The sequence below is a fragment of the Oculatella sp. FACHB-28 genome (assembly GCF_014696015.1).
GTDB lineage: Bacteria > Cyanobacteriota > Cyanobacteriia > Elainellales > Elainellaceae > JAAUTN01.
In genome coordinates this window covers 1-57,195 of the sequence record NZ_JACJPJ010000082.1, presented here as the reverse complement: position 1 = coordinate 57,195, position 57,195 = coordinate 1, and the positions used below count along the sequence as shown (strand labels likewise).

53 protein-coding genes, 10 tRNA genes and 1 pseudogene (1 of these 64 only partly in view) are annotated in these 57,195 nt (G+C 48.8%); 32 read left to right on the top strand and 32 right to left on the bottom strand.

Annotated features, from left to right (window positions below):
* Window positions 1-1,500 carry the 5' portion of a pentapeptide repeat-containing protein gene (locus H6F88_RS19780; protein WP_190644453.1) on the bottom strand. Its footprint begins 645 nt before the window's first position, so the window shows 1,500 of its 2,145 coding nt (coding positions 1-1,500); its start codon is at window positions 1,498-1,500; the stop codon falls past the left edge of the window.
* Between the two features lie 591 nt (window positions 1,501-2,091).
* On the opposite strand from H6F88_RS19780, the gene H6F88_RS19775 reads away from it, so the two are divergent.
* The gene (locus H6F88_RS19775) at window positions 2,092-2,949 is read left to right on the top strand and encodes an IS110 family transposase (RefSeq protein WP_277882209.1); all 858 of its coding nucleotides are present in this window, start codon (window positions 2,092-2,094) and stop codon (window positions 2,947-2,949) included.
* 74 nt (window positions 2,950-3,023) lie between these two features.
* Here H6F88_RS19775 and metH read toward each other — a convergent pair whose 3' ends face one another.
* Window positions 3,024-6,638 carry a methionine synthase gene (metH, locus tag H6F88_RS19770; protein ID WP_190644452.1) on the bottom strand — a complete coding sequence of 1,205 codons (3,615 nt, stop codon included), beginning with the start codon at window positions 6,636-6,638 and terminating at the stop codon, window positions 3,024-3,026.
* Window positions 6,639-6,760: 122 nt separating this feature from the next.
* On the opposite strand from metH, the gene cutA reads away from it, so the two are divergent.
* Window positions 6,761-7,114 (top strand): divalent-cation tolerance protein CutA, encoded by a 354-nt coding sequence (cutA, locus tag H6F88_RS19765; RefSeq protein ID WP_190644451.1) that lies wholly within the window; start codon window positions 6,761-6,763, stop codon window positions 7,112-7,114.
* Window positions 7,115-7,190: 76 nt separating this feature from the next.
* Here cutA and metK read toward each other — a convergent pair whose 3' ends face one another.
* The 6 genes from metK to psbB all read right to left on the bottom strand — a co-directional run bounded on the left by metK (window position 7,191) and on the right by psbB (window position 13,442).
* Entirely contained in the window at window positions 7,191-8,453 is a 1,263-nt protein-coding gene (metK, locus tag H6F88_RS19760) for a methionine adenosyltransferase (protein WP_190644450.1), read from the bottom strand.
* A 109-nt stretch (window positions 8,454-8,562) separates the two neighbouring features.
* The gene (locus H6F88_RS19755) at window positions 8,563-9,318 is read right to left on the bottom strand and encodes an HAD family hydrolase (protein WP_190644449.1); all 756 of its coding nucleotides are present in this window, start codon (window positions 9,316-9,318) and stop codon (window positions 8,563-8,565) included.
* A gap of 91 nt (window positions 9,319-9,409) precedes the next feature.
* Window positions 9,410-10,405 (bottom strand): 30S ribosomal protein S1, encoded by a 996-nt coding sequence (locus H6F88_RS19750; protein WP_190644448.1) that lies wholly within the window; start codon window positions 10,403-10,405, stop codon window positions 9,410-9,412.
* A gap of 522 nt (window positions 10,406-10,927) precedes the next feature.
* Window positions 10,928-11,476, bottom strand: coding sequence for a transcriptional regulator NrdR (nrdR, locus tag H6F88_RS19745; protein ID WP_190644447.1), 549 nt, complete (start codon window positions 11,474-11,476; stop codon window positions 10,928-10,930).
* 151 nt (window positions 11,477-11,627) lie between these two features.
* Window positions 11,628-11,726 carry a photosystem II reaction center protein T gene (locus H6F88_RS19740; protein WP_190644446.1) on the bottom strand — a complete coding sequence of 33 codons (99 nt, stop codon included), beginning with the start codon at window positions 11,724-11,726 and terminating at the stop codon, window positions 11,628-11,630.
* A 183-nt stretch (window positions 11,727-11,909) separates the two neighbouring features.
* The gene (gene psbB, locus H6F88_RS19735) at window positions 11,910-13,442 is read right to left on the bottom strand and encodes a photosystem II chlorophyll-binding protein CP47 (RefSeq protein WP_190644445.1); all 1,533 of its coding nucleotides are present in this window, start codon (window positions 13,440-13,442) and stop codon (window positions 11,910-11,912) included.
* Between the two features lie 274 nt (window positions 13,443-13,716).
* Here psbB and H6F88_RS19730 point away from each other — a divergent pair, with 274 nt between their 5' ends.
* Together H6F88_RS19730 and psbM are read left to right on the top strand one after the other, a co-directional pair.
* On the top strand, window positions 13,717-14,013 hold the full coding sequence (locus H6F88_RS19730) for a 2Fe-2S iron-sulfur cluster-binding protein (RefSeq protein ID WP_190644444.1): 297 nt from the start codon (window positions 13,717-13,719) through the stop codon (window positions 14,011-14,013).
* A 150-nt stretch (window positions 14,014-14,163) separates the two neighbouring features.
* On the top strand, window positions 14,164-14,277 hold the full coding sequence (gene psbM, locus H6F88_RS19725; protein ID WP_190644443.1) for a photosystem II reaction center protein PsbM: 114 nt from the start codon (window positions 14,164-14,166) through the stop codon (window positions 14,275-14,277).
* 94 nt (window positions 14,278-14,371) lie between these two features.
* Here psbM and H6F88_RS19720 read toward each other — a convergent pair whose 3' ends face one another.
* From H6F88_RS19720 to H6F88_RS19710, 3 genes are all read right to left on the bottom strand, one after another.
* Entirely contained in the window at window positions 14,372-15,319 is a 948-nt protein-coding gene (locus H6F88_RS19720; RefSeq protein WP_190644442.1) for a site-specific DNA-methyltransferase, read from the bottom strand.
* 149 nt (window positions 15,320-15,468) lie between these two features.
* Window positions 15,469-16,317, bottom strand: coding sequence for a universal stress protein (locus tag H6F88_RS19715; protein WP_190644441.1), 849 nt, complete (start codon window positions 16,315-16,317; stop codon window positions 15,469-15,471).
* Window positions 16,318-16,920: 603 nt separating this feature from the next.
* Complete coding sequence (locus tag H6F88_RS19710; protein ID WP_190644440.1) at window positions 16,921-17,238, bottom strand: hypothetical protein; 318 nt, start codon at window positions 17,236-17,238, stop codon at window positions 16,921-16,923.
* A gap of 606 nt (window positions 17,239-17,844) precedes the next feature.
* Here H6F88_RS19710 and H6F88_RS19705 point away from each other — a divergent pair.
* Complete coding sequence (locus H6F88_RS19705) at window positions 17,845-18,327, top strand: thioesterase family protein (protein ID WP_190644439.1); 483 nt, start codon at window positions 17,845-17,847, stop codon at window positions 18,325-18,327.
* A 352-nt stretch (window positions 18,328-18,679) separates the two neighbouring features.
* Here H6F88_RS19705 and H6F88_RS19700 read toward each other — a convergent pair whose 3' ends face one another.
* Window positions 18,680-18,895: a hypothetical protein gene (locus H6F88_RS19700; protein ID WP_190644438.1), complete on the bottom strand. Its 216-nt coding sequence runs from the start codon at window positions 18,893-18,895 to the stop codon at window positions 18,680-18,682.
* A 251-nt stretch (window positions 18,896-19,146) separates the two neighbouring features.
* Window positions 19,147-22,170 carry an L-glutamate gamma-semialdehyde dehydrogenase gene (gene pruA, locus H6F88_RS19695; RefSeq protein WP_190644437.1) on the bottom strand — a complete coding sequence of 1,008 codons (3,024 nt, stop codon included), beginning with the start codon at window positions 22,168-22,170 and terminating at the stop codon, window positions 19,147-19,149.
* Window positions 22,171-23,006: 836 nt separating this feature from the next.
* Between pruA and H6F88_RS19685 the strand changes: the two genes are divergently transcribed.
* On the top strand, window positions 23,007-23,444 hold the full coding sequence (locus H6F88_RS19685) for a hypothetical protein (RefSeq protein WP_190644435.1): 438 nt from the start codon (window positions 23,007-23,009) through the stop codon (window positions 23,442-23,444).
* Between the two features lie 133 nt (window positions 23,445-23,577).
* Window positions 23,578-24,237, top strand: a complete 660-nt coding sequence (locus H6F88_RS19680; RefSeq protein WP_190644434.1) for a hypothetical protein — start codon at window positions 23,578-23,580, stop codon at window positions 24,235-24,237.
* 89 nt (window positions 24,238-24,326) lie between these two features.
* On the opposite strand, the gene H6F88_RS19675 is transcribed toward H6F88_RS19680, so the two are convergent.
* Window positions 24,327-25,382, bottom strand: a complete 1,056-nt coding sequence (locus H6F88_RS19675) for a hypothetical protein (protein WP_190644433.1) — start codon at window positions 25,380-25,382, stop codon at window positions 24,327-24,329.
* A 33-nt stretch (window positions 25,383-25,415) separates the two neighbouring features.
* Between H6F88_RS19675 and H6F88_RS19670 the strand changes: the two genes are divergently transcribed.
* Window positions 25,416-25,910, top strand: a complete 495-nt coding sequence (locus tag H6F88_RS19670; protein WP_190644432.1) for a cupin domain-containing protein — start codon at window positions 25,416-25,418, stop codon at window positions 25,908-25,910.
* A gap of 79 nt (window positions 25,911-25,989) precedes the next feature.
* Here the strand turns inward: H6F88_RS19670 and H6F88_RS19665 are convergent, their stop codons facing one another.
* The 6 genes from H6F88_RS19665 to H6F88_RS19640 all read right to left on the bottom strand — a co-directional run bounded on the left by H6F88_RS19665 (window position 25,990) and on the right by H6F88_RS19640 (window position 37,344).
* Window positions 25,990-26,892, bottom strand: a complete 903-nt coding sequence (locus H6F88_RS19665; protein ID WP_199333704.1) for an LPS biosynthesis glycosyltransferase — start codon at window positions 26,890-26,892, stop codon at window positions 25,990-25,992.
* Window positions 26,893-27,222: 330 nt separating this feature from the next.
* Window positions 27,223-28,176, bottom strand: coding sequence for a DMT family transporter (locus tag H6F88_RS34570; protein ID WP_347277716.1), 954 nt, complete (start codon window positions 28,174-28,176; stop codon window positions 27,223-27,225).
* Window positions 28,177-28,261: 85 nt separating this feature from the next.
* A complete protein-coding gene (locus H6F88_RS19655; protein ID WP_190644430.1) occupies window positions 28,262-29,617 on the bottom strand; it encodes a sorbosone dehydrogenase family protein in 1,356 nt (451 codons plus the stop codon).
* Window positions 29,618-29,724: 107 nt separating this feature from the next.
* Window positions 29,725-30,231 (bottom strand): hypothetical protein, encoded by a 507-nt coding sequence (locus H6F88_RS19650; RefSeq protein ID WP_190644429.1) that lies wholly within the window; start codon window positions 30,229-30,231, stop codon window positions 29,725-29,727.
* Window positions 30,232-30,360: 129 nt separating this feature from the next.
* Window positions 30,361-35,247: a PAS domain-containing protein gene (locus H6F88_RS19645; RefSeq protein ID WP_190644428.1), complete on the bottom strand. Its 4,887-nt coding sequence runs from the start codon at window positions 35,245-35,247 to the stop codon at window positions 30,361-30,363.
* A gap of 162 nt (window positions 35,248-35,409) precedes the next feature.
* Entirely contained in the window at window positions 35,410-37,344 is a 1,935-nt protein-coding gene (locus H6F88_RS19640; RefSeq protein ID WP_190644427.1) for a potassium transporter TrkA, read from the bottom strand.
* Window positions 37,345-37,661: 317 nt separating this feature from the next.
* On the opposite strand from H6F88_RS19640, the gene H6F88_RS19635 reads away from it, so the two are divergent.
* From H6F88_RS19635 to H6F88_RS34100, 4 genes are all read left to right on the top strand, one after another.
* Window positions 37,662-38,252: a cytochrome b gene (locus H6F88_RS19635; protein WP_190644426.1), complete on the top strand. Its 591-nt coding sequence runs from the start codon at window positions 37,662-37,664 to the stop codon at window positions 38,250-38,252.
* A gap of 198 nt (window positions 38,253-38,450) precedes the next feature.
* A complete protein-coding gene (locus tag H6F88_RS19630) occupies window positions 38,451-39,983 on the top strand; it encodes a HAMP domain-containing sensor histidine kinase (RefSeq protein ID WP_190644425.1) in 1,533 nt (510 codons plus the stop codon).
* On the top strand, window positions 39,889-40,554 hold the full coding sequence (locus H6F88_RS19625; RefSeq protein ID WP_190644424.1) for a response regulator transcription factor: 666 nt from the start codon (window positions 39,889-39,891) through the stop codon (window positions 40,552-40,554). The genes H6F88_RS19630 and H6F88_RS19625 overlap by 95 nt, the downstream gene beginning before the upstream one ends.
* A 26-nt stretch (window positions 40,555-40,580) precedes the next feature.
* A complete protein-coding gene (locus H6F88_RS34100; RefSeq protein ID WP_190644515.1) occupies window positions 40,581-40,763 on the top strand; it encodes an AAA-like domain-containing protein in 183 nt (60 codons plus the stop codon).
* 161 nt (window positions 40,764-40,924) lie between these two features.
* Here H6F88_RS34100 and H6F88_RS19615 read toward each other — a convergent pair whose 3' ends face one another.
* Window positions 40,925-41,347, bottom strand: coding sequence for a hypothetical protein (locus H6F88_RS19615; RefSeq protein ID WP_190644423.1), 423 nt, complete (start codon window positions 41,345-41,347; stop codon window positions 40,925-40,927).
* 98 nt (window positions 41,348-41,445) lie between these two features.
* Here H6F88_RS19615 and H6F88_RS19610 point away from each other — a divergent pair, with 98 nt between their 5' ends.
* From H6F88_RS19610 to H6F88_RS19555, 12 genes are all read left to right on the top strand, one after another.
* Entirely contained in the window at window positions 41,446-41,697 is a 252-nt protein-coding gene (locus tag H6F88_RS19610; RefSeq protein WP_190644422.1) for a hypothetical protein, read from the top strand.
* Window positions 41,698-41,775: 78 nt separating this feature from the next.
* The gene (locus H6F88_RS19605) at window positions 41,776-42,189 is read left to right on the top strand and encodes an alr0857 family protein (RefSeq protein ID WP_190644421.1); all 414 of its coding nucleotides are present in this window, start codon (window positions 41,776-41,778) and stop codon (window positions 42,187-42,189) included.
* Between the two features lie 516 nt (window positions 42,190-42,705).
* Window positions 42,706-42,779 (top strand) — tRNA-Arg (locus H6F88_RS19600).
* A gap of 104 nt (window positions 42,780-42,883) precedes the next feature.
* Window positions 42,884-42,959: transfer RNA gene (locus H6F88_RS19595), tRNA-Cys, on the top strand.
* A 5-nt stretch (window positions 42,960-42,964) separates the two neighbouring features.
* A tRNA-Ile gene (locus tag H6F88_RS19590) sits at window positions 42,965-43,040 on the top strand.
* A gap of 2 nt (window positions 43,041-43,042) precedes the next feature.
* Window positions 43,043-43,113: transfer RNA gene (locus H6F88_RS19585), tRNA-Trp, on the top strand.
* A 183-nt stretch (window positions 43,114-43,296) separates the two neighbouring features.
* Window positions 43,297-43,374: transfer RNA gene (locus H6F88_RS19580), tRNA-Arg, on the top strand.
* 319 nt (window positions 43,375-43,693) lie between these two features.
* Window positions 43,694-43,768, top strand: a tRNA-Arg gene (locus tag H6F88_RS19575).
* Between the two features lie 31 nt (window positions 43,769-43,799).
* Window positions 43,800-43,873: transfer RNA gene (locus H6F88_RS19570), tRNA-Ala, on the top strand.
* 2 nt (window positions 43,874-43,875) lie between these two features.
* A tRNA-His gene (locus tag H6F88_RS19565) sits at window positions 43,876-43,952 on the top strand.
* Window positions 43,953-43,955: 3 nt separating this feature from the next.
* Window positions 43,956-44,039, top strand: a tRNA-Ser gene (locus H6F88_RS19560).
* A gap of 4 nt (window positions 44,040-44,043) precedes the next feature.
* Window positions 44,044-44,131: transfer RNA gene (locus H6F88_RS19555), tRNA-OTHER, on the top strand.
* A gap of 92 nt (window positions 44,132-44,223) precedes the next feature.
* On the opposite strand, the gene H6F88_RS19550 is transcribed toward H6F88_RS19555, so the two are convergent.
* Window positions 44,224-44,436: a hypothetical protein gene (locus H6F88_RS19550; protein ID WP_190644420.1), complete on the bottom strand. Its 213-nt coding sequence runs from the start codon at window positions 44,434-44,436 to the stop codon at window positions 44,224-44,226.
* A 409-nt stretch (window positions 44,437-44,845) separates the two neighbouring features.
* On the opposite strand from H6F88_RS19550, the gene H6F88_RS19545 reads away from it, so the two are divergent.
* Window positions 44,846-45,403 (top strand): RNA 2'-phosphotransferase, encoded by a 558-nt coding sequence (locus tag H6F88_RS19545; RefSeq protein ID WP_190644419.1) that lies wholly within the window; start codon window positions 44,846-44,848, stop codon window positions 45,401-45,403.
* Between the two features lie 92 nt (window positions 45,404-45,495).
* Here H6F88_RS19545 and H6F88_RS19540 read toward each other — a convergent pair whose 3' ends face one another.
* Entirely contained in the window at window positions 45,496-45,717 is a 222-nt protein-coding gene (locus H6F88_RS19540; protein WP_190644418.1) for a hypothetical protein, read from the bottom strand.
* A 211-nt stretch (window positions 45,718-45,928) separates the two neighbouring features.
* Here H6F88_RS19540 and H6F88_RS19535 point away from each other — a divergent pair, with 211 nt between their 5' ends.
* Complete coding sequence (locus tag H6F88_RS19535) at window positions 45,929-46,162, top strand: hypothetical protein (protein ID WP_190644417.1); 234 nt, start codon at window positions 45,929-45,931, stop codon at window positions 46,160-46,162.
* A gap of 37 nt (window positions 46,163-46,199) precedes the next feature.
* Window positions 46,200-46,697, top strand: a complete 498-nt coding sequence (locus tag H6F88_RS19530) for a GNAT family N-acetyltransferase (protein ID WP_190644416.1) — start codon at window positions 46,200-46,202, stop codon at window positions 46,695-46,697.
* Here H6F88_RS19530 and H6F88_RS19525 read toward each other — a convergent pair.
* Window positions 46,612-47,199, bottom strand: a complete 588-nt coding sequence (locus tag H6F88_RS19525) for a nucleotidyltransferase family protein (RefSeq protein ID WP_190644415.1) — start codon at window positions 47,197-47,199, stop codon at window positions 46,612-46,614. The two genes, H6F88_RS19530 and H6F88_RS19525, sit on opposite strands and share 86 nt — an antisense overlap.
* Window positions 47,200-47,308: 109 nt before the next feature.
* The gene (locus H6F88_RS19520) at window positions 47,309-48,688 is read right to left on the bottom strand and encodes a carotenoid oxygenase family protein (RefSeq protein ID WP_190644414.1); all 1,380 of its coding nucleotides are present in this window, start codon (window positions 48,686-48,688) and stop codon (window positions 47,309-47,311) included.
* 145 nt (window positions 48,689-48,833) lie between these two features.
* On the opposite strand from H6F88_RS19520, the gene H6F88_RS19515 reads away from it, so the two are divergent.
* Both H6F88_RS19515 and H6F88_RS19510 read left to right on the top strand, forming a co-directional pair.
* Window positions 48,834-50,036, top strand: coding sequence for a LanC-like protein (locus H6F88_RS19515; protein ID WP_190644413.1), 1,203 nt, complete (start codon window positions 48,834-48,836; stop codon window positions 50,034-50,036).
* A gap of 113 nt (window positions 50,037-50,149) precedes the next feature.
* Complete coding sequence (locus H6F88_RS19510; protein WP_190644412.1) at window positions 50,150-50,962, top strand: mechanosensitive ion channel family protein; 813 nt, start codon at window positions 50,150-50,152, stop codon at window positions 50,960-50,962.
* A gap of 132 nt (window positions 50,963-51,094) precedes the next feature.
* Here H6F88_RS19510 and H6F88_RS34565 read toward each other — a convergent pair whose 3' ends face one another.
* The 5 genes from H6F88_RS34565 to H6F88_RS19485 form a co-directional block, all read right to left on the bottom strand.
* On the bottom strand, window positions 51,095-51,733 hold the full coding sequence (locus H6F88_RS34565) for a response regulator (protein WP_190644411.1): 639 nt from the start codon (window positions 51,731-51,733) through the stop codon (window positions 51,095-51,097).
* A 12-nt stretch (window positions 51,734-51,745) separates the two neighbouring features.
* Window positions 51,746-52,111 carry an ATP-binding protein gene (locus tag H6F88_RS19500; protein ID WP_190644410.1) on the bottom strand — a complete coding sequence of 122 codons (366 nt, stop codon included), beginning with the start codon at window positions 52,109-52,111 and terminating at the stop codon, window positions 51,746-51,748.
* Window positions 52,112-52,723, bottom strand: a complete 612-nt coding sequence (locus H6F88_RS19495) for a histidine kinase (protein ID WP_190644409.1) — start codon at window positions 52,721-52,723, stop codon at window positions 52,112-52,114.
* Window positions 52,724-52,779: 56 nt separating this feature from the next.
* Window positions 52,780-53,502, bottom strand: a complete 723-nt coding sequence (locus H6F88_RS19490) for an IS1 family transposase (protein WP_190644514.1) — start codon at window positions 53,500-53,502, stop codon at window positions 52,780-52,782.
* A gap of 64 nt (window positions 53,503-53,566) precedes the next feature.
* Window positions 53,567-53,755: a hypothetical protein gene (locus tag H6F88_RS19485; protein WP_190644408.1), complete on the bottom strand. Its 189-nt coding sequence runs from the start codon at window positions 53,753-53,755 to the stop codon at window positions 53,567-53,569.
* Window positions 53,756-54,020: 265 nt separating this feature from the next.
* Here H6F88_RS19485 and H6F88_RS19480 point away from each other — a divergent pair, with 265 nt between their 5' ends.
* Window positions 54,021-54,353 carry an AraC family transcriptional regulator gene (locus H6F88_RS19480; RefSeq protein ID WP_190644407.1) on the top strand — a complete coding sequence of 111 codons (333 nt, stop codon included), beginning with the start codon at window positions 54,021-54,023 and terminating at the stop codon, window positions 54,351-54,353.
* Here the strand turns inward: H6F88_RS19480 and H6F88_RS19475 are convergent.
* Window positions 54,350-56,047 carry an iron uptake porin gene (locus H6F88_RS19475; protein WP_190644406.1) on the bottom strand — a complete coding sequence of 566 codons (1,698 nt, stop codon included), beginning with the start codon at window positions 56,045-56,047 and terminating at the stop codon, window positions 54,350-54,352. The two genes, H6F88_RS19480 and H6F88_RS19475, sit on opposite strands and share 4 nt — an antisense overlap.
* Window positions 56,048-56,254: 207 nt before the next feature.
* On the opposite strand from H6F88_RS19475, the gene H6F88_RS19470 reads away from it, so the two are divergent.
* Both H6F88_RS19470 and H6F88_RS19465 read left to right on the top strand, forming a co-directional pair.
* Window positions 56,255-56,455, top strand: coding sequence for a hypothetical protein (locus tag H6F88_RS19470; RefSeq protein WP_190644405.1), 201 nt, complete (start codon window positions 56,255-56,257; stop codon window positions 56,453-56,455).
* Window positions 56,452-57,132 (top strand): AraC family transcriptional regulator, encoded by a 681-nt coding sequence (locus tag H6F88_RS19465; RefSeq protein WP_190644404.1) that lies wholly within the window; start codon window positions 56,452-56,454, stop codon window positions 57,130-57,132. The genes H6F88_RS19470 and H6F88_RS19465 overlap by 4 nt, the downstream gene beginning before the upstream one ends.
* On the opposite strand, the pseudogene H6F88_RS19460 reads toward H6F88_RS19465, so the two are convergent.
* Window positions 57,100-57,195 (bottom strand): annotated as a pseudogene (locus H6F88_RS19460) (IS5/IS1182 family transposase); the annotation flags it as partial. The gene H6F88_RS19465 and the pseudogene H6F88_RS19460 sit on opposite strands and share 33 nt — an antisense overlap.

The window sequence follows — 57,195 nt, the reverse complement described above, 5'->3', positions numbered from 1 at the left end:
GACTCCATCTCCTTTATTCTCGATACTTTGAATTTCTAAGGGCGTGTCTTCGTTTTCTACCTGCACCTGTTGAAAGGCAGCCACAAACGCCTTCCAGTCCACTCCGTTGCGAAAAATCAGATCAACTGTGCTCAGGATTTCTTGAAATAGCTTTGTAAACTCTCCAGGGGCAAAATTGCCACTACTGGGACGACGTTCTTGCTGGTGACGCAGGAGATAGACATACTGACAATCCACTTGCTCCAAAATCGTCTGGCTATCAACATTCCAGGCTTCCAGACAAGCTCCAGTCAAGTAGGCTCCAGTGAAATCGGTGTGGAGAACCAACGCTTCAGCCAACATAGCCCCTTTTAGGTTGGCGTGTCGCAAGGTGGCACAGGTCAAGTCTGCTAAGGTCAAGTCAGCCTGCTCTAAATTGGCACCATTCAAGTTAGCGGTGCGGAAATTGGCATCAACATAAGATTTCTTATAACCATCACGAGTCACCAGCAGTTCCTGCACGGCTGGATTTGCCAGCATGGAATTGCCAACCCTAGCGCGATCGAGCCGTTGGGCATCTTGCCAACACACCCATTCCAAGCTCGTTTCTCGTTTTTGAGTGTTTGTAAAATTCGTGCCTTTCAATATGGCTTTGGTGAAGTTTGCTGAGGTGAGAGCGGCACCACGAAAAGAGGTGCCACCCATAGCCGCAAAACCAACACCAAGCGTGCGGATCAAAGCAAATTTCTCATCTCCCTTGAGGGCACGACGACTACAATAGATGCCCAGGAGCAGACTAGCGACTGCGACTGCGACTGCACCTATGAATGCGCCTGCGGCTGCTACTGCGACTACGACTGCACCTGCGATTGCGCCTACGACTGCGCCTGTGGCTGCTACTGCTACTGCGACCGTGCCTGCGAATGCACCTGCACCTGTGACTGCGACCGTAACTGCTACTGCTACTGCTACTGCGACCGCTACTGCGACTTGGATTGCGCCTACAACTGCGCCTGCGACTTCGATTGTGAATGGGCTTAGGATTGCGATTGTGATTGCGACCGCCACTGCGACTGCAACCACAATCGCAATCGTACTTGCAGCTTTAGACGTAAAGCCCTGACGAGCGATCGCTGTGAATGTAATAGGAATGATGATGCAGTAAGCGACCGTGGTAGGCAAGTATGCTGCATAGTAGCGCCAGTCATAGCCATCCCACCAGCGGGGAAAGTGGTAGGCGACGTAATAGCCAAAGTAACCTTGCAGTACACCTGCTAGAACTGCAATTATCAGCAAAAGCAGCAGTTGCCCAACGACCCAGCGCCGTTGTACTCCAGCTACAGCTCGCGTGAAGTTTGCTCCTTGTAGCTGAGCCTCGGCAAAGTCCGTGCCGCGAATATCTGCTTCGCTGAAGTCTGCCCCAGAGAGATCCTGTCCCTTAAACAACTGTCCCCGCAAGTTTACCCTGCGAAAGTCTCGTTCTCCGGCAGCGTAACGGCTTAGAACTTCGCTGGCTTTCATAGGGGCGAGGGAGAGAGGGGCTGTTGTTTTGATACAGCGATAGCATAAAAATTTCGGCAGAGGAAGATTTCTCCTGAATCTTTTGCCTCGTTTCTAGGCTCGGTCTGGAAATGCTGCTCATACGGAATCCGTTTCGTAAAGCAGCACGATTGGGTGTACGGGCGAAGCATTCGGCAAAAGAATTGTGCTTCAGTGGCAGGAATTGTGACCGAATGCTTCGCCCCTTGTATGTAAGCGCAAGTATCAGTGAGACTGCTGATAGACCCGGTCAGGAGTGAAGTACTCTGATTCGCCCCTAAGGATAACCAAGCCCGTTGGTAGATTAGACCTCAGCCTGACGGTGCGCTTTGTTTCTTTTCCAGCGGAGTCTGAACGAGTATCACAGAGTGGTATCAACTCGACCACTACCCTGCATGACAAGGACAGAACCGCCATTGGAGTGGGCTTTTCTACGTCAAAGGAGTAGGTCAAATGGAGTGCAGCTATCTCGGTCTCGATATTGGTAAAACCAAAATTCATGCCGCTTTACTAGTGGGAGTGCGATCTGCCAAACGCAAAGTAGTTGCCAATGATGAGCGTGGACATTAAGAACTGGTCGAGTGGCTCAAACGGCAAAGGGTGGAGCAGTTGCACGCTTGTCTGGAAGCAACCAGTACTTATGGTCATGCGATTGCCCACTGCTTGCACGCCTGTGGCTATCGGGTGAGTATTGCCAATCCCAAAGCGGTGCAAGCGTATGGTCAAAGCCGCATGAGTCGCACGAAAACCGATGCGGTTGATGCCGTTCTGATTGCTCAGTACTGTCGTGACCTCAAGCCCCATGCTTGGACACCCCCCGCACCAGAGGTGGAACAGTTGCAACAGATGGCACGGCGTTTACAAGCCCTCGACGGGATGATCGCTCAAGAGAAGAACCGTTTGGAAACCGTCTCTCAAGACTTGAGAGCGGACATCGAGTGTCATATTGCTTTCATGGCACAGCAACAGGACAAGCTGCGCCAACAGATGCAACAGCACATTGACCAGCATCCTCACCTCAAGGGGCAACAACAGTTGCTCGATTCGATTCCAGGCATTGGCAAAGATACCGCCGCTCGCCTGTTAGGGGAATTGGGCAATTGGCCAACCTTTGCTTCAGCTCGGCAACTGGCTGCTCATGCAGGCGTCACCCCGCAAGAGAAAACCTCGGGAACTTCGGTTCATGGCAAGCCTCGATTATCCAAGTTAGGCAATACACGGTTGCGAAAGCTGCTGTTCTTCCCAGCACTCACCCTATTGCGCTGGAATGATTCGATTCAACATTGGCGGGACTCCTTACTCAAACGCGGCAAAACCAAAAAGCAGGTCGTCGGCGCAGTCATGCACAAGGTTACTCGTTGGATCTTTGCTGTCTTGCATTCTCACAAGCTGTTTGACCCCAACCTTGCATTCCCCGTTCAACCTGCTTGACTTCAACCCATATCCACAGTATCTACCGCTGCCACTACTCTACAAACGGATTGCCAATCCCTAATCCCCAATACCTAAGCGCTAAAATACTTCGCCACCGGATGATGAGCCACGATCGCCGTTGTCGATTGCTCTGGGTAAAGCTGTTCGCTTTCGTCCATATGCAGGTGAATGCGATCGCCCCCCAGCAATTCCAGTAGCTTGTACTGGTCTTGAATGTTGGGGCAAGCCGGATAGCCAAAGCTATAGCGTGAGCCACGATAGCGTTGCGCCAGAATGTCTCGCAGATTATCTGGCTCCTCAGCAGCAAAGCCTAACTCCTGACGAATTCGAGCGTGAGTCCACTCTGCCACTGCTTCCGCCACCTGCACCGCTAGCCCGTGGAAATAGAGGTAGTCGGTGTACTGGTTGGAGCCAAACAGCTTTCGAGCGTATTCCGTGGCAACTTCACCCACCGTCACAGCCTGCATGGGGAATACGTCAATCAGACCCGTTTCTTTGGATGAATAGAAGTCAGCAATGCAAAGACGACGGAGCGATCGCTGACGCGGGAAGTTGAAGGTAGCAATTGCTTCCGATTCCCCTTTTTGCAATACGTCTACAGGAATTGCCGGGTCGTACAGGTGAAGCGAATTTCCTTCAGACTGACAAGGGAAATAGCCATAAACCACCTGAGGATGCAGCAAATTCTGCTCTACAACCTGCTGTTTCCAGGTTTCCAGAATCGGGTAAACCTTGTCTGCTAAGAACTGGTCATAGTCCTCACGAGACTGCTCTTTGGGTTTGCGGAATTGCCACTGTCCTGCGATCAATGCCTGCAAATCTAGATAGGCAAACAGTTCCTTAAAGGGAATGTCTGTGGGCTGCAAGATTTTGGTACCCCAGAAGGGAGGAGCAGGGGGAGTGAGCAGGGGAACGGCTTCGGAGCGTCGGGTGTCTTCAGGAGTTTGGGGGCTAGAGGCTAGGGACTGGGGGCTGGGGGTTGGAGAGGACTGGGGTTGTGCGCTGGTTTCTGCCGTACTGACTTCGTTGAGGAAGCCCTGGAGATCGTCCCAGTTTGCCTGGGCTTTGGCGGGCATCAGTTTGTCCATGAAGTGCAGATCTGAGAAGGCATCTTTGCCATAGATCACTTTGCCTTTGTAGGTGTTTTGGCAATCTTCGTAGACAAATTTGGGGGTGAGGGCTGCGCCACCCAGAATCACAGGAACGGTGATGCCGCGTTCGTTGAACACCTCCAGGTTTTCTTTCATGAAGGCGGTTGATTTGACCAGCAAGCCACTCATGGCGATGCAATCGGCTTTGTGGGTTTCGTAGGCATCAATGATGTTGTCAACGGGCTGCTTGATGCCCAGGTTGATTACTTTGTAGCCGTTGTTCGACAGGATAATATCGACTAGATTCTTGCCGATGTCGTGAACGTCGCCTTTAACGGTGGCAATGATGAAGGTGCCCTTTGCCTGGCTGGAATCTTCCTTTTCCATGAAGGGTTCCAGGTAAGCAACGGCGGCTTTCATCGTTTCTGCGGATTGCAGCACGAAAGGAAGCTGCATCTGCCCGGAACCAAACAGTTCACCAACGACTTTCATGCCATCAAGCAAAAAGGTGTTAATGATTTCTAGGGGCGGGTATTTTTCTAGCGCTTTGGTGAGCTGTTCTTCTAGCCCAATTCGTTCGCCGTCAATGATGTGGCGGGTGAGCCGCTCTTCCACAGGCAGGTTTTCGTCCTGGCTGCGATCGCGCTTCGTTGTCGCCCCTTCAAACAGCGTCGTCAACTCTGCTAGCGGGTCGTAAACGCAAATATCCCCTTCAAATTTACGCTCGTCAAAGATCAGTTGACGGCACACTTCCTGATGTTTGGGGTCAATCTTAGCGAGCGGCAAGATCTTGTTAGGGCTGACGATTGCCGCATCTAGCCCCACCTCCATCGACAGATGCAAGAACATCGAGTTCAACGCCATCCGTGCCGCTGGATTCAAGCCAAAGGAGACATTGGAAATGCCCAAAACAATATGACATCCCGGCAACTCTGCCCGAATTCGCTGGATTGCATCGATTGTCGCTTTGCCATTCGCCCGATCCTCTTCGATTCCGGTAGAAATGGGTAACGCTAAGGGGTCGTAGAAGATTTCGTAAGCTGGAATGCCAAACTCTAAAGCATCTCGGTAGGCGCGTTGGGCGATCGCAAATTTCCTCTCCGCTGTTCGCGCCATCCCCTCCTCATCAATTGTGCCGACGACGACTCCCGCGCCATACTGTTTCGCTAGTTCCAGCACCTTAAAGAAGCGCTCGTCGCCGTCCTCGTAGTTAGTCGAGTTGAGCAAGCACTTGCCGCCTGCCACCTTCAGCCCCGCTTCCATCTTTTGCCACTCAGTCGAGTCCAGCATCAGCGGCAGCGTCACATTCGTCACCAGGCGCGACACCAGTTCTCGCATATCGCGCACCCCGTCCCGTCCAACGTAATCAACGTTGACATCTAAAACGTGCGCCCCTTCTCGCACCTGCGCCTTTGCCAAAGACACTAACCCATCCCAGTCTTCCGCATTCAGCAAATCCCGACACTTCTTCGAGCCACTTGCATTCAGCCGCTCTCCAATGATCAAAAAGGAATTGTCCTGGTCGTAAGGCTGAGCAGTATAGATCGAGGCCGCAGCAGGGGTGTAGTTCGGGGAATGGGGTGTGGGGTGTAGGGTGTGGGGTATGGCAGCTTGTTCCCTAACCTGTGCCTCCCTAACCTCCCGTTGCTTCGGAGTCAGCGTTGGCGCAACTTCTGCTAACTGACGAATGTGATCGGGTCGGGTGCCACAGCAGCCACCAACCACTTGCACACCCAGGTCTTCAACGAAGTGCATGAGAGCCATTCGCAGTTCCAGAGGGGTGAGTTTGTAGTGAGCGTGTCCACCGACGTTTTCGGGGATTCCAGCGTTGGGAATGCAAGAAATGACGAAGGGCGAATTGGCAGACAAATAGCGAATGTGTTCTGCCATGCGATCGGGACCAGTAGCGCAGTTTAGCCCCAGGATGTCAATTGGGTAAGGTTCCAGAATAGACAACATGGCGCTGACATCAGAACCAACCAGCATCGTACCCTGAAGTTCCATCGTCACGGAAACCATCAGCGATCGCCGCTCTCCTTTCTTCTGGAAGACCTCCTCGATCGCATTCAGCGCTGCCTTAATTTGCAGTACGTCCTGGCAAGTTTCCACAATGAATAGATCTACGCCGCCGTCAAATAGCCCTTCTGCCTGCTCTGCAAAGGATGCCTTTATCGTGTCGTAGTCGATGTGTCCCAATGTCGGCAGCTTCGTGGTTGGGCCCATTGATCCTGCGACAAATCGCGGCTTTTCAGGCGTAGAGTACTCCGCTGCGACCCGTTTTGCTAATTCAGCCGCTCTTTTGTTGAGCGAGTAAGCCTGATCTGCCAGGTCATACTCTGCTAGCACGATAGAGGCAGCGCCGAACGTATCGGTTTCGATCACGTCTGCCCCGGCTTCTAAAAATTCTCGGTGTACCTGTTCCACCGCTCCGGGCTTGGTTTCTACCAAATACTCATTGCAGCCCTCATATTCTGCGCCGCCAAAGTCCTCAGCCGTCAGGTTTTGTGTCTGAAGTGACGTACCCATTGCCCCATCAAACACGATTACGGGGCGATCGGGGCTGTGTAGGCGGGAAAGAAAAGAATTTGTCGTCATAAGGGGAAATGACCTTTGGGCAGAAAATCCAGATAAGTTCTAGATTATCAACCTCACCCCATTTCTGCTGAGCATAGGATGGAAATACGCAATGTTTGCTGTTTAATTGTTGAAAATTTAGGATGACTCAGAATCTTAATCAATATGGGGTGGTGCTAGTTACGGCAGCTTCAAGGGCAGAGGCAGAGGCGATTGCCCAAACCCTGATTCAAGCTCGTCTTGCAGCTTGTGTGAGTCTCATGCCGATTCAGTCTGTTTACACCTGGCAAGGCAAGGTTCACCTGGAAGAAGAATGGCAACTGATGATTAAAACTGACCTGAACCAATTTGCTGACCTGGAAGCTAAAATTCGCGAAATTCACTCCTACGAGGTTCCCGAAATTATTGCTCTTCCAATTTTGGCAGGTTCACAGCCTTATCTAAACTGGATTGCTGAGCAAACCCAATCCGTGAAAAAAGATATGGAGAGGCAGTAGTCCTAAAAGCAATAAGCTTCTATTGTGCGGTTTACTCGCACAATAGAAGCTTATTGCTTAATATCGGCTTCAGCCTTTACACCGCTGCGCCTGACAGTAAGTGAGATGCTGCTTCTTTGAGCAGAACAGCTTTGTCGGTTTGCTCCCAAGGAAGGTCTAGATCGGTGCGTCCAAAGTGACCATAGGCTGCAACGTCTTGATAGAAGCGTCCGTCGCGATCGCCCGGTAGCCGGTTCAGGTTAAATTCCTGAATGATTCCCGCAGGGCGTAGCTCAAAATGTTCTTTGACTAGCTCAAGCAGGCGTTCATCATCGATTGTGCCAGTACCAAAGGTTTCTACCATGATGCTGACCGGACGAGCCACACCAATTGCATAGCTGAGCTGAACTTCGCATTTTTCCGCTAGCCCTGCTGCCACGATATTTTTTGCTGCATATCGAGCTGCATACGCTGCGCTGCGATCGACCTTTGTGGGATCTTTTCCAGAGAAAGCGCCACCGCCATGACGAGAATAGCCGCCATAAGTATCAACAATAATTTTGCGCCCGGTTAATCCAGAATCGCCCTGAGGACCACCGATTACAAACTTGCCTGTTGGGTTAACCAAGAAGCGAGTACTTTCGTCTGGCTTGATATCGATATCTGCAAAAACAGGCTGTACAACTAGTGCCCAAAGATCTTTTCTAATCCGAGCCTGTACTGCTGCCTCATCTGTGATGTCGTCGATAGTTGCAGTGTGCTGGGTTGAAACCAGAATTGTATCGATTCCAACAGGCCGTCCCCCTTCATAGGCAACTGTCACTTGAGTTTTGCCATCGGGGCGCAAGTAAGTTAGTTGTCCTGTTTTGCGAACTGCTGCCAGTTTGCGCGAAATGCGGTGTGCCAAACTGATTGGCAAAGGCATTAACTCTGGAGTCTCATTGCAGGCAAAGCCAAACATCAAGCCCTGATCGCCTGCGCCTACTGCATCTAGCTCTTCTTCGCTCTTCTGCTCTCGGGTTTCCTGAGCCTGGTCAACACCTTGGGCAATATCAGGAGACTGGGCATCCAGGGCAACCATGACCGCGCAACTATGGGCAGAGAAGCCATTAATCGCGTCAGTGTAACCAATTTCGGCAATTTTCTGCCGTACCAGGTCAACATAATTAACCTGAGCTTTGGATGAAATCTCACCCGTGACCAGCACCAGACCTGTGTTGACGACAACTTCAGCGGCAACCCGGCTAGCAGCATCCTGTGACAGAAGAGCATCCAGGATGGTATCCGAAATTTGATCGCAGATCTTGTCGGGATGACCTTCAGTAACCGATTCAGAAGTAAAGAGGTAGCGACGAGACAAGGGCAATGACCTCTCTTAGGCTAGATGGACAAAAAGATAGGGATAAGAATGGAGATTACCATACTTAGGATTCGGAACAAATAGCATAGCGCGTTTTCTTGTTCGGTGATCACCGAACCGGAGTTTGGGCGATCGCGATCTGGATGTCACTAAACAGTCCAGCTAAGACATCAGCCTCTAAGGCAAAAGGGCTTGTCCAACCCCAGGTAACTCCAATGCAGCCCGCAACATTTGCTGCACGAGCCATCTGAATATCAGCCTGGGAATCTCCGACCACTAGCGTTGCCTCCGGCTTAACCGCTAAACGACGGCAGGCTTCCTGCAAGAGGGCGGGATCTGGTTTGCTATATCCTTCGTCTGACCCCATTTGAAGCTGAAAGTAGGGCTCTAGCTGATAGCGATCGCTAAAATCTTTAACCCCAGGGGTGGTATCTGCCGAGAGAATGCCTAACTTTAGCCCTGCTGCCGTCAACGTTTGAAGTAGCTCCCGTCCAGCTTCAAAAAATGGCGTGTGATCAGCTTTTCGTGGCATTGAGCGATCGGCTTCAATAAAGGCTGAGTGAGCCATGTTCAGTGCTTCAATCCAATCGCGTCCAGTTTCAGCAATGTAGGCAGCAGCGGCAATTTCACTGTCTCGGCGACTGCCAACAGCCATCATTCCAGCAGGATTGATGCGATCGCCTTCCACCCCAAAGGCCATCAGCAATGGCTCTTGCACACCGGGAATCTGAGCGTCAATGAGACGCGATCGCCGATGTGCCAAGTTCCGCAAGAAAAGCTCGGAGTTAGCCAGCGTTCCATCTTTGTCAAAGATGACCGCCTGAATATTAGTGAACGTAGCGTCTTTACAGCGAATCGTGACCAAGCAACCTCCGACAAAAAATTTGGGGCAGCACAGATTCTCTGCACCACCCCAAATTATGCCTTGAAGCCCACTAGTTTGGCAGCTTTAGCAGCTACTCAGTCACTAAAATTGGTTCTTCCTCAGCTGACACGTCTTCATCTAAGACGATTTCTTCCTCTTCTGGCTCTTCTTCTGGCTCTTCTGACTGCGGTTGAGAGAGCTGCATCATGCGCTCACGATACTTGGCAGCCATTTCCTCAGCTTTGTCGTAGACCAGGTCAGGGTTTTTCACCATATCACCGGGTTCTGGCTCCAATTGCTTGGTTGAGAGCGAAATCCGACCTCGCTCTGCGTCCAGGTCAATAATCATCACCTTGACTTCGTCGTTAACGTTGAAGACGCTGTGAGGCGTATCAATGTGATCGTGAGAAATCTCGGAAATGTGGAGTAGACCACTTACACCGCCAATATCGATGAATGCACCGTAAGGCTTGAGTCCACGCACGGTACCAATAACCACTTCGCCCACTTCCAAGCGGTTCATCTTGCGCTCAACCAAAGCACGGCGATGGCTCAGCACCAGACGGTTGCGATCTTCATCAACTTCCAAAAACTTCAGCGGAAGCTCTTCGCCCACCAAATCTTCTTTGGGTTTGCGAGTGCTGATGTGAGAACCGGGGATAAATCCTCTCAGTCCTTCAATTCGCACGAGCGCACCGCCCCGGTTCGTTGCAAACACGTTAGAACGAACGGTCGCATCTTCTGTCTGAAGTTGACGAACCCTTTCCCAAGCTCGCATGTACTCAATGCGACGAATAGAGAGGGTAAGCTGTCCATCTTCATTTTCATCGGTCAGGATGAAAAACTCGCGAGTTTCGTTGGATTGTAGCACCTCATCGGGGCTATCAATCCGGTTGATTGACATCTCTTGGATTGGAATGTAAGCAGCGGTCTTAGCACCAATGTCAATCAGAGCGCCTCTCGGCTCAAGACTAAAAACTGTCCCGGCGACGATGTCTCCAGGGCTGAAATGGTAGTCATATTTGTCGAGAAGGGCGGCAAAGTCTTCGTGAGTAAAGCCAATATCTATTTTTTCCTGATTGACCATGCTAATTGTTTCCTAGTGGTTTCTCCGTAATGGTAGTGGTCTCTTATTGATGCATACGCACTGCTCTAAATGTGCATCTGTAGCAAGCATCCTAATAGCTCTTATTGTATGAGATTTGCATCTCAGCAGCATTTGACCCTAGACGAACTATCATAACCCAATTAAATCCCTTCGATATACTCTTTTGAATGGATTTAGAGAGATTCAGTAACCAGCAATCAATCGGAGATAAAAAATTCGCTTTTCTGAACGAGCAATCCTACGGATGAAATAGGGAAGGGTGATTCTAACTCGTCTGCTTTAGGTGCTCAAACGACTAGAAGAACGATTCTCAACAAATATATAAGTGCTGGTAAATACAAGTTTCACCTGCATCAAAACGCTGCGCTTCGACCCCTACGCCTCAAGGATGGGGGATTTCCAACTCTAAGCTCACGATTGCAAGAACTTTCAAAGTTCTCAAATCTTCCAGAATAGAGCGTTTGGAAAATCTAGGAGAATTTGTACGTACACTGCTAGAACCTATGAATGAGTTACAAAAGACTGAGGTTCTACTCTTTCTTCAAGATTTAAGTTGGAGTCTATTTTTGAGCTTTGATGATTGTCTGTGCTGGTATCGCTAGATGCTTGCAGGTGAGTTAGCGTGTCTGCAAAATCTCGGATACCGCGAAACTGACGGTACACCGATGCAAAGCGCACATAGGCAACTTCATTTAAGCTTTGTAGGTGGTGCAGTACGAGTTCACCAATTTCATTGCTAGGCACTTCGCGCAAGGCCCGCTGCTGAAGCTCTGCCTCAATTTCATCCACAATATTGTCGAGTGCAACCTGCTCAATTCCAGTTTTTTCGCAGGCGCGAACGATCCCTCGTAATAACTTAGAACGATCAAAAGATTCGCGATCGCCCCCTCGCTTAATCACGGTAATGGGAACATATTCAATGCGTTCGTAGGTCGTAAATCGGCGGTTGCACTGCAAGCACTCTCGCCGTCGTCGAACGCTTTGCCCCGACTCGGCGGAGCGAGATTCCAAAACTCGATTATCTGTAAATTGACAGAATGGACACCGCATGGAAAAACCCAAAAGGGATACGTCTATTTAAGAACAAAACCTGAGCCAAACCTTTATAGGATGGCTCAGGTTACTAACACAACTTGAGAATACACTTTCCAAGCTAAATTAAGTTGTGATCTTGGAATGTGAACATTTATCACGCTATGCTCTAATCCTTGTTAATCCGGGGTGGCTCACGGAAAGCGATCGCAAAAAACAAAACACCAATCGCACCAGCCAAAACCAGGATGTAAGCAACACTTTCCATAATTTTCGCGTTCCTATTCGCCCAGCACCTAATAGTTTACAGACAAAAGAGAGAATAAGTTAAAAGCTGTAGCCCAAACGACACAAAACTATTCTCTCTCATCCCAAATCATTCTCTTGAATCTTTAGAATGGCGAGACATTAGCTTTGCTGCTGGCCCGCCATTCTAGAAAAGATTTGGATTTTAGACAGGCTCTTTTCGACGGGTTGACTTGTCACCCACTTTCTGGAAGAAGCCCCACTCGACTTGCTCCTCAGACAGATCAGGATCAACCCCAGCAAACACGTCGCGGAACAGTGTCCGAGAACCGTGCCAGATATGTCCAAAGAAGAAGAGCAGTGCAAAGACCGCGTGACCGTAGGTAAACCAACCACGAGGGCTAGTACGGAATACACCGTCAGAGTTCAGCGTTTCACGGTCAAACTCAAACGGCTCACCGAGCTGAGCTTTACGGGCATAGCGCTTCACAGTTGCCGGATCTTTGAAGGTTTGACCATCCAATTCACCACCATAGAAGCTAACCGTAACGCCGGTTTGCTCAAAACTGTACTTGGATTCAGCCCGACGGAACGGAATATCCGCCCGAACAACACCATCTTTGTCAGTCAAGATAACCGGGAATGTTTCAAAGAAGTTAGGAAGACGACGCACCGTCAACAGACGGCCCTCTCCATCCCGGAATTCGGGATGTCCTAACCAACCTTGAGCAATTCCGTCGCCTTTGTCCATGGGTCCAGTACGGAACAAACCACCCTTAGCAGGGTTGTTTCCGACGTAGTCATAAAACGCCAGCTTCTCAGGAATTCCTTCCCAGGCTTCTGAGACACTTTCACCATTTGCCACACTGGCTTGTACACGGCGATCAATTTCTTGCTGATAGTAACCGCTGTCCCACTGATAGCGGGTTGGACCAAACAGCTCAACTGGGGTTGCAGCGCTGCCGTACCACATGGTACCAGCGACCACAAACGCAGCAAAGAAAACAGCAGCAATACTGCTAGAGAGAACGGTTTCAATGTTCCCCATGCGCAATGCTCTGTAAAGTCGCTCAGGTGGACGCACCGTCAAGTGGAATAAGCCTGCAATAATGCCGACTACACCAGCCGCAATATGGTGAGCTACAATGCCACCTGGATTAAACGGATCGAAGCCCTCTGGTCCCCAAGATGGAGCGACAGGTTGCACACTGCCCGTTAAACCGTAGGGATCAGACACCCACATACCTGGTCCAAATAGACCAGTCAGGTGGAATGCACCAAACCCGAAGCAAAGTAGTCCAGACAAAAATAGGTGAATACCAAACATCTTGGGCAAGTCAAGTGCAGGTTCACCCGTGCGTGGGTCTCTGAACAGCTCCAGATCCCAGTAGACCCAGTGCCAGCAGGCAGCTAGGAACAACAGACCAGAAAGCACGATATGTGCTGCGGCAACTCCTTCAAATGACCAGAAACCCGTGTCAACTGCTGGACCACCAGTGATGCTCCAGCCACCCCAGGATTCGGTAACCCCTAGACGTGCCATAAATGGCAAAACGAACATGCCCTGTCTCCACATGGGATTCAAGACGGGATCACTGGGATCAAAAACAGCTAGCTCATATAAAGCCATCGAGCCAGCCCAGCCCGCTACCAGGGCAGTATGCATCAGATGCACAGCGATCAATCGGCCTGGATCGTTCAGGACGACTGTATGTACTCGGTACCAGGGTAGTCCCATTGACTACGCTCCTCCTATATGTTTCAACGCTTCCTTCAGCATTTTATTAAGGCATCTAATAATACTGATGAGCCTATCAGAGATAAGACTATCAGAAATTAGATACTAGCCAACCAACCAAGACTTACTGCTGTCTGCCCTTTCAGACCCAAGGCAGAACAATTTCGACAGTTTGACAATAAGCTTGTAAAAATGAAAGTGTATGTAGAAGTGTAACCAGTGTGGGGAGCTAATGCAAGCGCTATGAATACGAAGCGCAAGGAAGAGAAGCGGTATGGCTAATATTAAGTTTGTTGAAGAAGAACGGGAAGTTATTGCTGCCGACGGTGCAAACCTGAGGTTCAAAGCCCTTGAAAATGGCATTGACCTCTACACCTTCATGGGCAAGATGATGAATTGTGGTGGGTACGGGCAGTGCGGTACCTGCGTTGTTGAAATTGTAGAAGGGATGGAAAACCTATCGCCTAGAACCGAAGTGGAAAATCGCAAGCTCAAAAAAAAGCCAGAAACCTATCGGCTTGCCTGTCAGGTAGTGGTCAACGGACCAGTGAGTGTGAAGACAAAGCCGTAAGTAAATAGACAAAAACTAGGGGAGTAGACTACGAGGTTGCTCCCCTAGTTTTTGTAACACTGCTTAGTGAATAGACGAAATGCAAAACTCACTGGGTGGTATTCTTGTGTCAGGTCTGTCTTTTTTGAATGAGCTTAGGGGCTGGATTCAATGCAAGTTAATGATTTAGGATTTGTTGCCGTTATTCTGTTTGTGTTGGTTCCAACAGTTTTTCTGTTGATCCTTTACATTCAAACGGCTAGCCGTGAAGGAAAAGGTTCTTAATCGATTTATCGATTGACTGACAATTTATTAGGATTTACTTTTGAATAAAGGAGCGTCGAGTTTTTACACTTGGCGCTTCTTTGATTAAGAAGCATTACGATTCTATGTGTTTTTGTAAAGGGAAGCTGTTGCGCTCCCAGAAGACGCGATCGCCATATCCTTGAATTTGGCGATCGCTCTCTGCTAGTTCTAATCGCTTCTCGGCTAGGCAAGCATAATATTGGTCAAGTTCAATCCCAACAAAGCGGCGATCGAGTTTTTTAGACACCACTGAAGTCGTGCCAGAGCCAAGAAATGGATCAAGCACAACTGCTTCGGGAGGCGAGCTTGCCAGAATGATTTTTGCCAGCAGCTTTTCCGGCTTTTGGGTAGGGTGGTTCGTGTTTTCGGGCATTGACCAGAATGGTATTGTGATATCTGTCCACAAGTTAGATGCTGCGGTCAAGCGAAAGTTACCATTGGGGCTGCGTTCCCAGTCCTTGGGACGACCCTGAGTGTCTGTATAGGGAGCGCGTACCTGTCGCTTTAGTTGGACGGCAGCAGCATTAAAGTAATAGTTTTCAGAAACGGTGCAGAACCAGATGTCTTCGGCACAGTTTTTCCAATTTGCCTTTGCGCCACGTCCTTTCTCACGTTCCCAGGTGATACGGTTGCGGATGATAAAGTATTGGGAAGCAACGGCATAGAGGGCGGGAGAAGATTGCCAGTCGCCGCAAAGATAAACAGAGGCAGTCGGTTTAAGCGTGCGAACCAAGCGTGAAAGCCAGCTATCAACCCAAACCTCATAATCAGCTAGCGATCGCCGCCTGACAATTTGTTGATTGAAGCGCTTGCTCAGGTTGTAGGGCGGATCGACAAATAACAAATCGACAAATTTTGTTGGCAAATAATCCAGCACTTCAAATAGATCCTGGCAAACGGTTCGATCCAGGAGAGCGGCTGGTTCAACGGGTTCACTTAGATGAATTAACTTTTGGCAGTAGTGCGATCGCTCTGTCTCACTTAATTGAAGGGTGCGGTTGCGGGGAGCAGGCGCTTTCATCTAGGGCAAGGGTTTAGGACAACAGGCGTTGCTGGAAGAACACTACCCAGACGTTTATCCAAACTCGTCAGGGCGTTCCGCGAAACGCCCTGACAAAATTCACGCCTTGCAGCAACGCCCATCAATCTACACTGTTCGGGCTACTTTGTTTAGGAAACGGTTCGAACTAGCAGGACGGGACAGTTTGCATAAACCCGTACATAGTCTGAAAGGGATTGTCCCAAAAGACGATCCAAATCAGGTAACGCTTTTGCAACCGAGGGACGTCGCTCAGGCGAACCCAATACTAATAAATCAACGTTGAGCTCATCGGCGGTTTCACAAATCCGCGCTCCCGGTTTGCCGACTGGAGCCACACAGCGGTAGTTGATTCCCAGCTTTTTGGCTTCAGCGATCGCTGGAATCAACACTGGATCTTGATTTGGATCAATCTCCACTTCATCCCGCTTGACCTTCAGATCAGGATTTGTGTGAGCCAGAATCAGCTGCCCTCCCTTAATATCTCGCAGGAACGACAACGCCAGTTTTAAGGACGCTTGAGCCGAAGCAGAGTTGTCCATCGCCACCATGACGCGGTTAATTTTTCTAACGTAAATGTCATCTCTGACCAGCAGCATGGGACGGGAAGCCAGTTGAAACACGTACTGGCTTACGGAATTCTCTAAAATTGACTGCAACCGCTTTAGTCCCCGTGATCCCATGATGATCAGGTCGGCATCTATTTCTTCGGCAACTCGGCAAACCACATCTTTCGGGTCACCTTCTCGCAACATAGCAGTTGTGCGGTTTGGGTCAAGCTGAAGCGTTTGAACCGCTTTTGCTAAGGTTTTTCCGCCACTTTCCCAACTTTGGGTCATTGCATCAGCACTGGCTTGAGGCGGCACGACATGCAAGATCGTCACAGATGCTCCTTGAATAGATGGAATCTCCATCAGAGCTTTGAGCATTTCTTCAGATTGTCCTATGCCTGAGTCTGCCAGCAAAATTTTTTCTATCATCGTTGCCTCTCACTTAAAGCGTTTTGAACTGAATAACAAGCTGCTGCTACCGCTAAAACAGTAAAAATTGCTCGACAAAAAATCCAACGATCTGCAATAGTTTGATACAAATAATGTCAAACAACAAATCGCTGGGCGATCGCTCTCAATTCGCCTTTGCTCAGTCATCATAACCCTTGCTGCAGCGCTTCAATTCGTTTTTTGAAGATTGATAACAAAGGGTTAAGGCGAATTTTGACCGATATAGCTGCACCCAGAAGTTGGGCAAGAAAGTGGTGTATAGCTGTGGTCTGCATGACTTTACTTGTCCAACTTGATGTGACTTCGACAACGCTGTTTCAGGTGCGTGTTGCGCCACTGAAATAGTAAAAATCGTGTCCTGCACGTTGCATAGGACACGATTTTTCACTCTCGCTGAATTTCTTACAGCCGTTTCCACTTGGATAGACCACAAATCCCTGTAGGGGTCGTTCGCGAACGACCCCTACGCTATGGCTTACCCATCGAAAAATGGCTGTAAGCAAGCGCAGTTTTCTTTCTGCATTCCGTCTGTGAGGGGGTAGGAGCTAAACCCCTATCCCCTGATCCTGTTGGAAACTGGCTTTAGTCTTGGGTGATTCCAAGCAAATCTTTTACGGGATTGCTAACAAACTTCCGCCTAAATGACTGCACAGAATTCAAAGTATTCTGTAGCCGCCTCTGAACGCGCTCTTGTTTAACCACCATGTAGCGCCGCTGAAGAAATACTCGGCGATCCCAGATTGAACCGTTAAACCAGCGCTCGTATGTAGTTGTGGCAGTATCGGTCAAAAACCGTCGCCAGAGCCTCGTTAAGTTCACACTAGAAGTCTCCTTAGCTCGAAGCCGCCCATTAGCAATCATCGCCTGCCGCAGTTCTACATCGTCGCACAGGGCTTGCAAGCTGTTTAACAGTTCATCCAGTGAGTTAACTTCGAGGTAATCCAGATCTCGTTTGCGTTCTGCTTGAAATGCTGGCTCTTTTCCGAGAATGGCTGGAACTCCTGCATGTCAAGCATTACATAGCTTCAATGCAGGTTTGACACGAAGGGTTTTGAGTGGTATGAAACGTCGCACGGATATGACAGCATCGATTTCACTCTAATCATTCCATCCTTCACGACCAACGATGCGCCAGCGCGGCTCCATTGCCTCCAAAGACTTGAAGGTGTCACTCTTACGCAACTTCCCAAGAGTATAGTTGGGCAACCTCTTCTATCAATAGATCTATCTACGCAATTTCACTGAATCTTTAAAGTAACTTGAGAGTAATCTGAATAGTTAGCATGATTAGACCGATCGTCTAGCTCTCCTAACGTCTATAGGACAGGGACTTTGGGCTATGGCTATTGCTAACCTGGGAAGACAAAGAATTTAACCGCTTGGCCACACACCTTAACTACGCAGTAGGTACTTTTGTGTAGAGGTCGAAAGGTCTAAGTAATGTAAGAATTAGTGTGGAAATATGGCTTCTCAGAGAAGCCCTGCGTTGAGTGGGAGTGATCCTTTATGCAGCCACAGCTAGAGCCAACTAGTGCAATTCATCTAAACTCGTTGCAGGCAGTGACGGAAAGCTGGTTTGAATATCCAGTCCGGGCACAGCCCCACCATACGGACTATGCCGGAACGGTCTGGCACGGTTCCTATATCGTCTGGTTAGAAGAAGCGCGAGTGGAATGTTTGCGATCGCTTGGCATCGAATTTGCCGACCTGGTCGCGCTGGGCTGCGATCTGCCCGTTGTTGATTTGTCCATCCGCTATCATCGACCGCTTCGCATGGGAATGGCGGCGATTGTCAAAGCCAGAATGACCCAGATGGAAGGTGTGCGAATCAACTGGGATTACCAAATCCATTCTCCCGATCGCCAGGAGCTTTACGTAACGGCGCAGGTCGCCCTGGTTGCAGTCGATCGAGAAAAAGGCAAAATTATGGGCCAACTACCTCCAGCAGTGAAGGATGCGCTGGCAAGGCTCATGCCACCTGAGGGGTAAGGCAACTTCTCATACCCAATCCGTCTGTGGAGTAGCGGTATCGGCAGGGGCGAAGCATTCGGTCTCAATCCCTGTCACTGAGACACAATTCTTTTGCCGAATGCTTCGCCCGTACACCAAATAGGGCTTCTTTATGAAATGGATTCCGTATCAGAAACGAAGTTTGGAAAATAAAGGGTTGTGGTTGCCCATTGCCACCCTTGAAAAGGAACGACGGGTGTAACAACCGTTGAGGAAGTGCTACGAGTCTTATCGCGCAGTATGGTGAATTACAAAACGCCAGTGACAAATTCGAAAGCACTAGATGACCTTGCTGAGCGATTAGGGAGTGTCATTAGTGATTAATTACTGGTTATCCCTGAAAGAGTTGCACGATCTGTCGCAATAAGTCTAAAGGGGTGATGCCGAAGATAAAGTAGAGCGCTAGGAGTAGCAAAAAGAGAGTAATTCCAATGCTAATCACTGCTTTTGTAATGCGCAGAAACAAGCCGAAGACGGCAAAGGCGACAACCAGCAGCAGAATCAAAACCAGTATTTCTCCAATGCCCACCGTGCTTACCTCATTCATTTACCCTCACTACTCTACCTGGTTACCTGACACAACTCCCAGAACCGTTACCACACGTAGGTTGGGTGAAGCAAAGCGGAACCCAACAGAAGCATTAAGCGTAGGATGAACTTTATCCATCCTACGCTTAATGTTAGGTCTGATACTGCGGTGTTGGGTTGCGCGATGCTCTACCCAACCTACTTTATGGGGATGTTTTTGAATGTGAAATCAAAGGTTTTGCATTCAAAAACATTTCTCCATTTGGCAATTTACTCTACTCCTTCAATCGGAGCAAAGCCTTGACGCTGGATATTTTCGGTGACGGCACGGGGTTCGAGGAATTGCAGCAGGTAGTCTGGCCCGCCTGCCTTGGAGCCAACGCCGGAGAGTTTGAAACCGCCAAATGGTTGACGAGCCACGATCGCCCCGGTAATTCCCCGGTTGATATACAGATTGCCAACTTCAAACTCATCTTGGGCCCGCTCAATGTGAGAGGGGGTGCGAGAGTAGAGTCCGCCTGTTAGGGCATAGAGGGTGCCGTTGGCGATCGCTATTGCCTGATCAAAATTCTTCGCCTTCAAGATTGCCAACACTGGACCAAAAATTTCCTCCTGGGCGATTTTGGCATCGGGTGAAACGTCGGTGAAGATAACCGGCCCAACGAAGTAGCCATTTTCGGGGGCGGGCACTTCTAGCGCTACTGTTGCTTCGGTTTTACCTTTTTCAATGTAGGCTTTGATCCGGTTTTGGGCGGCTGCGTCGATTACGGGTCCCACCTGAGTGCTGGGCAGTTCTGCGGCTCCTACGTTGAGCGATCGCGCCGCTTCCACGACCCGATTTACGAACGTCTCATAAATCGGCTCCAGTACAATCACCCGTGAGCAGGCAGAACACTTTTGACCGCTATAGCCAAAGGCAGATTGCACCACCCCTTGAACTGCCTGATCTAAATCGGCGCTTTCATCCACGATGATGGCGTTTTTGCCGCCCATCTCTGCCACAACTCGCTTCAGGTGCTTTTGTCCAGGCTGTACGATCGCTGCTTCTGCATAAATTCGGCAGCCCACTTCTTGAGAACCTGTAAACGTGATCATGTGAACGTCAGGATGCTTCACCATGTGAGCGCCCACGCTAGAGCCTTTTCCTGGCACAAATTGGACAACACCTTTGGGAATTCCCGCTTCTACCAGAATTTCTGCCATCTTTGCAGCAATTACAGAAGAGGTTTCTGCGGGCTTCAGCAATGTACAGTTTCCTGCCACCAGTGACGCAACGGTCATGCCCGTGGGAATTGCTAGTGGGAAATTCCAGGGAGAAATGATCAGCGAGATCCCTCTCGGCTCATAGCGATAGCGGTTTGTTTCCCCGGGCAGGTCGTAGCTATACCCTTGACTCAACCGCTCTATTTCGTCGGCGTAGTAGCGGCAGAAGTCGATCGCCTCTGATACTTCACCGTCTGCTTCCTTCAGCGCTTTGCCCGTTTCCAGCACCATCCACGCCGATAGTTCTGCCCGTCGCTGCTCCATTAGATCGGCAGCTTTTCGTAATATATTTGCTCGTTCTATTGCGGGTGTTTTTCTCCAGGCAGGAAAGGCTGCTTTAGCGGCGGCGATCGCTTGATCTGCCTGCTCCACGCTCAACAACCCGACCTGACCAATTACCTCCGACGGGTTGGAGGGATTCACCGAATTCACCGTTTCCTGGGTCGATTGATATTCGCCATTGACCAGCGGCAGGTAAGTTTTGCCTAACTGCTGACGCACGGTTTGCAGGGCTTTTTGGGCGCGATCGCGTTCCGAGAGAATGGCGTAGTCAGTGTCGGAGGCGTTGGGGAAGAGGGGGTTAGGGGCTAGGTGGGAGTTGGGGACTAGGAATTGAGTGGAGTGTCCGTTGCCGTTTGCCAATTCCCGATTATCCTCTTCAAATTGAGGAGGAGATAGCAATTCCTCAACGGGACGCTCTTCCAGATTTTGTTTGAGGAAGGAACTGTTGGCGGTGTTTTCTAGCAGTCGGCGGATCAGGTAAGCCATGCCAGGAATCAGCTCACCGTAGGGGCAGTAAACCCGGACACGGTAACCCATATCTGCGATCGCTTTTGCCAACTTATCCCCCATTCCATATAGCACCTGCAATTCAAAGCGGCGACGGGGAATGTTCAGCGTTTCAGCGATGGCGATCGCGAGTGCTTGCGATCGGACGTTGTGGCTACCGATCGCAGCGAAGAGATATTCGTGGTTTTCGAGCAGGCGAATCGTCATGCGCTCGAAGTTAGCATCCGTTGAGGTTTTATCGGCATAAACAGGCTGCGGCCAATCTTTTTGTGCGGCTTTGATTGTTTCCTGATCCCAATAGGCTCCTTTCACAAGACGCACAGTGAGTGGAGTGCCACGCTGTTTTGCCCAATCAATTACACCCTGCAAATCCTCATAGCTGTCGCGCAGGTAAGCCTGAAGCGTTACGCCAACATCGGTGCGGCTACGGAATTCGTCTTCTAATAAGATCTTCTTCAGAATGTCCAGTGTCAAATCTTTGTAAGCGTACTGCTCCATGTCAAAGTGAACGGCAGCACCGAGTTCCCTGGCGCGGCGAAGTAGGAGACGAATGCGATCGCTCACCCGTTCTTCACTGCCTTCCGCATCCAGCGGATCAAACTGGGAATAGAATGCAGTCAGCTTCACCGATACCTGCACTTTGGGCAGCGCTTCCCCATCTGCCTGATCGATCGCGTCTACCGTTGACCAGCGTTTGGCTGCATCGGTAAGCTGTTCCATCAATTCCAAATAGCGATCGAGGTAGGACTGTGCTTCAGCCTCGGTAATCACCGCCTCGCCCAACAGATCGACCGTAAACGCCATCTTGTCTTTGCGAAGCTGCTCGATTGTTTTGATCACCTGCCTGATATTTTCCCCGGCAATGTATTTGTGTGCCAGGGTTTCTACTGCTGTTGAAACGGTCGAAGCGGCGACCTGTCCTGGCATTGAGTCGGGGTTGGCAAAGTTGAGCATTCCCTTGAGTGCCCCTGGCAGTTCGACCGTCGGGTCGCTCAGGTATTCCTGCATGTGGCGGGCGATCTCAGGCTTGCTGCGGAGCGCAGGCAAACAGTCGATGAAACGAAAGAGCTGCACCCGTAAGCCCGGATTATTCATCGTCCAGGACAGCATCTTGTCATCCCAGCGCATCTGGTCGCGCATCTGAGCCAGGAAAGACCGATTTTCCCGCGTTGCAGAGAGTAGTTTGCGGGCGATCGCCTGAGTTTTAATTTCGTAGGTACTCTCAGATACTTGTAGAACCACAGTTAATAAATCCCTAAAAGTAACTTTTGCTCAGCCAACGGTGCATCAAGCTCTCATTTCCATTTCAGCGCAATTACTCGGTTACGCAACTTGCACCATTAGCCGATTGAATCATCTACTTCTATTGTCGGGTTTACTGCCTGATTCATGTCTTAAACTTTGTTGTGAAATGTTGATACAAGAGGGGGGTATCGGGTGTCAGGTTGGTTGGTGGAAAGGATTTGGATTAGAAGCGGAATGAAAGCGGAATGTTTTTGGCGATCGCCCCATCCATAACTTGAGATATTTTGGTGTCGCAGTTTTAAGTGAGTCTCCATGCTGGAACTTCTGCATCCTGATGATCTTCTCAGTCCGCTTTGCCATCTCCGTACACTGCAAGTCAAGGTTATTTATGTAGGAGCTACTGACTCTTCCCGTCCCGTTTCAATCTTTCTACACTTCTATAGGCAAATTCTTAAAGTAGAAAAACTTACTGCATTGGGACTTCTTTCAGGAATAAATTCCTATTCTTCAGGATATTAATCTACTTTTCGGTCAATTAGGAATCGTGATACTCCAGTAATAATTTCTTTAGGAAATGAAGAGATATTTAGGAATTAAGCCTGTTTTAGTTGAGGCTATTCAATGGAGAATGATTCGTCCTGTTAGTGGTACTGTTGATTGGTCTTTTTTCCTTATGAATAAATTGCTTTTATAGTTCAAATGAAACTAGAGTGAACTAGCCATAACGTAATGCGTTTATTCACTAGAGCGGTATGGGTTACGCTGCGCTAACCCCTCCTACAAATTGTTTGAATCACACTTTTTACCTCATAATCTTTCTTGGGTTGAGGAATATGCGATCTTTTTTTCGTTGGTTAAGGCCCTATGGTCTTGTCGTCTATTGGGTCATGCTTTTAGGATTGATGTACCTGGAGACTGTTAATAATCTTCCTATTCCAACTGATGCTGAAGGGGCAGCATTTGCCCAAAACTTTGAAAATGATTTGTCACGCAATGTTTTTGCTTCTTTGATTGAAATTACTTGCCTTTACTTAATTCTTCGTCCCTGGTCATTCACTCAGTCAATCGGTAGAGTGGTCGGCGCTTTGGTTCTGGTTCTGCTTTGGACATCTGGGCTGTTTTATGTTGCTTTCAACGCGGACAGAATAAGCAATGTCCTGGGAATTCACCTTTTGTGGCTGGTAGTTCTTAACTTGGGTTTAGTTGTGATTCTGATTTGGAGGGTTGGGAGGCTTTTGTGGCGATCGCTCCAACAATCACGTCAGCGCTGATCATGGCAATGCCCCTACGAAATTCATACATCAGATCAGCAATACCCCAATAGCCCTAACAGCACATTGAGTAGGATGATTACGACGAAACCAACTGTATCAATTCCATCAACTGTGTCGAGAAGATAGTGTTATGCTTACGCGCAAATTTTTAGCTCTGGCAATTCTAGGGGTGATTCCGATCGCGATCGCCTGTACCGAGCAATCACGACCTACTGCTTCAGAGTCCAGTTCTAGCTCTGCTGCACCGGATCTAAGCGATTCGTCTGCATCCTCAGAACCGCCCTTAGATACTTCTACAGAGGCGATCGTATTGGGACAATATTGTTACAGTGCTGACCAGCCTATGCAATCGACGGTGTTGCGCTTAACCGTAGCAGCGGATCAAACCGTCACCGGAGACAGTCGCGCCACCATTAGCAACGAGGCTCAAAACTACTATTCCTCCTTTGCTCAAAAGATTTCTGGCTCTGTGGAAGGAGATCAACTAGCTGCCCAAATTCGCACCTGGATTGAGTATGACGTACAGGATACTGAAGAAACCTGGAGTATCACCCCCAGCGAAATCGTTACGCCAGACATGGAACTGGCTAGTGCCGATTGCGAAGAGGTGCGACCGCGCTTTACAAATGAGGCTGGTCTGGAGGCGAGTGACCTACTGGATTCGGCTACTGCTGTGCATACAGAGCAAGTCCAGTTTGAGGCAGGTCGTAATAGCACAGTGATTAACCATGCCGTCATTCGCGGAGAACGGGATGTGTACTTGCTCAATGCTCAGGGAGGACGATCCTAAAAGATTAGGGATGCACTCCCGCGTCGTGGGGATGCTTCCCTAATCTTCTAATGGGAGAGTAAATCGGTATAACTTTTATGGCTAAAAGATTACTGGTCGTTAGAGCGTTCGGAAGTTCCAGTTCTGCTAATTAACCCTTTCAATACTTCTGCGTAGGGTAAATTGTGCCAGTTCCACCGTTGTTCTGGATGGGATGGTTGCTCTGGATGGGGCTGATCGAGTCCGGCTTCAGGACTGGCTTGGCTCCACCAGATCCAGCGGCTAGGGTCAAAATCGGGCTTACCGACGAGCCGTTTACCGGGTCGATAGGGTAGGTTTTGCCAAACCCAGAAAGCGTACCAACCGAGGGCAGCGTAAAACACCAGCACTCCGCATACTTCCGCAAAAATCACCCAGCTACCTACTTCTGGAGCAGCAGTCACAATTGGCGTGGGATCAGGAGTTATCGTTTCAGCGCCTGTTGTCTCTAAGATTGCTTGCTGTGCGCCGGTTGAGACTTTGCTGCTGACCCATAAATAGCTTTTGACGACCAGCCAGGAAGCTCCTGATAGTGCCTGCCCCACCTTTTCTAAGGTAAAGGAAGTAGCTGTTTCAACGGAGTCTCCTAGACCTGTCGCAGCCTCCGTACCGAGCTCAGCCGTGGAATCTTGCAGGGTATGAGCAGCCGTTTGAAAAAAGCTGGTAGTCGAGGTGGTGGCGCTGTCAATCGTGCCTTGAATGGTGGCTTGAACAGATGACTGAGTGGACTGGAGAAAGTCTGTCGCGCTATGAGTCGTTTGGGCGATCGCCTGCTTAACCTGCGAGGCAGCATTTTGAAGGGGTTGGGTGCTTCCTGCGGTCAGTTGCCCGATGTTTTCCTGGGCTGAGGTGGCGACGGTGGCTAACCAGTGAGCAACTTTTTGAGACAGTTCGCCTGCTGCATCTTTAGTGGAAGCGATCGCCCCACTTGCTGTCCTTACAGCGGGAGTCTCTGTCCAATCAACAGGCTGTCCCTTAGCTTTCATCGCTTCACTAATTTCGGGCTGCTTGCTTAGAATGGCTTTAATCAATTTCACGGGAGCATTCCACAGCGTTACTCCGCTGGAGGAATCATCGGATTGCACGGCAAGCAGGGTGAGGATGGGTTTGATCAGTTGTGCAGTCATGGACTTGTAGGAGTGAGATGGTAGGAGGAGAAAATGGAAGAAGATCAGGATTTAGCGCCGCTGCTCAAGGCCAGCTACATCGCTGCGATGCCTGAAATCGTTAAAACTCATGCACTTAATTCAAAGGCGGTGCGAAACACAAAATCCCTTAGCGATACCGTAGGAATGACTCGTTTAGCTATTCATCTGGTGAGAGTTGAACCCGGAAAAGAAACCACCCAGTTTCACTTTCACCACCAGGAGGAAGAATTTATTTACATCCTTTCAGGTCGCGGCATTGCCGAAATTGGCGATCGCTCTGTAGAGGTCGCTGCTGGAGATTTCATAGGCTTTACGGCTCCCTCACTGCCCCACAGTTTGAGCAATCCGTTTGAGGAAGATTTGGTTTATCTAATGGGTGGAGAGCGACGGAGTTTTGACGTATGCGACTATCCGCGATTGCGTCAGCGTCAGGTGAGAATGGGGAGCGATCGCCAACTGATCAACTGGGATGACATGCAACCAACCCCTCAACCGCCTTCACCGTAAAACTGAGTACTAATTCTTAGAGGGAAGGCACCCCGCTTCGCGGGGTGCCTTCCCTCTAAGGCTTTCCCTCGAAGAATTGTTAGAGCCAAGGTGAAAGCTGTCTGCGTAGCGCAAACCCAATTAGCCGACTTGGGACGCTTGACGTGCGAACGATCTTAAACCGCAGGAAACGCCCCCGCGCCAATCGCGCAATTCCCTTAAGGCGGGCTTGCAGTCTCGCGGTCAAAAGCTGAAGCTGGTTGCCCTTCCCATCTTCCTGAACTGCGTAGGGCGGCAAAAACGCCAGCTTGCCATACAGTACATCCGCTCGATGTACAGCACTCAGTCCATTCTGCCGATGTTCTGGATTGGGTCGTCCGCCATGTTCACCGTAATTGCGGAAAGGAATATAGTTTCTAAACCGCCTTGCCCGCAAAAACCCTTCAACCTGTGAATCCCAAGTCGTGTAAGCGTTTGCCCCACTAGTTGCGCGAATTTCCTCGACCATCTCGACTAACGCGCCCGCACTTCGAGGCGTGAGAATGTAAGCCACCATCGCAGTCGAAAAGCCGCGTGCATAGCCCCGCTCAGAAACGCTATAGATCTGCGGAGCACAAGTGTACAACCAGGTGATTCCCATATTCTGGTCATCTGGCTCGTAGGGCACTGGCAGCTTGCCCATACCTTCAACTGGCACAAAATCTGCTTCCACAATCAGAGTGGGTTGCTCTGCCTCGGATGCCTGTTGCCAAGCCCGCTGATGGTTAAGCATACAGAGATAGCTGGGCGATGAGCCGCGTAGCTCTTCCCGGTCAATCTGCCTCACCACTTCACATTCAAACCCCTCTTTGACAAGGGCTGCTTCAAGCACCTGAGTCGATTCGCGGTAGGCAATAATCAGAACCTTGCTAATCTGGTCAACTAATCGAAGCGCGCCAGGGTTCTGCTGATTTTGAGAATCAGTCGCTAACTCATCAGCCTTAGCCTGCTCAGTACTCACCATTGCCCGCCTTGCCCTTTACGAAACGACTCAAAAGCTACACCTTAGTAAAAGTTGATCGAAAGCTTGAAGTTTTTAGTCTAAGTAAAAACCCTAAACCAATTGTATTGTTTAGAACTTGATTCATATAAATTTTACGGTTTGGGTTGAAACGAACAGCAAAACGAATTATCCGTGCTGCTTCGCCCCATGACTGGATAAATTTAACTGAAAGCATAAGTTTTTCATAGCCGACAGATACGTAGAAATGCTGGCACGACTTTTACACAAATCGCAACTGAACTGCCCTAACTTCACCCAAAAAATACAATCGGGTTTGGTTCGTGAATCAGGTTATCCTTTAACAAATCGACGTTCCTGGCTGAGCAGAGCAACACTGAGGGTGACGATCGCCACTCCCAAAATCTGCACAACATTCAACGTTTCCTGAATCGTCAGCCATGCCAGGGCGACCGTTAGCGCTGGGTTGCTGGCGCCAATCATGGAGGCTGTAGTTGCTCCAATCAAACGAATTCCGAGATTGTTGAGCAAATGTCCAGCAAAGGTAAAAATGGCGGAGAGCAATCCCCCAATCCATAAAGCCAGCCACGGAAGCTGAGCCTCATGGATCTGCCAAACCAGCAAACAGGCTGCCGACAAAACTAATGTGGTGGCAAAGCTAATCCAAGTGAAAGGAAAGGGATGCAGTTTTTCAAAACTCTTTTGGGCAACGACGGTATAAAGAGCGTAAGCGATTCCAGAGGCGATGCCCGTGATGATGCCCAGCCAACTGCCACTGGTGCTGCTGGGGCTGACATGGGGAAGGGTCAAAAAGCTGCCCAACAGGACAAATCCCATAATGCCCCAACGCAAAAGGGACGGGCGATCGCCAAACCAGCGCCAGGAAAACAGCGCCGTAAACACGGGATAGGTAAAAAACAGCGTTAGTGCGATCCCGGCTGGAATTACCCCAATCGAGACGTAAAGCAACGCCAGATAGAGAAACATGAGAAATCCTGCGAGGAGCGATCGCCCCAGGAGCGATCGCTGTTCTACCTGCCACAACTGACGGAGTTCTCTCCAGGCTGGCGGATGCAGCTTGGGCACTAGAAATGCCATTAATGGCACCACCAATACCATTCGCATAAACATCAGCAAAAACGAATTTTGCAGATTTGGCGTAACAAATCCACCCGTTTGAAACACCCCTAAAACAGCGTGTTGGTTGAAGAGAACCCTGACGATGACGTTCTGAAAACAGAAAAAGAAGGAAGCGAGTAAAACAATTAAAAAACCGAACACAGCAATTTAGGTTAGGGACAGCTTGATCTTAAGGGTTGGGCAGTGGATAGGGAGAAGGAGTCATGAATTACTTCTCCCTATCCATTCCGCCCTATCCCTGATACTGAACCCGATATATCCGTCCATTCGGTTCTTCTGTGAATAGGAGACTACCATCGGGCAGTACGAGTACCCCGACTGGACGCCCCCAAGTGGTTGGGCCAGATGGATCGGTCAGAAACCCGGTGACAAAATCTTCGTATTCTCCGGTTGGGCGACCATTCTCAAACGGCACAAACACGATTTTGTAGCCTGTGCCAGCGCTGCGATTCCAAGAGCCACGGAAGGCAACAAACGCGCCATTGCGATAGCGTTCGGGGAAGGTCTCACCGTCGTAAAACTGTACCCCCAGAGCGGCTGAATGCGCCTGAAAAAGGACATCAGGGGCTTTGGTTTGGGCTGCTAGTTCTGGGTTGATGCTTTGTCCACCGGAAGTTTGACGAGGATCAAGTCGGTCAGGGCTGAAGTAAGCATAGGGCCAGCCATAAAAATCCCCTTGCTGAATTCGGGTGAAGTAGTCTGGCACCAGGTCGTCCCCCAAACCGTCCCGCTCATTCACCGTGGTGTAAAGTTCGCCAGTTTCGGGATGAAAGTCTAAACCAACGGGGTTCCGTAGTCCGTAGGCAAAGGTCTGTGGGTTTGAGCCGTCCAGATTCATCACTTGCACAGAGGCACGGGGCAGCGGTTCGCGATCGGCGTTAGAACGGGAACCGACGGACACATAAAGCTGCTGACCATCAGGAGATGTGACTACATTACGCGTCCAGTGCTGGTTATAGCCACCACCGGGGAGGTCGGCAATTTTTTCGCCGGAACCAGTAAGCTGCTGCTGCCCTTCAGTATAGGAATAGCGGCGGACTTCGGCAGAGTTGCCTAAAAAGAAAAAGCCATCGGCAAACGCCATACCAAAGGGAATGTTTAACCCGTTTGCGGCTTCAGCAAAGGTTTGGTTGACATCGGCTGCGCCATCGTCGTTGGTGTCTCGCAACAGGCGAATGCGGTTGTCTGGGGTTTCTGTCACCAACACGTCACCGGAAGGCGTTAAAGCTAGCCAGCGCGGTTCATTTAGCCCTTCAGCAAAAACGTTGACCGTAAACCCTTCGGGGACCTGCAAGGACGGATTCTCAGGAATGGGTACGACGTTGGGCCGCTGAGAAGCGCTTTGACTGGCGTAGGGTTCGGGCAGGTCAGCCGGAGTAATGCGAATGGGCGTGGGCGTTAAGGGTTCAGTCGGAATCAGGTTTTGCGGTTGAGGTGCTTGAGGGACCTCAGTTTCAGCAGATTCCATTTCGGCAGGTTGAGATGTAGATTGAGCGGAGGTTGTTTCTTGCTCCAGGGTTGCTTGAGTTTGAGTGCAAGCAGCGATCGCCAGCGCGATCGCCACCATCAAAAAACGTAAGGGACTCATCGCAGAAGGTTCCTATTACAACGAAACATCGTGAACACACTCTGGTGCATGATCTTTCTTCGTAATAACAAATTTCAGCGGTTTCAGAATTGCGATCGCCTTGTGAGTTAACGCTGACGAATTGCAGGATATTCAATCAGGACAGGGCCTTCTGGGATAAACCGAGCCTGATAGTTGGTTTTCTTGTTTTTTCCTCGCAAGTTGCCGATAGGAACTGCCTGCTTAAGCTGCTCTAACTCTTGCACCTCCCAAAACACTGCCCAGGTTGGAGCGTCAGTTGCAGTGGACGGGGGACGATAAATCGATTTACCCGGATAGCGACCGCGACGAGAGCCGACATAGCCCACATACAGTCCCCGCCAAGTCACTTCTGGGTTTAGGGGTTGATCGCCTTGGGCATCGGAGGCATAGATGAAGACTTCGATCGCCTTTCCATTCCGCAGCTTTTCGACTTCGCCCAACACCTCGAAGTCCATGCTGCCAAAGGCAACTTTGGGCGAATGGTCAGGCGGCAAGTCGTCAGAATCAAGTTGCGTGGCGATCGCCTCTAACCCTGAAATCAAGTGCCTTTCTGGAACGGGGGCAAGAATGGCGAAGGCATTAGTCTTTTGCATGAATCAAACACCGTTAAACAAAAAAGCAGCTTTTCTAGCCTACAGGGACGGATTAACTTTTGGGGAATCAAAATGAACCAGCAGAGGAAACAGGCGAGCCATAGAGTTCTCAAACCTTACCTCTGCATCTCAAATCACGCTTAATGACCTGATTGCCCGGATTAATTCTTTTGGCTCTACAGGTTTTGAAAGGTGAAGTTGGAATCCTGCGGCGATTGCCTGTTGCCGATCCAGTTCTCCAGCGTAGGCAGTCAGGGCGATCGCGGGAAGGGTGCCGCCTTGCTCAGGTGCCCATTTCCTAATTTGTCGAATCAGGGCATAACCATCCATCTCTGGCATCCCAACATCACAGAGCAGCAGGTCAGGCACAGACTGGTTGAGGAGGGTCAACGCCTGGATAGCGGAAGCGGCAGTGGTCACTTGTGCCCCAGACTGGCTGAGAACAAAGGACACCAACTCTCGCATGTCGGCATCATCATCTACCACCAATATTTGAATATGGGACAAGTCTGTTGGTGCTGCTAAAGGCTCATCCTGAGTGGATCGCACCTGACTGACGATATTGAGTGGCAGTTGGACGGTAAAGGTTGCTCCCAAATCTTGTCCTGGACTCTCTGCCCAAACCGTTCCGCCGTGCAGTTCGGTGAGTTGACGCACGATCGCCAATCCCAATCCGAGTCCACCAAATTGTCGGGTTGTGGTGCCGTCCTCTTGGCGGAAGTAGTCAAACACGTGAGGAAGAAACTCCGGCTTGATCCCTTTTCCAGTGTCTTTAACTTGAATCTGAGCAGATGCACCAACTTGCTCTAACTTGACCTCCACGCGCCCTCCCGGTGCCGTGAATTTCACCGCGTTAGAGAGAAGGTTCCAAACTATTTGCTGAAGCCGATTTGCATCACCCGAAACGGTGCCTGAAACGGGATTCAATATGGTTTGAATTTGTATCTGTTTGGCTTCGGCTGCTAAACGGACCGTTTCCAAAGCAGATTGAATGATGGTAGCCAGATTCACAGATGCCGTGTTTAAGACCATCTTTCCTTGTAGGATACGGGAGATATCCAACAAGTCTTCAACGAGTTGCGCCTGTAGCTTGGCGTTGCGTTCAATTGTTTCTAGAGCCTGTTCGGTTTTGGTTGCGTCTAATTGTCTATTGCGTAGGATTTTCGTCCAGCCCAGAATGGGATTGAGTGGCGATCGCAATTCATGGGATAGCACCGCCAAAAACTCATCTTTGACGCGGTTAGCGGCTTCTGCTTTGGCCCGATCCTGTTGGGCTACCTGATAGAGCTGAGCATTCTCGATTGCCAAAGAAGCGCGACGAGCTAATTCCTCTGCCAACTGCAAATCGACTGAGGTGTACTGCCGTCCAGACTCAGCAGCAATGAAGGAAATTACTCCTATCGTCCGGGACTGAGTTCGTAGAGGCACCGTCATCACAGAACTAAAGCCAACCTGTCGCAGAATTTCTAAATGCTCTGGGTCATGAGCCGCCTGCACTAGCAGCTCATCGGGGATCTCCGGCACAAAATCGGGCTGTCCAGTTCGCAGAGTGAAAGCAGCCCCACGAGGAGAATTGGGGTCTAACGGATATTTGTCCCGAATCTGATAAGCCCATTCCAGCTTAGCGGGGTCGATGTGAGCAACCGCAATCTGGTCAATCGAGCCATCTTCTTCAACCGTGTGAACGGTACACCAATCTGCTAATTTCGGTACGGTAAGCTGTGCAACTTGCTCCAACGTGGTCTGATAATCCAGGGAAGACGCCAGGACCGCACTTGCCTCAGAGAGAAACTGTTGGGCAAGCTCTAACCTGACGCGCTCTGTCACATCAACAACATAGACGAGGACCCCTTCGACCTGATTGTTTGAGTTGACCGTTGGTAAATAGTGAACGTTGTAATAACCAGGACGGCGATCGCCTCGTGCGGGTACATTGAGTGCGAGATTTGGCGAGATAAAAGGCTCTCCCGTCGTGTAGATCCGATGGAAGACCTCAACTAATGTAGGCTCGAACTCACCAAAAATATCTGCAATTGAACAACCCAAGTGTTGTTCGCGGGTTAATCCATTGATTTCAGCTAACGCTTCATTAATGGCAACATATCGCTGCTCACCGTCTAACCATGCGAGTCCAATTGGAGATGTTTCAAAGATGGTTGCCAGTTGATGTTGAGCCTCTTCTGCCTGCGATCGGGCAATGCGTTCACGCTCAAGCAATTGTTCTCGTTCCTGTTCAACTTGCTTGCGCTCCGTTATGTCAATCACAACACCAATTGAGTGCTTAGGATGTCCTTGCGTGTCGTAGGAAAACAACCCTCTTGCTTCGACCCAGTGAATCGAGCCATCTGACCAGCGTAGGCGATATTCGTGATGGTACTCGCTTTGCTCCTGCATCGCCTGCTGAAGCTTTGCTTCCGTTTCTGCCAGGTCGTCAGGATGAACTCGACTTGCCCAAATCTCGTAGCTCGGTTCACACTCACAAGGCTGTAGACCTAGTATGGTGAAATGCCCTGCTGACCAAGCAATTGTACCTGGCTGTATATCCCAGTCCCAGGTGCCCATCCGTCCAAGTTTGAGTGAGAGTTGCAGACGAGCTTCACTTTCCCGCAATTCTGCTTCTGCTCGCGATCGCTCCACGGCTAACCAGGTTTTTTCAGCGGTTCGCTCCAGCATTGCCACCTCTTCTTCGGTCCAATGGCGAGGAACTGCATGATGCAACGCCAGCAGCGCCACAAATTGCCCTGATTTAACCAGGGGAACACACAGAACAGACTTGGTTTGAATTGCATCAAAAGCCGCCGCTCCAACTCCGGCCGTGCGAGGATCGCGATCGACATCCTCGACCACAATGGTTTTACCTTGCTTCAGCTCGACCACAATTTCAGAACCAAACGAATTCATGTGGTGTCTGCCAACAATGCTGTTTACCCCATTGCAGTAATCGCGATCGACAATCACGTATTCCTGAGTGGGATCAATTTCACCGTAAGTAGAACGAGTGATATTAAAGTGTTGTCCTGTAGCGCTCACAACCCGCCACATAATATCCTTCGAGTCCTGAATAGTGCGAATGGCATCATTCAGTTCAATCAAAAATTGCTGCTGACGTTCCTTTCGCTGAAGCTCTTCGAGTAAGGCTTTTGCCTGCTGACGGGCTTGTACCTGGGCCGTGACTTCGATTCCATGAATCAAAATACTGTCGATGTGACCGTCGATATTTCTCAGCGGCAGAAAAACAAAATTGAAAACTCCTTCAACTAAATTGCCGCTACCATCTGCATCCCAACAAGACAGGTACTCATCTCCTTGAACAATCTCCCCTGTTTGATAGACACGATCATGAATCTCAAAATAGCCCTGACCTTCCATTTCGGGAAAGGCTTCTCGTGCCGTTTTGCCAATAATGTCTTCACTACGTCCAGAAACGGTAAGAAAGGTGGAGTTAGCTAGCTCAAAGACGTGCTCAGGCCCTGACAACACTGCAAACATGGCGGGGACTTGCATGAGAATGTCCCTTAACCGTTGGCGTTCATTTTCAGCCAACCGTCGGGCAGCCTGTTCTTGCTTTAGCAGGCGATCGCGCTCGGCTTCAATCTGCTTGCGCTCAGTAATGTTGAGTGAAACACCACTCATGCGAATGCCGCGCCCAGCCTCATCCAGATAAACACGTCCCTGGCTCTTGATCCAGTGATGCACTCCATCTGGGCCAATTACCCGATACTCCTGAACATAGGACTGGTCACCCGCGAGTGCCCGTTCAGCCGCCTGCACAATCTGTTGCTGATCTTCTGGATGAATCACCGCTATGAAATCTTCTGCTGTTCCAATGTGAACGCCCCAAACCTCTGCCCCATTAGGAGAACATACAACCTGGTTCGTTGTTAAATCCCTATCCCAGGCAACCATTTGAGCTGACGTAAGAGCAAGCTGTAACCGTTCTTCGGTCTGCCGTAGGTCTTCCTCGATTTGCTTGAGGCGAGTCACATCCTGAAACATGCCAATGCCGACCGCAGGATGTCCATGCATGGCGGGCAGCGTTTCTCCCCAGCACAGGGTTGAGCGAATACCGCCGGGGGTATACCAGTTCATCTCGTAGTTCTCTAGCCGTTCTCCCTGGGCGAGCAACACTGCAGGCATTCGTTCTGTGGGAATGCGATCGCCATTCCCATCGGTACAGTAATAGGCATCAACATACTCATCCAGGGACTTGTTTTTGGGTAAATCACCCCCTGCCAACTGGTTTGCAATCCGGTTGGAGAAGGTGACTTTTGCCGTTCCCGGTTCAATAAACACCATTGGCGTTGGCATCAAATCCAGCACCGCTTCCAACCATTTCTGCTGGTTTTCTAGTGCTTCCGTTGCTTGTTTGCGTTCCGTCACATCCCGAAAATAAACAGCTACTCCCTCTGCCGAAGGATAAGCACTGGCTTCTATCCAGCGTTGAATTGATTCACCAAATTCTTCCCATGTAACAAGAACTTGTTCTGCGACTGCCCGATGCATCGCTTGGTAGGCGACTCCACCTACCAATTCAGGAAAAACGTCGTTCCAAACGTGTTTGCCAATCAGTTCTTCTAGTGTTGTGTGCAGAAGTTGAGCTGCTGCCTGATTCACATAGGTGTAGCGCCAGTCCCGATCAAAGGCAACAAAGGCATCCGTAATGCTTTCCAGAATTATCGCGACCTTGTGCTCTGTTGCTTTGTCTGCCTTTGGAGTATCTTCTAAAAGCGCCTCTAATTCTTGCTTCTGATGCTGCAAGGTGGCAATTTCATGCTGCTGCTCCAGGATTTGATTTTGCAGCAAAGTGATCTGAGCACTACTCTCACTGAAATCGGTAGAATGCTCATCCTGGAGGCTACGAGCAAAGTGCTCAATCACCTCAGAGCGCGATATTCCTTGCTTGTGAGCTGCCTGATCGAGCGATCGCCACGCTGTACTGGTGAGAGAAATGCTAATTCGTTGCTTAGTCTCTGAAGCCCAATTGTTGACAAACTTACCAGTCGCATCGCGTTTCATGGAGCAGCAGTCCGTATGCGTAAACGGATCTTCATTCAAACCGAGTTTATTGGGAAAGAAAATCTGTCTTTAGGAAGATGCTTTTATTCAGCTGGAGTTGAATAAAAGCATCCTCTAGAACCGAGATCTGTAGTGTCTAGCAGCTCATAACAGACTGTCACTTTAAGACTCAGCCAACAGAATGATCGCGTCCTGAGGCTTAAACTCGACAAGCTGATTTTTGGATGGATTAATCACAACGCCGTAAGATCTCGCCAGGTTATTGGCATCCGCTTTGCACCGATACCCGATCGCTGACTCTCCTCGTTTTTTAGCAGACTCAACAATCGTATAGAAGTTAACGGGGCGATCGATCTCAACATAGTCCGCGACGGGTTTGAGGTAAATCTCCGATCCTTCTGGGCTGAATAAGTCGCTCAGTACAGCATTAATGTTCTTCTGTTCAGACACTTGCGCCAGCATCAAACTGATGAGCTGCTCACTGATGACAAAATCATCTGGACGAGCAACTTGAGCGAGCGCTTGATTTCTTACATCCAGAATTTCGGTGACTACCTGAAAGTTATGGTGATGGCGATCGGAAATATCCCGCAAATGCAGCAGTGTTACCAGAGTTTGGGCATCTGCTTGCTCAACCTCCAAGCTTGGATTGCATAGAACAACAGCATGATTGTATTCGGTTAAATTGAGGCTTTCTAGCACTTCTCGATCGGCTGGATCGCCCTGTTGATAACGCACCGTTTGATTCTGTAGTTTAAGTGTTTCTTCTGACAAATCGACTTCGGCATCTGGAAACTCAGCTACGACCGTCACAGTAGAACCAGACGCAACATACTGATCGAGCTGCTGAATGATCATGCAAACGCGATCGTTCCAGCCCAAAATCAAAGTGTGTTCGGCTCTGGCTAAAGCTTGTTTTGCTGCCCGAATAGCTTGGGAATCAATTAACGTATCAGCGAGATTTGATAAGTGAATGGTGTCGTCATCTTCACTAATTAAGATAATTTGTTCCCCTGCTTGGATAGGGGTATGAATGGGCGGATTGAGTTGAATCGCTCCATCAACGCGCTGAATCCCAATTACAGTGGAGTCATTGTAAGACAGAAGCGCATGACCATACGTCTTTCCCTGTAGTGCAGGCTCCGTTTTAAAGTAGATCTCATTCCCGCTAAAATCAAGCAGATCCATGTAAACCACAGACAATCCTGATTGCCGACAGGTTTGTACGACGATACGCGAGATTAGGTCATTCGTTAATAATGTTTCTACTTCGCTTTGCCCAATGATGTTGATCACATCCAGGGTTTTAGCGGTCTGGACCTGAGCAACAATGTGATAAGGCTGAGAGTGCGATCGCGGAATATTAGTAATCGCTAACAGTGTCTTCACTAACTGGGCATCTGCATGATCTTGAGCAGAATTCAGGATAATGATTGAGCGCGCGGTTTGGATGTTCACAATTCCCAGGTCAGCCATATTACTGGGGTTGCCGGTGCGGCAAACTAGCCGAATTCGAGGCAGTCTCCCTAAGGTACTCTGAAGCGCCGTTTCCATTTCCACTTTGTCTGCTTCACTGAGGATAACAATGCAAGTATCGGGTCGGTTGGCATTTGCTAGAGCTAACTCAGAGATCAGGGTAAAAACCTGGAGCGACCAGCCCAAAATCACAATGTGATCGGTTTCAATCACCCGTGAGCGACCCTGGCGAAGGTCCTCTAACTTTGCATCAATTCCACTGCTGAGTAGACCAATGAGGGTACTCACTACAAAAATGCCGCCAAAGGTGACAAATAGCATGGTTAGGCGAAACACCCAGCCCGTATCGCCGCCGACCGTACCTGAGTCGAGCGTTCGCATCAGCACCCCCCACACAGCTTCTGGCAAACTGAGGCGATCGCCATCTTCTGGTGCAATTCCAGACAGATTGACCAGAACTGCCATCAGCAAGATAAACACGAAAGAAACTAGTGCTAATCCACTGACTAAGGCGACAGTACCCTTAGCCATGAAGTTGTCAAACCTGTAGCGCAATAGGTTGGCAAGGGTGCTGTAGCGGGTGCTGCGAATTTCTTGAGGGCTGTAGATCGGTTTTTGCATGGGAGAAGCGGGAAACGATGTGTCGCTGAGTGCTCTAAGATATCAGAGGCATAGGGTAGTATGCCCGATTCAATTCCAATCTTCATGTAGTCAAGGAAATTGTTGAAAGTTTGTAATCTTGCAACTTGCTTTGTAATCTTGCAGCTTGCACATAATGATTAAAAATGAAAACGGCTATAAAAAGTGATTTGTGCAGAAGACAACGTTGTTTGTCAGATTTATAAAAAAGTTTTTATCAACGGTTTATTGTGAATTTATGGAACTCTCGGATATTGAATGACAGAGCAAAAACGTCATTGAAATGCAGGAGATTTCCGATGAGTTCTCAATTAGTGCCTCAAAAAGCGGTAGCTAAACCCAGATTAACTTCAGCTTTCAAACAGCTATGGTCAATTCACTGGATCATGGCAAGTGGCTATTTGTTGCTATGGGTTGGAGGGTTTGGAATGGTACGGCTACCAGAAGATACAGCCCTGCAGGACAACGCTTACACCTTGCACAAGTCAGTTGGTGCATTAACAATGGCATTGCTAACTTGGCGAATCTTTATTTTGCAGCGCGTCTGGTGGCGCAAGTATACGCGCCGCTTGCCCAAGTTTACAGGTGAGTGGATTCGCACATTCCTGCTGCACACAGCAATTTACCTGTTTATGCTAGCAGTTCCTCTGAGTGGTTTTCTTCTATCCAATTCTTATCAAAGCGGGAATGTTCCTTTCTTCTGGATTGCGACGCTACCGGACATTTTTCCTGAGAAGGCGGCTATTGTAGAGTTGGCAAGAGATCTACACTTCTGGATCGCGTACACATTTCTAGGATTTGTTGCGCTGCACCTGGTTGATCAGAAGAAGTATGTGCGATCGCTCTGGCGACGAGTAGGCAAAGCCTTGAAAAAAACATCACTTAACTAGCCCTACTGGAGTGCAGTTCATCATGGCTCAATCAATATCCTACTTCTCTGTGCAGCAATACATGGGTTATTTGCAACAGCAGATGACTTATGTGAACTCAGGGAGTGTTCATACTGACGAAACTGCTTCTGTTAAATTCTCAAGGCAGCAGCGAATTCATTTAGAAATCCTATTCTCTCGCCAATTGAGGAGGTTGCCATGAGTTACATGCCTCCTCTCAGGCAATGGCGGCAATGGTTTAACAGTACCCGTCCTCGGATCTTGATCTGGTATTTTTTACTCACTACCTTCTCTGGGGTTGCATCTATTTTGGTAACTCACCATATTCTATATGAGCGGATTCGTGACCACTCTCAGGAATATGTTTCACGCCAAACCGATGAGTTTCAACAACTTGTGCGTGAGTATCGTCCAAGTTCTAATGCATCCGCTGGACAGCAAGTTGCTACGATTTTTGATGTTTTCCTGTCCCAATATGAACCAATAGATGCAGACGACTATGCGATCGCTCTCCTACAAGGTGAGGTTTATCAATACACTGACCTGTTTCCAACGGAATTGCTAACACAAGATGCTGCCTTAATTCAACAATGGGGACAGTTAGTGAATGCCGAACAAGGAAGCGTCAACACCTCAGCGGGTGAACTGTTTTACATTGCAGAACCTGTCATTATTGATGGACAAGCTCAGGGAGTGTTAGTGATTGTTCACTGTGCTGATAGTATTTATCAGTTGGTGGATGGAGCAGTGTTACTGATCATTCCGGTCATGTTGGGGGTCATGGGAATTGCAGCGGTAATCGCTTGGACAACCGCAGGACAAGTGCTGTCTCCGCTGCGAACGTTAACTGAAACCGCACAGTCTATCACCGAGTCGGATATGACTCAGCGAATTGCGGTAGAGGGCACGGACGAAATTGCCAAATTGACGACCACTTTCAATGCGATGCTAGATCGACTTCAGGTTGCGTTTGAGAGCCAGCAGGAATTTTTGAAAGATGCTGGTCACGAATTGCGAACCCCGATTACCGTGATTCGCGGCTATCTCGAAACTTTAAAGTATCGCCCGGAACGACAGGAACAAACGATCGCACTGGCAATTGATGAACTCGATCGAATGAATCGCCTCGTCAATGATTTATTGCTCCTGGCAAAGGCAGAACGACCCGATTTTCTCACGCTCAAGTTGGAAGAATTGGACTGGTTAACCGAGGAACTGTATCTCAAAGTCCGTTCTCTAGCAAATCGACAGTGGAAGCTGGAATCGAAAGGTTTAAGCCCAATTCGGGTCGATCGCCAGCGGATTACCCAAGCAGTAATGAACCTGGTGCAGAATGCTATTCGCCATACTCAAGTAGGGGATGCGATCGCCCTCGGTTCCTCAATCTGCGAAAACTATGCTCACATTTGGGTGAGCGATACAGGAGAAGGAATTGCCCTAGAAGATCAGGTGCGTATTTTTGAACGCTTTGTCACCACAGCACAGGAAACTCAGGGCGAAAATCATGGATTGGGGCTTTCTATTGTGGAAGCGATCGCCCATGCTCACGGCGGCTGGGTTGAGCTTTCCAGTCATCCCGGTCATGGTGCTACCTTTACGATTGTGATTCCACTTGACGCTACTCCAGCCACTATCCATGAGTCGAATTCTCATCATCGAAGACAATCTCCGCATCATCGACTTTCTGGAATCCGGGCTACAGGCACACGGCTTCACGACCATCGCCGTTAACACCGGGCGAGAAGCACTGCAAGTAAGCCATGCCGGAGATTTTGATCTGGTGATTTTAGATTTAGGGCTACCCGATCAGGATGGGTTAGCCGTCCTCAAAGCCTTTCGCGGACAGGGACAAACCATTCCGATCATTGTTCTTACAGCACGAGATGGCGTAGGACATACGGTCGCTGGATTGGAGGGCGGCGCAGATGATTACATCACTAAACCCTTTAGCTTTGAAGAATTGCTTGCCCGCATCCGAGTGCAGCTTCGCAATAAAGTACCCCGCACTCAGCCAGATACTTCATTGCAGGTGGCTGATATCACACTAAATCTGTTGACTCGTCAGGCATGGGTGGGCGATCGCTCCATCGAATTCTCAGCCCGAGAGTTTCTACTCGCAGAATTTTTTCTGCGTCATCCAATGCAAGTACTTACACGAGAACAGATTCTCGATCGTATCTGGGGATATGATTATGACCCCGGCACTAACATTGTCAACGTCTATGTCGGGCACTTGCGAAAAAAGCTGGGAGACAATCGTATTGAAACGGTTCGGGGTGTAGGTTATCGGCTACGGGTCTAAAGTTTTGTGGCTGATAGTATGTAGCAATTCTTTCTGTCAAAGCAATCTTCCTGCTAAACCAAGGACAAACCAGTTCTGTTCAGCTAGAGCCAATCGCCGCCTATCAGCTTCACAGTATGGAACTCATTCGGCTGACAAGCAACGAGGCTAAACCGCGCTGCTCTGTGTATCGTCAATATTTTCAACAGCACCTGGGAGAAGTCAGATGAGTACTGACTCGGCGGCATATCCCTATTAGCCTAGCAGCAGTTTGCCTACCGATACGTCTACCTATGGGACCAGACAGGCAGACGCTGAATTGTATGAGGCATTGCTGGCTAGAGGACTGTGTCGCAAAGACTTCTGCCAAGAGGAAACATGCTCCCGTCAGTTAATTGTATAAGCTCAAAGGAACAAGTTCGCCAGTATCTGTCAATCCCAACCATATTTTCTGTTGGGGATGAATATATTGTCCGGTAATGGCGCATCTCTCCTCTTTGTGTGCGATCGCGCTAAAAGTTGCTCGAATATTTGACATGGACAACCGAGATGAGTGGAAGTGCATTGTTGTAACTTCTTGATCCGAGGATCGCCTACTTTTATCAGAAAGCGATGCAAAGCAATTTTCCACTTGGGATAATTCCTTATCATCTGATATTGTTTGTTGCTCCACAAACTGCCAAAGTATATCTCGGATGAGAGCCTGATAGCCTTGCTCACCGGAAATTTCCCGTAATCGCTCTTTTAGCTCAGATTCCAACCGGATACTCGTGACCTGCATCTCCGGAGTAGTACCTCGTTTGCGTGTATTCATGATCGAACGTCCTAATTTTGATCAAAGAGTGGACAACCCAATACTACAAGTGTAGTATGTAATAGCCCAGACTTGTAATACGAATACTACAGCCTTCCATGATACGCCTTCTCCTCGCCACCCCAAGCAACACCATATCGTGCCAATCCCATCCAGGTTTAGGCGCACTGGCGCTGTCTGCGTTCGAGGGAACGTATCGCTTTAGCGGCGGCAGATCCGTCAGGAAAGGCATTGATGTCCGTAAAAGCATTGATACAGCAATTTATTCGGATCGCATTCACTCCGAATCGTTCAATTCAGATCAACTGACCGCAAGCGGGAGGTGCAGCGCAACCCTGACACCCACCTAGGGAAAACCATATCAATTTCCCAAACCCCCGCTCCTGGTCATCAGAGGCGGGGGTTATTTTTTGAGGAGTAAATTACCCATGTTAAAGCTGAATTACACCGAAGTTGGACTGTACATGGAGCGGACGATGACCGCACCCGAGATGTTAATCGCACAGCGCGTCGTTCTGGCAATGCGGTTAGGACAACCGCTCCACGTTGAACCAGGTCGTGCCTCCTTTCTATTACCTGCTGATATTCCTGAACTGGAAGAACTAGCGATCGCGTTGCAGCAAGAAGGCAGCTCAACTGTCACGCTCATTCCTGTAGATCAGGAGTTTGTAGAAGTGAGCCTGAACGGAAGCTGGGTTGCCGAAAGCAAAGAGGCTCACGAAGGGATGTTTCTAACGGCGATAAGCGATTACCCCGAAGAGGGAACTGCTTCGCATCGCACCGAGTTCTTCATCTACAAGCTATGGCAAATGAGTGAAGCACACGTTTCTTCTCTGGCGTAATGGACAACTCTTGTAGAAGAGGGGGATACAGACATTTTGAGGCACTCTCCCTCTCCCTTCCAAACTCTTTCCCAAAAAAGTTGTAGTATGCCCTTGACGTTTTGTAGTACGTTGTATTATGTTTGTAGTATGAGATGAGACACAAAAGAGCTAATCCAATGACTACTCGCTCCCTTCAATCAATAGGTCTTCTCTCGAAGTGTTCGGAGTTCTTACAAACTCATTTCTCTGGTGCTTCTGCACCCCTTCGAGATAAACCTTTTAATCAGGGATCATCTTCAACCCAACGTATTAAAGCAATCCATCACCTTCAGCAAACTCATTACCTGGAACGGCGTTGCTTCCTCTAATTCCTGCTGACATCAGCGAACCTGAACCTTGATAACTGAATCGCCACCTTGGGGATGTAGCTTAATCTGGCTCAAAGCAATCGCGCGCCCGTGCGAAAGATCGTGGGTTTAAATCCTGTCTCAAGCACGGAGAAGCGGGTGCAACTCCCGTCAGATACCTCTAAATGAGGATGTAGCTCAAATGGATAGAGCGCCTGTCTTCGAAACAGGAAGCTGCAGGTTCAAATCCTGTCATCCTCGCTGTGGGGACGCGATTGGTGTTCGACTGCTCCGAAGCCAACAAACGGACGGTTGCAGGATTGGGGTTCGATTCCCCACGTCTCCACCAAACTTTTAGATTACCCCTCCAGGTCGCCAAGTGGGAAGGCGTTGGTCTGCAAAACCAACTATTCGCGGGTTCAATTCCCGCCCTGGAGTCCAACCATTGCAGTGTCACCTAATGGTTAAGGTACTCGGCTCATAACCGAGCTTATGTGGGTTCGACTCCTACCACTGCAACCAATGCACAGATGGTGTAACGGCAACATCACGGTTTCCAAAACCGTTGTTCGAGGTTCAAATCCTCGTCTGTGCGTTGTCGTGCCCTAACCGGAAAAGCTACATACTCGCCCAATAGTAAAGGCAACTGTTTTGAAAAACAGTCACATACAGGTGCAAATCCTGTGTATGAATAACAGCTTTTTCGACTTGCACGACATTACCACGACGTTGATGGTGCAGAAGCGAAGTGGACGAGCAGCACGTCTTTAAAATCTTTGAGAACGTGGTGTAACTGGATGAACACGTCGGTCTACGAAACCGAAGAGTGAAGGTTCAACTCCCTCCGTTCTCGCCAATTGTGGAGGATAACGCTGAATGGTCGGCAACTGGCTTTGAACACCAGGGTAGTCCTTGGGCTAGGGGTTCGATTCCTCTATCCTCCGCCAAAACGGGAAGTTGGTGAATCTGGTGCTCACGTGCCATTGAAGACGGTGAGAAGGCAGTTCGATTCTGTCACTTCCCACTCGTGAGTATTGATCATCTTCTGCAAGCCTTTCAAAGTGTAGCTTGCAACAGATTGACTACTCACTCATTGCTCCATAGCTCAAAGGCGGAGCGGGCGGCTATTAACCGCACGGTTGTAGGTTCAAATTCTGCCAGGATTATCAAACTTTGGGAGTGTCGCCTAATGGATGGGCACCGGTCTTCTAAATCGGCTTGTGTAGGTTCGAGCCCTACCACTCCTGCCATTGATTCAAGTTATTGCCAGGTGGCAATCGTGGGTCTGTAGCTTAATTGGGAAAGCGTCTGCCTTGCAAGCAGAAAGATGCCGGTTCAAATCCGCCCAGAATCCACTGTGACTGAACCCGAAGTGGTGGAGGGGCTGGTCTGTGACACCAGTGTTAGCGAGTTTGACTCTCGTCAGTCACCCCAAATGGAAATTGCGGTCGATGGGCGACAACCTGTCTCGAAAACAGGCGTGCAGTCAATTCTGTAGAGGTTCGATTCCTCCAGTTTCCGCTGATGGAAGGTGCGGCTGTGTGGACGGCAACTGGTTTGGAAAACCAGAGGATAGTGTAACGCTATTGAGGTTCGACTCCTCCTCCTTCCGCTGTTTTGTTGATAAGTAAGAGGTGATAGCAATGGTACATATTCGCTTTGAAGGGCGACCCCTTGCAAAGTGAGTATATCAAAAGAACAGAAGTTAGGAGCATTTAAGCAACGCCTTTAAATTACCTAAATGCTTCTCTAGAGATACTTTAGCAGTCTCGACTTGTTCAATTCTTGTTTTCAATGCTTGCACTAGCCGAATGTGAACCTGTTTATCGATCGAATGCTGAAACACTGAAGCCATATCTTGCTCAATCAAAGCAGTTTGAGCCTTGTTATGGCTAGTAGTTGCCTTGCTCATACTCATTTGACACTTGCTTCTCAAATCCGAGCAAAGATCTTCTAAAACTTTAATGCTTTCCTGTAGACTCTGAGTTCCCGATTTTAGAGCTTCTTCATAGGTTGATGAATCCGACGGGTTTCCAGGATACAAGACTGCTTTCTTCAATCGTTTTAGCTCATCATCAATATCACTGTAGCTCGTCAAAACTCGACCCCTTAAAGCTCAAACTCTTCTGACAAATTTAGTCTCGACAAACCTATCATTGGACTAGCTAAACCTATCTGTAGAGCGATGAATTTCCTGTGATTTAGATCACTTCATAAAAAAGTAACAAGAACTATGAGAGAGGAAAAAAGATGTTTTAACTACATTTACTTCGGCGATCGCTCAAAAAGCAATCTTCATAAGTGAAAAAGCATAAGAATTAGCAGCAATGGACAAAGCACGGCAGACAAAAATCAGCAAATACCTCAGTAAACATCTGCGGCATACTCCAGAGCATCTTGGACTCACTTTGGCTCCTGGTGGTTGGGTAGGCGTTGATGAGCTATTGTCTGCTTGTGCAGCCCATCAGTTTCCTCTTACTCGTACAGAATTAGAGGATATAGTCGCCACCAGCAATAAACAAAGGTTCTTGTTTAATGAAACCAAAACTCGTATCCGTGCTAATCAGGGACACAGCACTGAAGTCGATTTGCAACTGGAACCCCAAATTCCGCCGGATGTGTTGTATCACGGGACGGGCGAACAATCTGTTCCTGCAATTTTGCGATCAGGGTTGCTCAAGATGTCACGGCATCATGTGCATTTGTCTAGAGATGTGGAAACTGCCCGAGAAGTGGGAATGCGGCATGGTCGCCCTGTGATTTTGAAAGTTGATACTGCCCTCATGCAGCAAGCCGGATTTACCTTTTACTGCTCAGACAACGGGGTCTGGCTAGTAGATGAGGTTCCATCCCGATATCTCATAGTGCTAGAAACTGATGGCTAAGGGAATCAATATGCATCTACATCAATTTGTTGACATCAAAATTCTGGGCAAATATTTAATAGTGAATACAACTGTGCAGTGATCTACCAGGTTTATTTCTCTGTAGCAGTCGCATCATCCGATGCTTCAGATCTTTGAGCAAGAGAGTATTGAATACTCCCCTCTCCATATCCCAAGTCATATTGGCTAGCTTGTTCGGGATCAGTTTCAGGAGGTTGTTTGGAATGGCCCATTAGTGCATCTGATTTGCCACGGCTAAACCAATCTTCTTGAGCAACTTGCTCTGGTACATTTGCGGAGTCGTCAGCAACCATACTCACCCTTCTTCCTTTACACAATCACGTTTACATCAGTTTTACTCTAGTGTACTCATCGGGGAATAACGTGCAGCTACCTTGCGACAGAGATAGACAACCTACTGCAATGAAGTGCCAATCAGGACTGATATTCACAAGCTACTGAACCAAATTGTGAGTAACCAAGCACAACTGCAATCCACTCAATTTCTGTCACCCTGCGTCAAGGGTGGACGAAGTCAAACCTGTCCCTGTGCATCTGGTGAAAGAGGGAGTTGTTTTTGAGCAAATCATCTTCGCTGGAATGGCAATTTCTGTTGGTTTGGAGAAGTCGATCGCCGTTCTGATAAGACCTAACCGTTCAATCATTAAACCTGTAGAATTGGCGCTGATGAACGGGTATGGTTCACGGATCTCAATTCCCTCTGCGGGACATGGCATTGCCATGTCCCTACGAAATTGATACATCAGATCAGCAGTGCCGTAGAATTTGAAGGATAATGTACGAAGTTCAAAGAGTTCTGGATTTACCTGTACAGGAGTTAGCCGAAATGCTGGCTGAGAGCAAAACGGCTGGCTTTCGAGCAATCGATCGCTTAATCAACGAGTGGAGGGCAGGAGTAAATCGATTCGATCGCCCCGGAGAAGCATTATTCCTGGCAAAGCAGGGAAACCACATCATTGGCATCTGTGGGTTAAACCATGATCCCTACGCCAATTCAACTCGGATTGGACGAATACGACGTTTATACGTGATGCAGAGCGATCGCCGTCAGGGAGTTGGGCGATCATTAGTTCACCACGTTATCCAAGCAGCACTGAGTTTTGATTGGCTCCATGTTCGTACAACCAGCCCTATTGCAGGTCAGTTCTATCAGTCGCTTGGTTTTACGACCTGTGATAGTGAGTTTGTTACGCATGTTCTGAACCTGACAACGGTTCACTTGAAGAATCTTCGAGAGGAGCTGCCAAGCGTAGTGCAGGACACAGTTCCATAAATGACGCTGCTTTGCGTTCGGCATCAGGATTGTGAACGTGAGCAGGCGTTGGGCAGACAACTCCCTGCAATAAATCGTTCAGACCATAGGGCGTGAAAAATTGCCATTGTCCCTGCTGATCCAACTGCACTCCGACTGCGGTTGCCGTGTGGAGCCAGTCTGCGACTCCATCTTTAGTGCTGTGATAAGGTCTACGCCCTGTTCGCCAGCGGGCAAAGCTGGCTTGGTTTTTCACATCAAATTTGTAATGAGGGAACTGTTTGCTCAAGGTCGCCTTTGCTGCTAATTCTTGAGCGCGATCGCCTGCTAAATCAAAAAAGGCAATATCAAAATCATTGATCACTAATTTACAATCTTCACCCAAAACTGCTTGCCAGACTGTGTTTCGCACTGCTCCACCTGCTAGCCACCAGTTTGGTAAATTGAGCTCTGCGAGCGCAGGTAAGACAGAGGCGATCGCAGAGCCTTCCAAAATTTGCTGAAGCCGTCTCAAATCGTCCATATTTCCAGATTTTTGTGTAACTGAACTCACCATTATCGACAGTGAGCAGCGAGAAAAGTGTTGTTTGATCATCGTCGGGAGGTTATCTAGTTGGACGATGCAATAGTTCTCAAGGCAACGTAACCCAGGTGCCGTGAAAGCCATAGGGAACGCGCTGCGGCATCTGGATGCGGGCAACAGCCTCACTCGTCATCGTTTGAGTGCTGATGATCACTAACTCCGATCTGTCCTGAGTTTCATCATGCACAAAGGTCATGAGCCAACCATCATCCTCCGAAGTCCCGTTTGGTCGTGGCACAAATACACCTTCCCCGCCATAACGACCTTCACCAAATGAGTGCTTCTGAACGCTCTGTTTATCCAGGTCAAACTTGAGTAGACCATCAAATTTTGGCATTTCGATTGGCGCAGTGCTGCCCGCGTATCCGTAGCGGATAGGTCTGCCTAAATACTGTTCATTGATTCGAGGAAATTCACAGGAATGATCATCCAGCGTCTGTTCCTGCACAGTTCCCGTCTTCAGGTTGAACTGCCAGCGGTAGAGCAACGGCACATCAGTTCTAACCTGACGATTATCTCCTTCATGGGAACTGGGAGATGCGCCTAAAACACTGGTGCTGTTTGTCCGACAGGCAATTAAAACGATATCATCGCCTTCTTCATACGCATTAAGGGTGTGGAAGACATAACAGCTCGGTGCTTCAAACCACCGAATCGACTGGTTATCACTGTGCCGAGGCAAAATCCCAAACCGACTAGAGCGATCGCGCTCAAAAGCAAAGGCAGGTTCTCCCCGTTGCAGCCGTTCCAACCGAAAGGTGAGGGGTAAATCCATAAAAATGGTGTAGTGTTCTGTGATGGCAAAGTCATGCATCATCACTCCCACAGGCAGGTCGATTGGGACAGTTTGCAGCAATTCTCCCTGGGCAGACACAACGCTGTATTGAACATAGGGCGGTTGCCCCAGAGAGTAGCCAAAGAACATCATTTCCCCTGTCACCGGATCAACTTTGGGATGGGCAGTGACAGGGGAAGACAACTTACCCTCAAAGGTATATGTGCCGCTCGTGTCTAAATTGGGCAGCTCAATTGCGTGAGGTTCACCCCCTTCCCAGAGAGCCAGCAGGCGATCGCGATGCCACACGAGAGCTGTGTTTGCGACATTCTTGAAGCCTTCCTGCGAGGGTTCGAGCAGTCCCCCAAATAATGCCTGCCCTGCTTGCCGCTCTTGCTTAAACCCTCTAGTCTGAATGTAGCGATTGCGGTAGCTTGCCTTGCCATCCTGAATGTGAACACCATGTAGCATCCCATCGCCATCAAACCAGTGATAACGACCTAAAGGTGGAAACTGAGGATTGGGCCCGTTGCGGACGAACATTCCATTTAGCTCAGGTGGCAGCTCACCAATGACGGTTAATTGCTCAACAGTTAACTCTGTTTGGACGGGGGCAAAGTTGTCAGCGAGGTAAGGGTTGAGGGTGGCTGTCATGGGTTTGAGAAATAACCTGCTTCTCCCTTGTAGCAGAAATGCCCACTTTGCGGTACAACCCTTTGTAGCAATTGCTCAAAAGACTACGATTTACAATGACAATAAATAAATGAAATGAGGGTCGTGATCGCACTGAGGTAAAGAGATGACCTTATTTGATACAGCCAGACACTATCCACTCTTGCAACAGGATTGGAACCCCAATACGGCTCAAGAGGCGATCGCAGCGATCGTCCACGAAACTATCGCTCAACTGCAAACCGTACCGCTATTGGCTGGGCATCCAATGGATGATTACAGTCTTGGCAGTGACCTGTATTTTGGCAAAGCGGGTGTACTGTGGGCGATCGATTACTTACAAACCGTTGGCGCAGTGGATTCAGCCTTTGATATTACTACTCATCTCGACGCAACATTAGCGCAAAATCGCCAGCGCTATCCGCAGGTTAGTCCTTATCCAGAGCAGTCATCTTATCTATTTGGAGAACTACCGCTGCTCCTGTTGCAATATAAACTCGCCCCCTCTGAGGACAAAGCGAACGAAATCTGGCGATCGGTTCACAAGAATGATACTCAGCCGATTCGAGAGCTGATGTGGGGAATTGCAGGTTCAATGCTGGCTGCCTACTTCATGCATCAGTGGACACAAGAACCGAGATGGCAAGATATCTTCAAAACTCAAGCAGCCCTACTGTTACAGGAATGGCAACCCGTTGGTGAGGTTGGATATTTATGGACGATCGACTTGTACGGCAGTCAGAAGCAATTTTTGGGTCCCGTACACGGCTTCGCCAGTAATTTAACGCCGTTATTAATTGGACAGTCTTTGTTGGAGGAGGATCAGTTCCAACAGATTTCAGCCAAAGCTATGACGACTCTGGTGAATACTGCAGTGACAGATGGTGAAAGAGCAAATTGGCACGCAGTCTATGATACAGCGAATCCCGGTCAAGCTCCAGAACTGGTGCAGTATTGTCATGGAGCACCTGGAATGGTGACAGCTTTGGCACTGCTGCCGAGCGGTATTAATGAGCCATTCGATCGCATTTTAGAGCAGGGCGGCGAACTAACCTGGCACGCAGGTCCGTTGAAGAAAGGGTCGAATCTGTGCCACGGCACTGGCGGCAACGGCTATGCATTTCTCAAGCTGTTCCTTCGAACCGGAAATCAGATGTGGCTCGATCGCGCCAGAGCCTTTGCCATGCACGCAATTGAACAGTACCGTCTTTCTAAGCAGCTCTACGGGCAGTTGCGCTATCCGCTGTGGACAGGGGATTTGGGTCTAGCGGTTTATCTGTGGGACTGCCTGCAAGCCCAAGCAAAATTTCCAACAATTGACGTGTTTTGAATGCAATTACGCCTTGAGACGCTTTAGCGACTGTCCTACTCGGGTTTAAGGACTGTGAACTGTACGCTTTAAAGTGAAGAGTGATTTTCCTTAAAGCCTACAGTTCAATCGATATGCTGCCTCTTTTCCTGGCTCAAGTTGCTGCTCCGACTCCCTCTCCAACAACAGGACAAAGTCTAAGTGACATCGCACTTCAGATTCTGCTGAAGCTGCTATGGGCAGTTGGCATCCTGATTCTCACCCGCATTGGGGTCAATCTGGTTAGTCACACAGCTCGCAGGCTGCTCATTCAAGTAGAACCAATTTTACGAAAGTTTTTCATTCAAGCCTCTGAATTTCTCACACTTGTCGTTGGAATTATTGCAGCCCTCAACGTTATTGGAATTCAGACAACAACCCTGGTAGCAGTTTTAGGAGCGGCAGGTTTAGCGATTGGCTTAGCGTTGCAGAATACACTCTCTCACTTTGCGGCTGGCATCATGTTAATTGCCTTCCGTCCGTTTGAGGCTGGAGATGTAATCGAAGGCGCGGGAGTTGCAGGTATTGTTGACAGTGTGGGAATTTTCTCAACAACGATTCTGACTCCAGATCATATAAAAATTATTGTGCCTAACAACAACCTGTTTTCTGGAACGTTGAAAAACCTGACCGCAATGGGAACTCGGCGGGTTGATTTAGAAGTAGATATTGGCGATCGCCCAATAGAACCAACCATTACCCACTTATTATCTTTAGTCCAACCCCATCCTCTGGTACTGAATACCCCAAAACCGACCTGTAATGTCGCGTCCGTTAGTCGCGAGAAGACTGTTTTATATCTACGTTCTTGGTGTGCGGCAGAAGCTTACGAGCAACTCCGATCTGAGATACAGCAGATTATCTCTGAGTCTCTGTATCGGCAACAGCAAGACGAAAATGAGCAATAAATATTCATTACGTCTGACATAACAACCTTCTACTTACTGCTCTGAAAGCAGCCTGTAAATCTTACGCTTGACCTGAGTAAGCAATTCCCGGACTCGATTGGCTTGCAAAAGCAAAAGAGGGAACTAAACTGCTCAGGGAGCTAGCGTCCGATTCACCATCCCTTTTTTTACTGCCAACAGTGCGGCTTGAGTGCGATCGCTCACTCCTAATTTGCTAAACACATGATTAGCGTGATATTTGATTGAGCTTTCGGACAGATGTAGGGCTTCAGCGATTTCGCTGTTACTTTTGCCTTGAGCAATCAACTCTAGTACCTGCTGTTCTCGCTGAGTCAACTGAGGGCGACTCATACGTTCTGCTAGCTTCTCTCCCACTTCTGGAGGAATATATTTTTTACCCGAATGCACAATGTGAATGGCTCTCACAATTTCATCCACTGGAGCATTTTTGAGAATATATCCTTTTGCACCAGCCTGTAGCCCCCGATAGATTTCTTCGTCACTGTCGTAGGTGCTTAACACAATCATGCGGGCTTCTGGATGAGCTTGGCGAATGGTGGCAATCGCCTCAACTCCGCTCATTTCGGGCATTTGCAAATCCATCAAGGTGACATCTGGGTGGTGCTGCTGAAATAACTGAACTGCCTCCAAGCCGTTTGCAGCCTCAGCAACAACTTCCATTTCGGGCTTATACTGCACCATCAACACCAAACCATTGCGAACAATCGGATGATCATCCACTACTAAAACCCGAATTGGTTGCTCTGACACCGCTTTATTCTCCTAATTCACAGCAACTTGAATACAGATCTCTGTGCCCTGTCCCGGTTGACTATGAATGGTCAGTTGCCCAGCGATGCGATCGGCCCGCTCACTCATACTAATCAATCCAAATCCACCCGTATCCACATCGGGCAAAAAGCCCCGCCCGTTGTCCTGTACACACAATTCAGCGATCGCCTCTTCATACGTGAGTTTAATCCGAAGTGTGGTTGCTTGAGCGTGTTTCAATGTGTTAGTCATCGCCTCTTGACTAATCCGCAACATATTTTTTCCAATGATTGGAGAGAGCAACCGAGGCGTACCCACAATCTGCAGATCGATTTGGATCGGTGAGCCTGTGCCGATTTGCTCAACACTGCTAGCCAACTACTGTGCCAGATCTGCATATTCCTTATCATGAGGACGAAGTGCCCATACCGATCGCTGTGCTTCTGCTAAGCCGCTTTGGGTCAAGCTTTCAACCCGATCGATGATTTCAGCTACAGCAGTAGGGTCTCGCTGCAACAGCCACTTTGCCACTCCCAGTTGAATCGAGATTCCAGTAAATGCTTGCGCCAGCGTGTCGTGGATTTCTCTCGCTAAGCGATTGCGTTCTTCTAGAATGGCAGCTTCTCGATCGCGCTCTGCCATTCGTAATAACTGAATCGCCAAAGTAGCGTAGTGCGCCAGAGCTTGCATGAGTTCCAGATCATCGGCTTGAAACTCTCGCCGTTCCATGAATCGGAGGGTAAAGCTGCCAATGATCTCGTTTCGCAACAGCAACGGCACTCCCAACAGGGTTTTTGCGCCTAAATGCTGCATAAACTGACGTTGCCGAGGAGTTAGTTCTGGTGCAGTTTCAACGTCGTAAATGGTAGGATGGCGATCGCAGATATGGGTTTTCCAGGTCAGATCGTGCCCCTGTGTCCAGGGACCTGGCAGTCGTTTACCATCTGCTGTAGCCTCAAACACCTCACCCTTGTAGTAGGCTAGATGCACATGAAAGGCATCTGGGTAGTCCTATTTAGTAAAGGATAGAGAATAAACAATCTCTTCTAACAACTCGGCCGTTCTGAACGTATCAGTTCATTGTAGTGGTGAATGAAGTTCCAGATTGCACCAATGTGATTCTCTAGCTTCTTGGAGAAGGACAACGTTTTCCTCACCAAACGAGACACTCGTTGTCTAAGAGTGTTGTTAAACCGTTCAATGTAGCTAGTCAGTCCACTTTCCTTACCGACTGCACGATGACGTTTACTCGGTAATGCTGCTGTGTATGCTTCCCAGTAGTCGGTGTAGACCATTGCACATGGTCGATACACCCCCGGCAAAGACTGCCACAAAGCAACGGCAGAAGTTCCAGAGCGATCACCGATGTAGCATCCAACGATTTCGCGTGTCACGACATCCATTGCAAGCCATATCCACTGCTTGTTGCCTTTATCATCGACAAAAGACCACAGTTCGTCCATCTGCACGACTAAGCGCCCCTTGTCTTTCGGTTCTACCTGCACTTGCCGGGGCACCCCTTGGTAGTAACGATTGACGTAGCTTTGCAACCAGCTCTCACAAACCTGCACCACACGAGCAATCCCAGCCAGAGGAACTCGCTCCAGCAACAATCGGTCAATCATCGCTCTGCTGTCAGGGTCAATTGGCTTCCACTGCGGATTCTTCACAAACTGACGACCACAATCACGGCATTTGTAGTTTTGTTTGCCTCGACGAGTGGTGCCGTTTTTCATGATGTCGTGGGAGCCACAAGTGGGACAAGTCAAATCAGGTTTCATCGCTCAGAATCTGGCTAAAACTTGACTACTAGCTATTTTTCTCTATCCTTTACTAAATAGCACTACCGCACTCGGTCATGACACACAGCACATGACCCAAAGCGGTGTCGAGTTCCGGTTCGCTAGCCAGAATATCTAAAGTTTTCTTGAGTACAGCATTTGCTTTAGCAAGCTGCTCAAACCGATAGGGTGTCGCCTCTTCAGAGGATTGAACGCTACTTTCAGAAGCATTTTGAGACATACAAGGCTAAGGAATGTGATGCTGGCGATGGCAATGGGTTCTAAAAATCATTATTACAGGAACTCGCCTTAGCCCCCCACTCACACACCTACCCTCAGTTCAGATTAAATTTAGCCTTTTGTCTAAACTTAATCAAACGTTCAGACAGCGACGTTTAACGCTGATCTCACTAAACTTCTCATAGGTTGAGCAAATGGAGAGCAGATGGAACCTATGAGTAGATCAAGCATTCAAAAATTCGTTTATCTTTTTAGGCAAATTAATAATGAATGAGTTGCCGCTGAGTGTAGTGAAACAAACGCTAGATTACATTCAAGAGCATCTGAGTGAGGAAATTTCGCTAGAGGCGATTGCCAACCGTATTGGTATTAGTCGATATTACCTCAGTCACTTGTTTAAACAGTCAATGGGAATCTCTCTCTATCAGTATGTTTTGCAGCAGCGTGTAGAGTGTGCCAAGCAATTGTTAAAACAAAGCGAACTATCGATTGCTGAAATTGCCCTGGAGTGCGGTTTTGCAAATCAGACTCATCTAGCAAAACACTTCCGCAATCTGGCTGGAACATCTCCCAAAGTCTATCGAAATTCATCAGTTTAGAAGGAAAAAGTGGTTCGCACGGTACCGGTGACAACGGTGCCATTCTCACTGCGATTTGCAGGATCATTCACAACTTGGATCACAGGTGTGATTTGAATATTGTCACTAATTGCAAATCGATAGAAGGCTTCCAGGTTAGTTTGAGTTGCATTACCAATTTCAGTGGCAATGAAGGGTTGACCGATTGCAAGCCCGGCTAAGTTTCCCTCTTGCAGCAAATCAGGAAAGGCAATGCCTGCCATCCAGTAGTTAGGTTCAATCTCGCCAAATGCGGTATCGCGATATTGGCTGTATCCATATCGTCCAAATAGCGCCAGCCAAGGGGCGATCGCCACTTCTGCATTCACCCCAACCGCATCAAAAGATTGATCAAAAATCCGACCGCCGCTATATTGCACTCGTAACGCCAGCGTCGAAGAAGGGGCGTATTCTAGTTCAACCATGCCTTGATGGGTATCGCCAAAGAGACCGCGATCGCCCCTATCTGCGGTAGCTGAGGTATTGCCTGGATAGAGCAGTGAAGTGAAAGGGGCAGTTCCCCGTAAAATACCCTGGACGGTTGGATTACCTGCATCAGCGGCAGCATACAAGGCTCGAATGGTGAATGGGCCATCTCCAACATTCCAATCTATAGCGGCACCCGCACTGGGTCCATTAACGGGAAATAAAACATAATTATTGGTTAACGCTAAAGTGCTAAAGTCGCGGAAGCTAAGGTTAGCATAGCTGTTTCGATCAATGTAGTCGGTGGTGCGAATATTGGGACCAATAGAAACCGCCACATGTTCTAGTGGACTAAAGGTGTAGTACAGACGGCCCAGCCCAAAATTACCATTGCTAGGAGGTTTGGCCGAAAAGTCTAAGGTACTGCCAAAGTTAGGTTCTAAAAATCCTCCTGCATTATCATTGGGACCACCACTTCCCGTATCTATCCGGACTCTCAACAAATCGGTTTCCGTAAAACTGGTGTTTAAGTCCAAGTTAACCCGATAAATAAACGTTGCATTTGGGTCTTGCTGTCTGAAGATCTCTCCAGTTGGACTGAGCAGGTTTTCGCCTTCAAAGCCACCCGCATTCGCTGCAAAAACGGCTTGCCCAGTCAGTCGAGTCGTTGTGGAAAATTGATTGGCTTCGACGGTAGCGGTTTGCGCTTCTAGGGTGTCAACTCGTCCTCGCAAAACTGCTAATTCTGAAGCAAACTCTTCTTGTAACCGTTGAATTGTTTCCAGGTCTTCACCCGTTGCCGCATCTGCTAAACCAGCAGCGATCAGTTCATTAATGCGATCGAGCGCAGCGTTCAAACCCGCCGCGAACTCATAACGGGTTATTGCTCGGTTACCGCGATAGATGCCATCGGGGTATCCAGCGATCGCCCCGTATCGTTCTACTAAAGACTGAAGTGCTTGAAACGCCCAATCTGTAGGCTGCACGTCCGACAGTTGATTAACAGAAGTGACTTGACCCACTAACTCACTGTTCTCTGTAGGATTCTCTAAAACAGGAATATAAAAGCTTGTCTGCTCATCAGTTTCGTTCGTTTCATCAACTCTGTGAGTGACACTAACCGATTGAACTTGCTTCTGTCCATTCTCCAAATTCTTTGCCTGGGCAGGAAAAGCGATCAAAACCGTAATGAAGCTGATTCCTATTACTTGTGACAAAGTGAATTGTGTAGTGAGTTGAGTTTTTGTCATACTGCGTTCAAGCACAAAACGTTGAGATAGATTTTAGGTACGGTTTTACGTTCTGTCTCATCGATTCTTGCGAAGTGAGGCTGTTTCGTCAGCTCTTGCCTTCAAGTTCGTCAGCAGCGGAGCAAGACTTCACTTTTGAGCAAGAACTCGTCATACGATCGCTTTGCTTTGGCTTAAGATATCGTAGATTGCGATCGCACATTGCCTATGAAAGCAAAAGCAGCAGACATTTCAGTTCAAGCATGGCAGTCAGATGGCGTCTTGCTAGAGCAATATTGCTATACCGCAGGTACAGTAGAACCTTTGCCCAAGCACTGCCACGAGGAATATCAGTTTGGTTTAAGTTTTGATTGTGCAGGTCATACCACTATCGAGGCGCATCCCATGATATTCCGATCGCCAGTATGAGTATTATCCATTCGGGTGAAGTTCATGCACCAAGCGATCGCACCTTTCTTCCAGAGCCAATTACATTCTGGATGATGACTATCCATCCAAAATGGTTTCAATCTGCATCTGCTGATCTAGCTGCGTCAGAAATTTTACCCTTTTTTCCAGATGTCTATCTGGCTGACCCTCAACTCAACCAACTGTTTATCACATTACAGCAAAAGACCGACCTGCAATCGCAGTTAGAACGAGACATAAATCTCTGGAATCTTTTGTCTTACCTGCTGACGAACTACGCTGAAAACCGTCTTGTAGTCTCTCCTCTGTCGTCAGCCAGGATTGCGATTAAACAAGTGTGTGACTACCTTCATGCTCACTTTGCTACAGATGTTACGCTCGATCAGCTGTCTGAGCTTGCTGGGTTGAGCCGCTTCCATCTGAGTCGTGTGTTTCGTCAGGAAATTGGTTTATCACTCACTGCTTATCAAACTCAACTACGAATTAGCCATGCCAAAAAACTCTTAGTAGAAGGAATGGCGATCGCCACAGTTGCATCCCTCACGGGATTTTACGATCAAAGCCATTTTGGCTGGCAGTTCAAACGGCACGTTGGGGTGACGCCTGGTAATTATAGAGAAACAACATTAGACTTCCTGCATGAATCAAGAGGCATGTGCCAATTCATAGTTGAGTAAGCCAGCAATCAGGTTCAAGCGCAAGCCAAACCGTTTTCTGCGGTTGCGATAACGTCCTGCAAA

What these genes read in the sequence shown, in the direction of transcription:
- metH (WP_190644452.1), bottom strand. Translation starts at nt 6,638, where the DNA reads ATGACGACAAATTCTTTTCTTTCCCGCCTACACAGCCCCGATCGCCCC.
- cutA (WP_190644451.1), top strand. Translation starts at nt 6,761, where the DNA reads ATGACTCAGAATCTTAATCAATATGGGGTGGTGCTAGTTACGGCAGCT.
- H6F88_RS19750 (WP_190644448.1), bottom strand. Translation starts at nt 10,405, where the DNA reads ATGGTCAATCAGGAAAAAATAGATATTGGCTTTACTCACGAAGACTTT.
- nrdR (WP_190644447.1), bottom strand. Translation starts at nt 11,476, where the DNA reads ATGCGGTGTCCATTCTGTCAATTTACAGATAATCGAGTTTTGGAATCT.
- H6F88_RS19740 (WP_190644446.1), bottom strand. Translation starts at nt 11,726, where the DNA reads ATGGAAAGTGTTGCTTACATCCTGGTTTTGGCTGGTGCGATTGGTGTT.
- psbB (WP_190644445.1), bottom strand. Translation starts at nt 13,442, where the DNA reads ATGGGACTACCCTGGTACCGAGTACATACAGTCGTCCTGAACGATCCA.
- H6F88_RS19730 (WP_190644444.1), top strand. Translation starts at nt 13,717, where the DNA reads ATGGCTAATATTAAGTTTGTTGAAGAAGAACGGGAAGTTATTGCTGCC.
- psbM (WP_190644443.1), top strand. Translation starts at nt 14,164, where the DNA reads ATGCAAGTTAATGATTTAGGATTTGTTGCCGTTATTCTGTTTGTGTTG.
- H6F88_RS19720 (WP_190644442.1), bottom strand. Translation starts at nt 15,319, where the DNA reads ATGAAAGCGCCTGCTCCCCGCAACCGCACCCTTCAATTAAGTGAGACA.
- H6F88_RS19715 (WP_190644441.1), bottom strand. Translation starts at nt 16,317, where the DNA reads ATGATAGAAAAAATTTTGCTGGCAGACTCAGGCATAGGACAATCTGAA.
- H6F88_RS19705 (WP_190644439.1), top strand. Translation starts at nt 17,845, where the DNA reads ATGCAGCCACAGCTAGAGCCAACTAGTGCAATTCATCTAAACTCGTTG.
- H6F88_RS19700 (WP_190644438.1), bottom strand. Translation starts at nt 18,895, where the DNA reads ATGAATGAGGTAAGCACGGTGGGCATTGGAGAAATACTGGTTTTGATT.
- H6F88_RS19685 (WP_190644435.1), top strand. Translation starts at nt 23,007, where the DNA reads ATGCGATCTTTTTTTCGTTGGTTAAGGCCCTATGGTCTTGTCGTCTAT.
- H6F88_RS19680 (WP_190644434.1), top strand. Translation starts at nt 23,578, where the DNA reads ATGCTTACGCGCAAATTTTTAGCTCTGGCAATTCTAGGGGTGATTCCG.
- H6F88_RS19675 (WP_190644433.1), bottom strand. Translation starts at nt 25,382, where the DNA reads ATGACTGCACAACTGATCAAACCCATCCTCACCCTGCTTGCCGTGCAA.
- H6F88_RS19670 (WP_190644432.1), top strand. Translation starts at nt 25,416, where the DNA reads ATGGAAGAAGATCAGGATTTAGCGCCGCTGCTCAAGGCCAGCTACATC.
- H6F88_RS19665 (WP_199333704.1), bottom strand. Translation starts at nt 26,892, where the DNA reads ATGGTGAGTACTGAGCAGGCTAAGGCTGATGAGTTAGCGACTGATTCT.
- H6F88_RS19655 (WP_190644430.1), bottom strand. Translation starts at nt 29,617, where the DNA reads ATGAGTCCCTTACGTTTTTTGATGGTGGCGATCGCGCTGGCGATCGCT.
- H6F88_RS19650 (WP_190644429.1), bottom strand. Translation starts at nt 30,231, where the DNA reads ATGCAAAAGACTAATGCCTTCGCCATTCTTGCCCCCGTTCCAGAAAGG.
- H6F88_RS19645 (WP_190644428.1), bottom strand. Translation starts at nt 35,247, where the DNA reads ATGAAACGCGATGCGACTGGTAAGTTTGTCAACAATTGGGCTTCAGAG.
- H6F88_RS19640 (WP_190644427.1), bottom strand. Translation starts at nt 37,344, where the DNA reads ATGCAAAAACCGATCTACAGCCCTCAAGAAATTCGCAGCACCCGCTAC.
- H6F88_RS19635 (WP_190644426.1), top strand. Translation starts at nt 37,662, where the DNA reads ATGAGTTCTCAATTAGTGCCTCAAAAAGCGGTAGCTAAACCCAGATTA.
- H6F88_RS19630 (WP_190644425.1), top strand. Translation starts at nt 38,451, where the DNA reads ATGAGTTACATGCCTCCTCTCAGGCAATGGCGGCAATGGTTTAACAGT.
- H6F88_RS19625 (WP_190644424.1), top strand. Translation starts at nt 39,889, where the DNA reads ATGAGTCGAATTCTCATCATCGAAGACAATCTCCGCATCATCGACTTT.
- H6F88_RS19615 (WP_190644423.1), bottom strand. Translation starts at nt 41,347, where the DNA reads ATGAATACACGCAAACGAGGTACTACTCCGGAGATGCAGGTCACGAGT.
- H6F88_RS19610 (WP_190644422.1), top strand. Translation starts at nt 41,446, where the DNA reads ATGATACGCCTTCTCCTCGCCACCCCAAGCAACACCATATCGTGCCAA.
- H6F88_RS19605 (WP_190644421.1), top strand. Translation starts at nt 41,776, where the DNA reads ATGTTAAAGCTGAATTACACCGAAGTTGGACTGTACATGGAGCGGACG.
- H6F88_RS19550 (WP_190644420.1), bottom strand. Translation starts at nt 44,436, where the DNA reads ATGAGTATGAGCAAGGCAACTACTAGCCATAACAAGGCTCAAACTGCT.
- H6F88_RS19545 (WP_190644419.1), top strand. Translation starts at nt 44,846, where the DNA reads ATGGACAAAGCACGGCAGACAAAAATCAGCAAATACCTCAGTAAACAT.
- H6F88_RS19540 (WP_190644418.1), bottom strand. Translation starts at nt 45,717, where the DNA reads ATGGTTGCTGACGACTCCGCAAATGTACCAGAGCAAGTTGCTCAAGAA.
- H6F88_RS19530 (WP_190644416.1), top strand. Translation starts at nt 46,200, where the DNA reads ATGTACGAAGTTCAAAGAGTTCTGGATTTACCTGTACAGGAGTTAGCC.
- H6F88_RS19525 (WP_190644415.1), bottom strand. Translation starts at nt 47,199, where the DNA reads ATGGACGATTTGAGACGGCTTCAGCAAATTTTGGAAGGCTCTGCGATC.
- H6F88_RS19520 (WP_190644414.1), bottom strand. Translation starts at nt 48,688, where the DNA reads ATGACAGCCACCCTCAACCCTTACCTCGCTGACAACTTTGCCCCCGTC.
- H6F88_RS19515 (WP_190644413.1), top strand. Translation starts at nt 48,834, where the DNA reads ATGACCTTATTTGATACAGCCAGACACTATCCACTCTTGCAACAGGAT.
- H6F88_RS19510 (WP_190644412.1), top strand. Translation starts at nt 50,150, where the DNA reads ATGCTGCCTCTTTTCCTGGCTCAAGTTGCTGCTCCGACTCCCTCTCCA.
- H6F88_RS19485 (WP_190644408.1), bottom strand. Translation starts at nt 53,755, where the DNA reads ATGTCTCAAAATGCTTCTGAAAGTAGCGTTCAATCCTCTGAAGAGGCG.
- H6F88_RS19480 (WP_190644407.1), top strand. Translation starts at nt 54,021, where the DNA reads ATGAATGAGTTGCCGCTGAGTGTAGTGAAACAAACGCTAGATTACATT.
- H6F88_RS19475 (WP_190644406.1), bottom strand. Translation starts at nt 56,047, where the DNA reads ATGACAAAAACTCAACTCACTACACAATTCACTTTGTCACAAGTAATA.
- H6F88_RS19470 (WP_190644405.1), top strand. Translation starts at nt 56,255, where the DNA reads ATGAAAGCAAAAGCAGCAGACATTTCAGTTCAAGCATGGCAGTCAGAT.
- H6F88_RS19465 (WP_190644404.1), top strand. Translation starts at nt 56,452, where the DNA reads ATGAGTATTATCCATTCGGGTGAAGTTCATGCACCAAGCGATCGCACC.